General features: G+C 26.7%; 50 protein-coding genes (1 of these 50 running past the window's edge). 11 read left to right on the forward strand and 39 right to left on the reverse strand.

Features of this window, described 5'->3' with window-relative positions:
• Window positions 1–442: 442 nt before the first annotated feature.
• The 4 genes from AAT22_RS15540 to AAT22_RS15555 all read right to left on the reverse strand — a co-directional run bounded on the left by AAT22_RS15540 (window position 443) and on the right by AAT22_RS15555 (window position 4,741).
• Window positions 443–853: a hypothetical protein gene (locus AAT22_RS15540; RefSeq protein ID WP_016207733.1), complete on the reverse strand. Its 411-nt coding sequence runs from the start codon at window positions 851–853 to the stop codon at window positions 443–445.
• Window positions 854–981: 128 nt separating this feature from the next.
• A complete protein-coding gene (locus AAT22_RS15545; protein WP_047001895.1) occupies window positions 982–2,061 on the reverse strand; it encodes a diguanylate cyclase in 1,080 nt (359 codons plus the stop codon).
• A 149-nt stretch (window positions 2,062–2,210) separates the two neighbouring features.
• Window positions 2,211–3,329 (reverse strand): Ger(x)C family spore germination protein, encoded by a 1,119-nt coding sequence (locus AAT22_RS15550; RefSeq protein WP_047001896.1) that lies wholly within the window; start codon window positions 3,327–3,329, stop codon window positions 2,211–2,213.
• On the reverse strand, window positions 3,326–4,741 hold the full coding sequence (locus AAT22_RS15555) for a spore germination protein (protein WP_016207736.1): 1,416 nt from the start codon (window positions 4,739–4,741) through the stop codon (window positions 3,326–3,328). The genes AAT22_RS15550 and AAT22_RS15555 overlap by 4 nt, the downstream gene beginning before the upstream one ends.
• Before the next feature lie 230 nt (window positions 4,742–4,971).
• On the opposite strand from AAT22_RS15555, the gene AAT22_RS15560 reads away from it, so the two are divergent.
• The 4 genes from AAT22_RS15560 (at window position 4,972) to trpS (ending at window position 8,185) form a co-directional block, all read left to right on the forward strand.
• Window positions 4,972–6,066 (forward strand): endospore germination permease, encoded by a 1,095-nt coding sequence (locus AAT22_RS15560; protein WP_047001897.1) that lies wholly within the window; start codon window positions 4,972–4,974, stop codon window positions 6,064–6,066.
• A 190-nt stretch (window positions 6,067–6,256) separates the two neighbouring features.
• Window positions 6,257–6,412: a zinc-ribbon domain-containing protein gene (locus AAT22_RS15565; RefSeq protein WP_016207738.1), complete on the forward strand. Its 156-nt coding sequence runs from the start codon at window positions 6,257–6,259 to the stop codon at window positions 6,410–6,412.
• Window positions 6,413–6,563: 151 nt separating this feature from the next.
• Complete coding sequence (locus AAT22_RS19185) at window positions 6,564–6,710, forward strand: hypothetical protein (RefSeq protein WP_156174343.1); 147 nt, start codon at window positions 6,564–6,566, stop codon at window positions 6,708–6,710.
• A 464-nt stretch (window positions 6,711–7,174) separates the two neighbouring features.
• On the forward strand, window positions 7,175–8,185 hold the full coding sequence (trpS, locus tag AAT22_RS15570) for a tryptophan--tRNA ligase (protein ID WP_016207739.1): 1,011 nt from the start codon (window positions 7,175–7,177) through the stop codon (window positions 8,183–8,185).
• A gap of 96 nt (window positions 8,186–8,281) precedes the next feature.
• Here trpS and galU read toward each other — a convergent pair whose 3' ends face one another.
• Together galU and AAT22_RS15580 are read right to left on the reverse strand one after the other, a co-directional pair.
• Window positions 8,282–9,151: a UTP--glucose-1-phosphate uridylyltransferase GalU gene (galU, locus tag AAT22_RS15575; protein WP_047001898.1), complete on the reverse strand. Its 870-nt coding sequence runs from the start codon at window positions 9,149–9,151 to the stop codon at window positions 8,282–8,284.
• 190 nt (window positions 9,152–9,341) lie between these two features.
• Window positions 9,342–10,232 (reverse strand): UDP-3-O-(3-hydroxymyristoyl)glucosamine N-acyltransferase, encoded by an 891-nt coding sequence (locus AAT22_RS15580; protein ID WP_047001899.1) that lies wholly within the window; start codon window positions 10,230–10,232, stop codon window positions 9,342–9,344.
• 275 nt (window positions 10,233–10,507) lie between these two features.
• Here AAT22_RS15580 and brnQ point away from each other — a divergent pair, with 275 nt between their 5' ends.
• Entirely contained in the window at window positions 10,508–11,779 is a 1,272-nt protein-coding gene (gene brnQ, locus AAT22_RS15585) for a branched-chain amino acid transport system II carrier protein (protein ID WP_047001900.1), read from the forward strand.
• Window positions 11,780–12,107: 328 nt separating this feature from the next.
• Here the strand turns inward: brnQ and AAT22_RS15590 are convergent, their stop codons facing one another.
• The 4 genes from AAT22_RS15590 to AAT22_RS15605 are packed head-to-tail and all read right to left on the reverse strand — an operon-like array spanning window position 12,108 to window position 15,044.
• Window positions 12,108–13,133, reverse strand: a complete 1,026-nt coding sequence (locus AAT22_RS15590; protein ID WP_047001901.1) for a hypothetical protein — start codon at window positions 13,131–13,133, stop codon at window positions 12,108–12,110.
• On the reverse strand, window positions 13,114–14,010 hold the full coding sequence (locus AAT22_RS15595; protein WP_047001902.1) for an ABC transporter ATP-binding protein: 897 nt from the start codon (window positions 14,008–14,010) through the stop codon (window positions 13,114–13,116). The genes AAT22_RS15590 and AAT22_RS15595 overlap by 20 nt, the downstream gene beginning before the upstream one ends.
• 1 nt (window position 14,011) lies before the next feature.
• Window positions 14,012–14,395, reverse strand: coding sequence for a GntR family transcriptional regulator (locus AAT22_RS15600; RefSeq protein WP_016207749.1), 384 nt, complete (start codon window positions 14,393–14,395; stop codon window positions 14,012–14,014).
• 22 nt (window positions 14,396–14,417) lie between these two features.
• Window positions 14,418–15,044 (reverse strand): hypothetical protein, encoded by a 627-nt coding sequence (locus tag AAT22_RS15605; protein WP_047001903.1) that lies wholly within the window; start codon window positions 15,042–15,044, stop codon window positions 14,418–14,420.
• A 252-nt stretch (window positions 15,045–15,296) separates the two neighbouring features.
• On the opposite strand from AAT22_RS15605, the gene AAT22_RS15610 reads away from it, so the two are divergent.
• Window positions 15,297–16,697 (forward strand): O-antigen ligase family protein, encoded by a 1,401-nt coding sequence (locus tag AAT22_RS15610; protein ID WP_047001904.1) that lies wholly within the window; start codon window positions 15,297–15,299, stop codon window positions 16,695–16,697.
• A 46-nt stretch (window positions 16,698–16,743) separates the two neighbouring features.
• Here the strand turns inward: AAT22_RS15610 and AAT22_RS15615 are convergent, their stop codons facing one another.
• The 7 genes from AAT22_RS15615 to AAT22_RS15645 all read right to left on the reverse strand — a co-directional run bounded on the left by AAT22_RS15615 (window position 16,744) and on the right by AAT22_RS15645 (window position 25,278).
• Window positions 16,744–17,775 carry a glycosyltransferase family 2 protein gene (locus tag AAT22_RS15615; RefSeq protein WP_047001905.1) on the reverse strand — a complete coding sequence of 344 codons (1,032 nt, stop codon included), beginning with the start codon at window positions 17,773–17,775 and terminating at the stop codon, window positions 16,744–16,746.
• A gap of 52 nt (window positions 17,776–17,827) precedes the next feature.
• Window positions 17,828–18,910 (reverse strand): Gfo/Idh/MocA family oxidoreductase, encoded by a 1,083-nt coding sequence (locus AAT22_RS15620; protein ID WP_047001906.1) that lies wholly within the window; start codon window positions 18,908–18,910, stop codon window positions 17,828–17,830.
• An 11-nt stretch (window positions 18,911–18,921) separates the two neighbouring features.
• Entirely contained in the window at window positions 18,922–19,527 is a 606-nt protein-coding gene (locus AAT22_RS15625; RefSeq protein WP_047001907.1) for a sugar transferase, read from the reverse strand.
• A gap of 45 nt (window positions 19,528–19,572) precedes the next feature.
• Window positions 19,573–21,423 (reverse strand): nucleoside-diphosphate sugar epimerase/dehydratase, encoded by a 1,851-nt coding sequence (locus tag AAT22_RS15630; RefSeq protein ID WP_047001908.1) that lies wholly within the window; start codon window positions 21,421–21,423, stop codon window positions 19,573–19,575.
• Window positions 21,424–21,542: 119 nt separating this feature from the next.
• Window positions 21,543–22,964: an oligosaccharide flippase family protein gene (locus AAT22_RS15635; RefSeq protein WP_047001909.1), complete on the reverse strand. Its 1,422-nt coding sequence runs from the start codon at window positions 22,962–22,964 to the stop codon at window positions 21,543–21,545.
• Entirely contained in the window at window positions 22,957–24,129 is a 1,173-nt protein-coding gene (locus AAT22_RS15640; protein ID WP_047001910.1) for a glycosyltransferase, read from the reverse strand. The genes AAT22_RS15635 and AAT22_RS15640 overlap by 8 nt, the downstream gene beginning before the upstream one ends.
• Window positions 24,130–24,144: 15 nt before the next feature.
• The gene (locus AAT22_RS15645) at window positions 24,145–25,278 is read right to left on the reverse strand and encodes a glycosyltransferase family 4 protein (RefSeq protein ID WP_047001911.1); all 1,134 of its coding nucleotides are present in this window, start codon (window positions 25,276–25,278) and stop codon (window positions 24,145–24,147) included.
• A gap of 180 nt (window positions 25,279–25,458) precedes the next feature.
• Between AAT22_RS15645 and AAT22_RS15650 the strand changes: the two genes are divergently transcribed.
• Both AAT22_RS15650 and AAT22_RS15655 read left to right on the forward strand, forming a co-directional pair.
• Complete coding sequence (locus tag AAT22_RS15650; protein ID WP_047001912.1) at window positions 25,459–26,268, forward strand: hypothetical protein; 810 nt, start codon at window positions 25,459–25,461, stop codon at window positions 26,266–26,268.
• The gene (locus AAT22_RS15655) at window positions 26,249–27,235 is read left to right on the forward strand and encodes a hypothetical protein (protein WP_047001913.1); all 987 of its coding nucleotides are present in this window, start codon (window positions 26,249–26,251) and stop codon (window positions 27,233–27,235) included. The genes AAT22_RS15650 and AAT22_RS15655 overlap by 20 nt, the downstream gene beginning before the upstream one ends.
• 28 nt (window positions 27,236–27,263) lie before the next feature.
• Here AAT22_RS15655 and AAT22_RS18640 read toward each other — a convergent pair whose 3' ends face one another.
• Window positions 27,264–29,135: a cell wall-binding repeat-containing protein gene (locus tag AAT22_RS18640; protein ID WP_052953981.1), complete on the reverse strand. Its 1,872-nt coding sequence runs from the start codon at window positions 29,133–29,135 to the stop codon at window positions 27,264–27,266.
• Between the two features lie 182 nt (window positions 29,136–29,317).
• Here AAT22_RS18640 and AAT22_RS15665 point away from each other — a divergent pair, with 182 nt between their 5' ends.
• Both AAT22_RS15665 and AAT22_RS15670 read left to right on the forward strand, forming a co-directional pair.
• Window positions 29,318–30,871, forward strand: coding sequence for a cell wall-binding repeat-containing protein (locus tag AAT22_RS15665; protein ID WP_047001914.1), 1,554 nt, complete (start codon window positions 29,318–29,320; stop codon window positions 30,869–30,871).
• An 87-nt stretch (window positions 30,872–30,958) separates the two neighbouring features.
• On the forward strand, window positions 30,959–31,960 hold the full coding sequence (locus tag AAT22_RS15670; RefSeq protein ID WP_047001915.1) for an LCP family protein: 1,002 nt from the start codon (window positions 30,959–30,961) through the stop codon (window positions 31,958–31,960).
• Between the two features lie 92 nt (window positions 31,961–32,052).
• Here AAT22_RS15670 and AAT22_RS15675 read toward each other — a convergent pair whose 3' ends face one another.
• The 18 genes from AAT22_RS15675 to AAT22_RS15760 form a co-directional block, all read right to left on the reverse strand.
• Window positions 32,053–33,474, reverse strand: a complete 1,422-nt coding sequence (locus AAT22_RS15675) for an oligosaccharide flippase family protein (RefSeq protein WP_047001916.1) — start codon at window positions 33,472–33,474, stop codon at window positions 32,053–32,055.
• A complete protein-coding gene (pseG, locus tag AAT22_RS15680; RefSeq protein ID WP_047001917.1) occupies window positions 33,461–34,501 on the reverse strand; it encodes a UDP-2,4-diacetamido-2,4,6-trideoxy-beta-L-altropyranose hydrolase in 1,041 nt (346 codons plus the stop codon). Before pseG ends, AAT22_RS15675 begins: the two co-directional genes overlap by 14 nt.
• Window positions 34,502–34,514: 13 nt before the next feature.
• A complete protein-coding gene (gene pseI / locus AAT22_RS15685) occupies window positions 34,515–35,561 on the reverse strand; it encodes a pseudaminic acid synthase (protein WP_047001918.1) in 1,047 nt (348 codons plus the stop codon).
• A 10-nt stretch (window positions 35,562–35,571) separates the two neighbouring features.
• Window positions 35,572–36,018: a GNAT family N-acetyltransferase gene (locus tag AAT22_RS15690; protein ID WP_047001919.1), complete on the reverse strand. Its 447-nt coding sequence runs from the start codon at window positions 36,016–36,018 to the stop codon at window positions 35,572–35,574.
• Window positions 36,019–36,034: 16 nt separating this feature from the next.
• A complete protein-coding gene (locus tag AAT22_RS15695; protein WP_047001920.1) occupies window positions 36,035–36,766 on the reverse strand; it encodes a glycosyltransferase family protein in 732 nt (243 codons plus the stop codon).
• Between the two features lie 7 nt (window positions 36,767–36,773).
• On the reverse strand, window positions 36,774–37,964 hold the full coding sequence (gene pseC / locus AAT22_RS15700; protein ID WP_047001921.1) for a UDP-4-amino-4,6-dideoxy-N-acetyl-beta-L-altrosamine transaminase: 1,191 nt from the start codon (window positions 37,962–37,964) through the stop codon (window positions 36,774–36,776).
• Window positions 37,965–37,983: 19 nt separating this feature from the next.
• Complete coding sequence (pseB, locus tag AAT22_RS15705) at window positions 37,984–39,012, reverse strand: UDP-N-acetylglucosamine 4,6-dehydratase (inverting) (RefSeq protein WP_047001922.1); 1,029 nt, start codon at window positions 39,010–39,012, stop codon at window positions 37,984–37,986.
• Window positions 39,013–39,016: 4 nt separating this feature from the next.
• On the reverse strand, window positions 39,017–39,964 hold the full coding sequence (locus AAT22_RS15710; protein ID WP_047001923.1) for a hypothetical protein: 948 nt from the start codon (window positions 39,962–39,964) through the stop codon (window positions 39,017–39,019).
• 27 nt (window positions 39,965–39,991) lie between these two features.
• Window positions 39,992–41,347 (reverse strand): DUF6418 domain-containing protein, encoded by a 1,356-nt coding sequence (locus AAT22_RS15715; protein ID WP_047001924.1) that lies wholly within the window; start codon window positions 41,345–41,347, stop codon window positions 39,992–39,994.
• Between the two features lie 15 nt (window positions 41,348–41,362).
• On the reverse strand, window positions 41,363–42,355 hold the full coding sequence (locus AAT22_RS15720) for a glycosyltransferase family 2 protein (RefSeq protein WP_052953982.1): 993 nt from the start codon (window positions 42,353–42,355) through the stop codon (window positions 41,363–41,365).
• Between the two features lie 14 nt (window positions 42,356–42,369).
• The gene (gene rfbB / locus AAT22_RS15725) at window positions 42,370–43,419 is read right to left on the reverse strand and encodes a dTDP-glucose 4,6-dehydratase (protein WP_047001925.1); all 1,050 of its coding nucleotides are present in this window, start codon (window positions 43,417–43,419) and stop codon (window positions 42,370–42,372) included.
• Between the two features lie 95 nt (window positions 43,420–43,514).
• Window positions 43,515–44,411, reverse strand: coding sequence for a dTDP-4-dehydrorhamnose reductase (rfbD, locus tag AAT22_RS15730; protein WP_047001926.1), 897 nt, complete (start codon window positions 44,409–44,411; stop codon window positions 43,515–43,517).
• A gap of 81 nt (window positions 44,412–44,492) precedes the next feature.
• Window positions 44,493–45,059, reverse strand: a complete 567-nt coding sequence (gene rfbC, locus AAT22_RS15735) for a dTDP-4-dehydrorhamnose 3,5-epimerase (protein WP_047001927.1) — start codon at window positions 45,057–45,059, stop codon at window positions 44,493–44,495.
• Window positions 45,060–45,075: 16 nt separating this feature from the next.
• Window positions 45,076–45,960: a glucose-1-phosphate thymidylyltransferase RfbA gene (rfbA, locus tag AAT22_RS15740; RefSeq protein ID WP_047001928.1), complete on the reverse strand. Its 885-nt coding sequence runs from the start codon at window positions 45,958–45,960 to the stop codon at window positions 45,076–45,078.
• Between the two features lie 31 nt (window positions 45,961–45,991).
• Complete coding sequence (locus AAT22_RS15745; RefSeq protein ID WP_047001929.1) at window positions 45,992–46,918, reverse strand: hypothetical protein; 927 nt, start codon at window positions 46,916–46,918, stop codon at window positions 45,992–45,994.
• A gap of 18 nt (window positions 46,919–46,936) precedes the next feature.
• A complete protein-coding gene (locus AAT22_RS15750; protein ID WP_047001930.1) occupies window positions 46,937–47,602 on the reverse strand; it encodes a sugar transferase in 666 nt (221 codons plus the stop codon).
• A gap of 428 nt (window positions 47,603–48,030) precedes the next feature.
• Entirely contained in the window at window positions 48,031–50,088 is a 2,058-nt protein-coding gene (locus AAT22_RS15755; RefSeq protein ID WP_047001931.1) for a family 10 glycosylhydrolase, read from the reverse strand.
• A gap of 78 nt (window positions 50,089–50,166) precedes the next feature.
• Complete coding sequence (locus tag AAT22_RS15760) at window positions 50,167–52,470, reverse strand: cell wall-binding repeat-containing protein (protein WP_047001932.1); 2,304 nt, start codon at window positions 52,468–52,470, stop codon at window positions 50,167–50,169.
• A gap of 244 nt (window positions 52,471–52,714) precedes the next feature.
• Here AAT22_RS15760 and AAT22_RS15765 point away from each other — a divergent pair, with 244 nt between their 5' ends.
• Entirely contained in the window at window positions 52,715–53,674 is a 960-nt protein-coding gene (locus AAT22_RS15765; RefSeq protein ID WP_047001933.1) for an LCP family protein, read from the forward strand.
• A gap of 45 nt (window positions 53,675–53,719) precedes the next feature.
• On the opposite strand, the gene AAT22_RS15770 is transcribed toward AAT22_RS15765, so the two are convergent.
• The 3 genes from AAT22_RS15770 to AAT22_RS15780 form a co-directional block, all read right to left on the reverse strand.
• Window positions 53,720–55,180, reverse strand: a complete 1,461-nt coding sequence (locus AAT22_RS15770; protein WP_156174344.1) for an alginate O-acetyltransferase — start codon at window positions 55,178–55,180, stop codon at window positions 53,720–53,722.
• 14 nt (window positions 55,181–55,194) lie between these two features.
• Window positions 55,195–56,595 (reverse strand): MBOAT family O-acyltransferase, encoded by a 1,401-nt coding sequence (locus AAT22_RS15775; protein WP_047001934.1) that lies wholly within the window; start codon window positions 56,593–56,595, stop codon window positions 55,195–55,197.
• Between the two features lie 189 nt (window positions 56,596–56,784).
• Window positions 56,785–57,671 carry the 3' portion of an amidase family protein gene (locus AAT22_RS15780; RefSeq protein WP_047001935.1) on the reverse strand. 337 nt of this gene lie beyond the right edge of the window, so the window shows 887 of its 1,224 coding nt (coding positions 338–1,224); the start codon falls outside the window, past its right edge; the stop codon is at window positions 56,785–56,787.

Below are 57,671 nucleotides of genomic sequence, written 5' to 3' on the forward strand. Positions count from 1 at the left end.
TGGAATAAAGTAACAGGGAACCTGTTACCTAAAAAATAAAACAACTGTGCACTGTGCCTTGTGAACTGTGAACTGAAAAATGCTTCGCAAAATAAAACAAAGGAGTAATTCTTAACAATAGAATTACCCCTACTTACTACTTTTTCGACATTTAATTTTTATTAATTTAAATTTCACGAATTATTACTAGAATTCCTTTACTTAATATTTGAACTTTAAATTTCAAATAAAACTTACTTATTTAACAACTTAATTCTTATAATCCGGTTTATCTAAGACAATCTTTAACTACTTAAGCTTTTCTATTTAAGCTTTTCTTAACTCTCTAATAACGTATCAGTTATAAATTATCCAGTCCTTTAATCTTTAAATTCTATAATCCACTCCCGATAAATTACTTAATTTTTAATAAAATTTTTAACTAATTCATTTTACCAATTCTCTAAGCCACATATTCTCTTATACAATCTGGTAGATCATCAGTACATTCACAATTTAAATTTATATATAAATTTAAATTGTATCTTTGAGAGAATTCCTTTAATTTTCTAAAGAGATTCGTTGATTCCGATATATTATTAACTATACTAGATAAAGCGTCTATATATATATTTTCTACATCATAATTTTGAGATATAACTCCACAAAGTAAACCATAAAAGCTCTCACAATCTATTACGCCAAGTTCATTAGTATTTATAAACCTTATCTTACCTCTAAGCTGCATCATACGTCTTGCATCGTCATCAATATAAACTGAATCTCCTTTTGCTTTATTTGAATGTTCATTAGCAAGTTCTATTAACCTTTTGGTTTTACCTGCCCCTCTTCTTGCACAAAAGACTTGAATCATTGGAATCCACTCCCCCTAATAGAATTTTTTTTATTCTCTTAATATATGTATATTCTATTTAGTTGAAAATATTTACAGAATATTTTAAAAAATAAAAAGATAGTGTGTTCTATTACATCACTATCTTTTTACCTAAAAAAATGAGAACTCATTACTTTGTTTTTTCCTGCATGTTTTGCTTTATAAAGGTATTTATCTGCACAATTAATAACAGCTTCTAGATTTTCTCCGTCATATGGATAAAAACCAACCCCAAAGCTTGCAGTAATATTTCTTCCAAGTTCTTCTTTTGATATAAAGTTTTCTGATACCGCTTCCCTTATATTATCGATTCGCTCGTATACCTCTTGATTACTGTCTGTACAATCTATATATAATATTATTTCTTCTCCACCATATCTTGCTATTATATCCTTTGGATATAGCATATTCCTAATTAAATTTGCGGTTTCTATCAATACTTTATCTCCAAATTGATGTCCTAAAGTATCATTAATCCTTTTAAAATTATCTAAGTCAATCATAACTATTGCATATTTTTCTATTTTACCATTAGTTAATCTTTCCTCTATAATTTCATAAAATGTCTTTCTATTATAAATTCCAATTAAAGCATCACATTGTGCTGCCTTTTCTATCTTTTTATATAAAATAGAGTTTTCTAAAGCAATTGCTATTTGACTTGCTATTGAAGTTAAGAAAATTTCGTGAAATTCAGATAGAAAATTATAGTGGGTATGATCCACTATTATATAACCTATAAAATTTTCTCCAACTTTAATTGGCACACCCATTCGTGAATGAATAGATATACCATTTAACTCGTCTTCTATTATTGGATCCTTTGAATTTAAAATAAAAGTCTTATGTTTACTTATGTATTTTTTACATTCTTCTGTAAGGCCTATACTTTCTTCTGTGCCATTAGTAGCTTTTATCACAAATTTAAAATCTTCTAGTAAATATATGGTGGATTGAGTAACTCCTATAATTCCTATAATCATATCATTTATCATTGGTATTATATTTTTACTACTTAAATTTGAATTTATATAATTGCTAATTAATATTACATTAGAAAGCATATCAAGGTTTTTTTCATATTGAACATTAGCAGAACTTAATTCCTGTATTTTTTCTTCTGTGATTTTCTGATAGCTTTCGTACTCTGACTTAAGTTGCTGATACTTAACTTTATAATCGTCCATACTCCCTCCCTATTTCATCTAACATAGTATGAATCGAATCCAGACAATCTATAAGTTAATATTACTTTATTTTCCTTTTAATATCAATAGATTTTTACATTCAAAATTGTTTTCAATATAATATTTGTAATATAGTATAACTAAACTATCTATAAACTATCTTTAATTAATCCTGTTCCTTCAACTATTATGTTTACATTTACTTCTAAGTCAGTTTTTGATATAGGATTATATACTGCTGCCCTTGGATAATGTATATCCAAAAGCCTTTCTATTTCAAAAATATCAAGTTCCTTTTCTTTATATTCAGCAAATATATTTTTAATATAACTTTCTACTTCCTTTTCTTTAACCTCTTTTATATATTTTAATAATTCCTTATCAACAATTAACCTTCCTTGTGTTTCTGCAACAGATACTTTCATCTCTAAATTTTTAATTAATTTAATATTCTCTCCATCGTATTGAATTTTACTTTCTGTGTTATTATCTAATATATCTAATGTTATAAATCCTTGTTGTGATTGAGGATTAGACATTTCTAGAGTTCCTCTTCTTATATTATTCATAAGTAGATTGTAACTCATTGCATCTTTAGCATCAATTCTTTCCACTAATATGTTATCTTTTATTATTGCTCCTCCGCCAATTTCAATTTTTTTATCTAAAGCGTCTTCTCTTATTTCAATAACTCCCACTATATATGTATCACTAGCTGTTACTGAATTATTTAGGTAATCATTCATATTAGCTCTCATTGCCCTTGGATTTCTTTTATTTTTATGTACTAATTCTTCCAAATATAGTCCTAAATACTCTTCATCACTTGAAGTTATTTTTAGTAAGTCCTTAACTTCTCCAAAATAAACAAACATATCTGGTTTGATTTGGAATTCTTGACTATTATTTATTAAGTCTATGTATCTTTTTATACCATCTCTTGCAGCATTTTCTGTAAAAATATAAGCTCTATTTTGAGAGTAATTCAATTCAAAACTAGATGCTAAATTTACATCTCTTAGTGCTTCTAACGCTGTTTTACCTATACCCTTATATATTATTCTCTTTCCTTTATCTGAACTTTCATTAGTACTTCTGTAAGGTTTCACACAATCTACATAAACTATTGCTCTTCCAAAATCATCTGTATCAAAAATAACACTTGTAGCAAAACTTACTTTATTTATATCTCTATAATTAAAACACCCTACTAAGAATAAGGGGATAAAAAATACTGTTATAATTTTACTTAACTTCTTGAACTTCATTTTTCATCCCCCTTTTTTATGAAATCTTTTGAAATTTTTTCTAAGTTTCCTCTGAGTACAACATCTTTAAATCTATATTCATTAATACTTCCAATTGGGAATAAAAATTGATACCCTACTGAATCTAGCTCTGCTAATTGAATTAATAATAATAAAGCTCCACATAAAAACCCAGGTATTCCAAAGGCTGCCGAAAACGCAACTAATACTAGTGCCCAGAATGATAATGCTCCATATAGCTTTGGAATTAAAAAATATGATAGTGTACTTAATGCAACTACTATTATAGTTATTCTTGATGCTATACCAGCTCCTACAGCAGCTTCTCCTAGAATTAAACCTGAAACTATACTCATTGCTCCACCTATTGGCTGTGGAAGTCTTAGCCCTGCTTCTTTTATAAATTGAAATGCAAGCATCATTAATATAACTTCAACAAATGTTGGAAAGGGAACTCCTGCCCTAGATACCGCAAGCCTAAACATAAATAATGATGGTATAGTAGAAAAATGATAAGTTATTATTGCTACATAAATTCCTGGTACCATTGTTGCAACAAAAAACGCACACCATCTTAATATCCTATTAAAATTTGTATGATATTTATTCAAATAATAATCATCTGGCATTTGAAAGTTTTCTAAAAAAAAGTATGGTACGGTAATTACAAAGGAAGTTCCATCAACAATTATAGCAACTCTTCCTTCTAGTAGTTTTGCACCAATCTCATCTGGTTTTTCAGTATATCCTACTGTATCAAAAAGACTTTTTTGACTCTTAAGCTCATCTTCTATATAGTTGGTATCAAATATAAATCTTAAATCCAAATTTTTTACTTTTTCTTTTATATCATTAACTAATTCCTTCGGTGCAACACCATCTAAATAACATACAGCTACTGCAGTATTTGATTCTTCACCTACTACTATTGCTTCAAATTTTAGATTCGGATTCTTCACTCTTTTTCTTATTAACGCAACATTATGTACTATTAATTCATTAAATCCTTCTCTTGGTCCTTTTAAAACTGATTCTGTTTCAGGAATTCCAACGCCTCTTACTGGAAACCCCTTAGTTTCTACATATATTATCTCTTCAAAATCATCAAATACTATTATTGGATCACCAGATAATATATGCATTATTGCATCATCTCTATCTTTAGCAATATCCGTTGCACCTATATTTAATGCATTTTCTATTACTTCTTTAACAGAAGTTATTTTACCTCCATTTGGATGAAGTTCACCAAAACCTCTCAATGGTAAAACGACGTATTCACTTATCATCTGCATATTACATAGATCATCAATAAATATTACTGTTGCTTTACCTAAAACCGTTTGAACCGGCCTATATTTAACATCAAAAGAGTTTTTCATTTTCTCTTTTATATATTCTAAATTATTCATATACATCACCTGATTGTATTATTTGCTGAAAAATTGTTTAATATTCATTTTTTTGCTAATACTAAAAAGAGTGAAAAAGTGAAAGATTTAAAAAGTGAGCGAATTAAAGTTAAACTCCTTTGGAGTTTTTTATTAATTAAGTCCTTAATTTGGCAAAGCTAAATTATTTCAATAATTTTTCATTCTTTCTCTCTTTCACTTTTCCCATTAACTTTAGAAGGGTGGTAAATATGAATAAAATTTCTAGTAAACATTTTATATTATTTATAATTGGTGTAGTAATCATATCACTAAAAACATATGCATCAATTTTCATAGATATAGGGGGAAGAGATACTTGGCTTGCTTCTTTAATAGCTTCAATAATATTTGTTATTTTCTTAATGTATATAGTCAATATTTGCAATGTTACTAAAACCTTTGATATAAATTATATTTTTGCGCATTCTATGCCAAAAGCACTAAGCTTTATTCTAATGCTTATATTTATAATCACTTTATTTATAAATGCAATTGAAGCTGGAGCTCTAGAAGCTAATATATTACATTCTACATTGTTTCTTGAGACTCCTGTTTGGTATGCCTTAGCATTTTTCCTACTGCCATCACTTTTTATCTTTAATAAAAGACTACGTACTATATTAATATTTGTTTTAGTTAGCGTATTTATAATAATAATAAATGGAATTATCTTCTTTGCTCTGTCTCAAAGTTATAAAGATATAAATAACTTACTTCCTGTACTTGGTAGTAATATTTCTTATGGCTTTGTTATTTCAACTTTACTTATTTTAGGTGGATTTTCTTCATTTATGATAGCTATTCCATTTTTAAAGTTTATTGATAAAGTTGAGCATATTAGAATACATACACTTTACGCTGGTATTATTTCAGCTGCATTTATTATTATCTCTTTTGTAGGGGTTATAACTGCCTTTGGCCCACTAAGAGCTGCTAATATATTTTATCCTGAATTTATACTTGGGCAAAGAATAGAATTTGGTGGATTCATAGAATTTGGTGAACTATTTTTCTTGATTCAGACTGTAATTGGATTTTTTATTAAATATGTATTATCAACCTATAGCATTTTATTAATTTGCGAAAAATATATTAAACACAAACGTATTTTTATTGGAATATATACATTTTTAATATTTGTTTTTTCTAATTTATTAGGAATGAATAATTACCTGCTTTATGATGCTTTGAAATATCTGCAAATACTTAACTTATTCAGTTTTGTTTTATTACCACTTATAGTATTTTCATCATATTATCTAAGACATAAACCGAGAAAAAATTTAGTGGAAAATTCTAAATAATTAGAAATTTCAAAATAATATGTTTTTTTATTATATTCCCTTGAAATAATATTATTTTGTGGTATAATTACTTTGAAAATTTAAATGATTAGGAAAAATTTCGATATATTCTCTCCCCTTAAAGTTCATTTTTCACCTTAAGGAAGAAATTATCAAGTTTGTCCTTATGAATTTTAAGGAGGATTTTAAAATGGAAGATAAAAAAATAATTTGTAAAGATTGTGGAAAGGAATTTGTTTTCACAGTTGGAGAACAAGAATTCTACAAGGAAAAGGGATTTGATAATGAGCCAGTAAGATGCCCTGATTGTAGAAGAGCTAGAAAAGCACAAAATAACAGAAGATAGTTTCTGTTTTAAAAGACTAATCATTAATTTGATTGGTCTTTATTTCATTTTTATCAAATTCTAAGAAATCTTATATTTTATAAGTATTTTTTCTTTAAATCTACACAAACTATTATCTGCAACTAATATTTTTCGAAGGAGGATTTTTTTAATGAAATTAATAAAGATGTTTTTTACAATATCTGTTTTATTAGGATTATTTGCTTTAATATTTAAATATTCAATTTGGTCAATAAATATAATATTGCTTGCGGCTATTTTATTATTAGTAGTAGATATTTTTTATGCTAAGGCTTAAATTTATTATCTACGTACTTTGAAAGAATATCTTATAAGATAACTTTATTTTATGATAACTTTGAGATTAATAAAAATATTTTAAATTATATATTTTTTATAGTTCAATTATTGTTAGTTTAAGATTACTCCCTCTCATAAATTATTAAGCTTAATATCCCATACTTTTATTTAGAATACTTATTTATACATAAATTTAAATTCATACTTTTCCTCTTATTTCATTTCATGTTCTTCGTGCCTCTTAATTTTGATTCATTGACTAATGTTAAATTAAAATAATCAAATCTAAACTTATATATTAATCCTGTATAAGCTAAATTTAATCATATATTTCATATACTCCTCATAAATACCAATCTATAGTCTTATTCCTTGTTGACATGGTAAATTTCCAAATTTATAATTAATTGTATAACTATAAGTCTTATATGTTAGTATGCACAAATGAAAGGAGTGCTTTAATTGGAAAGTAATACAGATAAAAAGAAGGTTATTTTTAGTGGAATTCAGCCTTCTGGTCAATTAACTTTAGGAAATTATTTAGGAGCTATAAAAAATTGGGTGGCTCTTCAAGATGAATTTGATTGTTATTTTTGCGTAGTAGATTTACATGCAATAACTGTTAAACAAGAGCCAAAGGATTTAAGACAAAGAACTCTTGAAGTTCTTGCAATATATATAGCTGCGGGGATAGTTCCTGAAAAGAATACTTTATTTATTCAATCACATGTTCCTGCTCACAGCGAATGTGCATGGCTTTTAACATGTAATTCTTATATGGGAGAACTTAGTAGAATGACTCAGTATAAAGATAAATCTCAGAGATATGGGGATTCAATAGGTGCTGGACTATTCACTTATCCTGTATTAATGGCTGCTGATATTCTTTTATATAATACAGATTTAGTACCTGTGGGTCAAGATCAAAAGCAGCATTTAGAAATAGCTAGAGATATTGCTAACAGATTTAATAATACTTATAGTCCAACATTTAAAATTCCAGATCCATATATTCCAAAGGTTGGTGCTAAGGTTATGAGTCTTCAAGATCCGACTAAAAAGATGTCTAAGTCAGACGACAATCCAAATGGATACATCTTAATTATGGACCCACCTGAAGTAATAAGAAAGAAGGTTTCTAGAGCTGTTACTGATAGCCTTGGAATTATAAATTACTCTGATGATCAGCCAGGTGTTAAGAATTTACTTGATCTTCTAATTGCAATAAATGGTTCAACCCCACAAGACCTTGTAGCCTATTATAAAGATAAAGGCTATGCTGATTTAAAGAAAGATGTAGCTGATGCTATAGTAAATGAGTTAGAACCAATTCAAAATAAAGTTAATGAAATCCTTAAAGATAAAAAAGCATTAGAAGAAATATATAAATTAGGTGCTGAAAAAGCAAATTATATATCAATGAAAACACTTAGAAAAATGCAAAAAAAGATTGGATTTATTCCTAGAGGATAATAACAAAAAAGTTGAATGATCTTATTTACATTCAACTTTTTTTACTTTAATTAAAAGTTTTATAGTTTATTTTTATTAACACTCTATGCTTATTAATTACTTAGTCCAATCTCTACTTGTTAAATATTCAATAAATGGTTCTCTAAGCTCTTCTCTTTTTAAAGCATATTCTACTGTTGCTTGTAGGAAACCTAATTTATCTCCAACATCATATCTTTTTCCTTCAAAATTATATGCATACATAGCTTCATTTTCAATTAAAGTTTGTAATGCATCTGTAAGTTGAATTTCTCCACCTTTACCTGGTTTAGTATTTTGTAAAATATCAAATATTTGTGGAGTTATTATATATCTTCCTAATATAGCAACATTACTTGGAGCTTCTTCTATAGCTGGTTTTTCAACCAATTTTTTTACTTTATAAACCCTATCTTCAATATGAATTCCATCTACTATTCCATATTTATTTACATCTTCTTGATTTACTGTTTGAACCCCTAAAATAGAAGTTTTATATTCCTTATAGCAATTCATTAATTGCTTTAAGCAAGGAATTTCTGAGTCTACTACATCGTCACCTAATAATACTGCAAAAGGCTCATTACCAACAAATGCTCTTGCACATGAAATTGCATGCCCTAATCCCTTAGGCTCTTTTTGTCTTATATAATGAATATCTACCATATCAGATATTCCCCTTACAAGCTCTAAAAGATCTTCTTTATGATTTTTTTCAAGTTCCATTTCTAATTCTACTGATTTATCAAAATGGTCTTCTATGCACTTTTTATTTCTTCCTGTGATTATAAGAATTTCTTCTATTCCTGATGCAACAGCCTCCTCAATAATGTATTGAATAGTTGGCTTATCAACTATTGGAAGCATTTCTTTAGGCTGTGCTTTAGTCGCTGGTAAAAATCTAGTTCCAAGACCAGCTGCTGGTATAATAGCTTTTCTTACTTTCATATTTATCCCTCTCATTCATATATCTTTACATAATATAACCAATTTTTATTTTAACATATTAAAATATATAATTCAATTTATACACCACTATAATTGAATTATTTTACAATTTTATCAATAATACTTATAATCTTTTTAATAAAACTATGTTCTTTTAATATTATAGATTATTATACTTATAAAATCATGATTATCTAATACTTCTTATAAATTCTATATATTTATCATGATTAATTGCAAAATTTCCTGATACTTTTTCACCATCATTAATATTTTTAGTCACTACAGATCCAAGACTAATACTAACCTTATTCCCTAAAATTAATCCATTAGAAATAATAGCTCCTAATCCAACCCACGAATCATCTCCTAATATAGTTCTTCCCCCAAAAGTTGTTCTTGATGCAACTAAACATCTTTTTCCTATTTTAACACCATGCTCTATATGAACTAAATCATCTAGTTTAGAATAATCCTCTATTATTGTGTTATCCCAAGTATAAAGTGCTTTATCTATACATGAATTATATTGAATTTCTACATTGTTTCCTATAATTACACCACCACAATGATTAACATTCATTATTATTCCATCTACCCTCTTATATTCATACCCTTCGCCACCTAAGACTACACCAGATCTTATAATGGAATTATCTCCTATTACTGTATTTTCTCTAATAACAACAAATTCTTCTATTTTTACGTTATTACCTATCCTTACATTTTTTTTACTTATAGAAGCTAGAGGATTTATTTCACAATTTTCGCCAAATATAGTATCAAACTCTTTCCTTTTATAACTATCTATTTGAGACAATTTATTATGTAACTTGAAATAATCCATTCTAGGATTACTTGAGATTATAACTCCATATTTATTTTTAAGTTTATCACCTATTTCTTTTGTTGTTATTAAACAAGTAATTTTATCACTTAGCCCACTAATATATTTTTCATTTTCAATAAAAGAAAGTAATTTTTCTTCGCATACTGAAACTGATAGACCTAAAGATGTAAATTCCCCATCTTTAAGAAGATTCAAGTTTTTTATTAATTTTGTAATTTCACTTAATAACATTTTATTTCCTCCTAAGCCTTCTATATTTAATAATAACTTCAGATATAAATTTCAAATATATTATACCATTTTTTCACTAATGTTTTAATTTATTAATTCATTGAATATATTGTCGTATTATGTTAATATAAAACCTGCATATTTAATATTTATATAAAAAAATTATACTTTTCTTGTTGAATTATTAAGTTTTTATTATTTATGATATTCTTGACTCAATTAAATTTATTAGTTGAAAATTATATAGAAAGTATTTATATGGAGGAAATAAAATAATGAAAAAAAGTACAAAAGATTCTATTATTGTTGGCTTTGCCTTATTTTCAATGTTCTTTGGAGCAGGTAATCTTATATTTCCAGCCTTCCTTGGAAATAGGATAGGAAGCGAATATTTATTAGGTATTATAGGATTTATTACTACTGGAGTCGGACTTCCACTCCTAGCTATCTTTGCTTGCTCAAAAGGAGATGGAACTTTTGAAACCCTTTCAAATAAAATAGGTAAAAAGTTTTCAATAATACTTACTGCTGCTCTATTCATAACCGTAGGACCCCTGCTTGCAATTCCAAGGACAGCAGCTACTACTTTTGAACTTACAATAAGCCCCTTTTTCCCTAGTGTATCTCCATTTATAGTTATGACTATATATTTTATAATAAACTTATTTTTTGTTTTAAAAAGTACTTCTATAATTGATACACTTGGTAAATACTTAACACCAGCTTTAATAATTTTACTTGTAATTCTTATTACTAAAGGATTTTTTATACCTATTGGAAATATAGTTGAAACTGATGCTATTAATGTTTTTCCATCTTCTTTACTAGAAGGATACCAAACAATGGATGCTATAGCTGCTCTATTATTTGCAGGTATAATAACTGATTCATTAAAAAATAAAGGATACAAAGATAATCAAATGTCTACTATGATATTAAAATCAAGTTTTGTTGCAATTATTGGGCTTGCTTTTGTTTATGGAGGACTAACTTATATAGGTGCTCAAACTGTCAACTTAGCATCAAGTGATATTGGAAAAACTACACTTCTAGTATTAATAGCTAAAAATATACTAGGTCAAATTGGCCCTATAGTAATTGGAGTTGCTATGGGTCTTGCATGTTTGACAACATCTATTGGATTATTAACATCTAGCTCAGAATTTTTTGAAAGAGTATCAAAGGGTAAGTTACCATATAATTTAAATGCTATTGTTATATCTATTATTAGCTTAGCAATCGCAACTCTAGGCGTTGATAAAATAATAGTTTTATCAATTCCAATACTTAATATATTATATCCTGTATCAATTACTTTAATTGCTACTACTCTTTTATCTAGTATATTAAAAAATATTAATGCTATAAGACTTGGAGTTTATACTTCATTGATTTTTGGAATACTATTTGAAATTCCTTTGATTAATTTAAGTTTTATTCCACTTTCAAATCTAGGATTTGGATGGGTACTTCCTACTATGATTTCAATAATGATAGGATACGTTATTTTTTCTCCTAGAAACAAAAATGCTATACAATTAGACTAAGCAAAATTTCTATTAACTGAATTCAATTTATTAAGTATCCAGTGATTAATATTAAAAACCTTGATTTGTTTTTCCATAATGTAACTTTTATGAAAAAACAAATCAAGGTTTTCCTTATTTACTATTTAACTTTAAAAACCCTAAAATCTATTACCCTTTACCTGCTAGCTGTTACTTGTTTCCTAAACTCAACTGTGAACTAAAAACCTGTTACCTGACACCTATCACCTATTACCTCTATTACCTGCCTGTTACTTTATAAAAAAACTGTGAATTTTGCACTATGAACTAAATAAATTGCTTTGCAATTTATAACTAACGTTAACTATCATAAATAGTACTTTTCCTTTTTAGATCTCTTGAATTTTTTCAATAAAATATGAGTTATAAATGACGTTATTATAATAATTATTATTCTTAACAAAAATAACCTTTTTTCAAATAAAGAATTCTGGAAATAGAAATCATTAATTAAATTGCTTAAATATGGCGCTATTATTATTCCTATAAAGGTTTTTAGCATAAACTCAGCAATCTTCTTAGGGAAATTAAGAATTATTCCTTCATTCATATGTTCTACTAACATATTATCTGTTAATCTTTTTGCTATGAATATTAAAATTACTCCTGTTATTATAAAAAAGGCCGATATGGTAATTATTTGTAATTTACTCATGCTATTTCCTATAGGAACTCCATTTAGATATTCCATTATCCCATTATATACATATCTTATTCCTTTATTTTCATAATTAATATAGCTATAAAGCCCTGATTGTAAATTTATCAATAAAGCAATAAAATATATAAATATAAATATTCCTGAACCTATTAGATAATATGTATTTGCAAAGATTGAATCCAACAATGCTAATCCACCTATTGTAATAATTGATATACTAATTATTCTAATTACATCTATAGAAATACTTTCATTAAAACTTCCAATATATCTAATAATTTCAGCATTTTTTATTACTCCCTGTCCTATAATAATTAAATAAGCTATTAAATAAAGTATTGCACAAATTATTATTAGTATAAGTTCCCTTTTTCTTATATCTAGTCTTGAAAATGGTCCAGATAATAAGGTTGACCACTTTTTTCTTTTAAACATTCCTACTATTATTATATAACAAATTATTAAATATAATATTAATATAACTACACATTCAAAAGAATAAATAAGATTATAATTGTATCCATTATAAAGATTTTCTCTTAATCTCCAATTAAAATATTCATCAATAATAATTTTAGTAATTAGAAATGTACCTACATATGCTATAGCTAAAGGAAGGATTATTTTGGCATCTCCTTGATAAAATAAACTTTTATTCAAATATTTCTTCATAATCGCACTTCCCTCCTAATCTATGTATAAATATTTCTTCAAGACTTAAGTCTATTTCTTCCATAAATAAAGGCTTAAATCTATTTAATTTTTCCTTGAAGTCATCATTGTAATTTTCTGTTATAATAGTAAATACTCTTCCAACTTGTGAAATGCTAAATATACCTTCTATATTTAAATCTTCTTCATAAACTGGCATATCAAATGCCACCTGAATTTTCTTTATATTTTTCTTTATATTTTCTAGTGAATTATAATATTCAAGTTTTCCATCATTAAGTATCATTATATCATCACATACTCGCTCAAGTTCTCCTAAATTATGCGAACTTATTATAACTGATTTTTCTTTACCATATACTTCATTCATGATTATTTTCAAAACATTTTCTTTTAAAATAGGATCTAATCCTGATGTTGGCTCATCTAACACTAAAACTTCACACTCTAATGAAAATGCAAGCATTAAATTAACTCTCATTTTCATACCTTTAGATAATTGTAGAAATCTTTTATTTAATGGAATTTTAAAAAGTCTATTAATCTTATAAAATTTATCTTCATTAAAATCGGGATATATAATTTTATAATAATTTATTATTTCTTTTAAGGTTATTAAATAAAAACTACTGTGCTCATCTGGAACAAAAGCTATTCTTCTCTTTATTTCTGGATTATCATAAACTTCTTTTCCATTTAAAAAGACATCTCCATAGCTTCCCTTGTATACCCCAACTATTCCTCTTATTAAAGATGTTTTGCCCACTCCACTTGGCCCTACAATCCCTAAAACCTTTCCTTTATCCAAAGAAAAACTTATATCTTCTAATATCTTAGTATCTCCATAATTTAAGGAATAGTTTTTCAATTCTAACATATTATATTCCTCCTCTTATTTCCTTAAATCCTTCACTTAACAATAAAATCAAATCATTTTCTTCAATTCCTAGGTAATTAGCTTCTAATATTAATCTTTTTATATCTATAATTAATTTACTCTTCTTATCCTCTGAAGCTTTTTTCTCGTATTTGTCTGATACAAATGTTCCTTTACCTTTTATTGTTTCTACAATATTATCACTTTCAAGTTCTCCGTATGCTTTACTGACAGTATTAGGATTTATAGTTAGTATAGTTGATAACTCCCTGATTGATGGTAACTTATCTCCTGGTTTCACTATACCTTTTAATATAAGTTCTTTTACCCCAATTATAATTTGTTCATAAATAGGTGTACTACTTCTTGAATCAATTATTAACATAAGCTCACCTCACCTAAAAAAACTATTTATGTTCTATAGTATAATAATCAACTACATACCCATCTCCCTCATCTATAACTATTAAATAAAAATCTATTAATGTGACTACTTCTTCGTTAGACATTTTTTCCTTATATATTTCATCATATGATTTATATATTCCCTCTTTATTCACTGTTCCGTCTGAATTCACAAAAACTTTATCTACTTCATTATTATAAATAACTGAAGCACTTAATTTATAAGTTCTGACTTCCTTTGTTTTAGGATAATTTGGTATATTCTTAAAGGATTCTTCATAATTCACTCTTAGATTTCCTAAATTCTCTATATTTACTTCACTTATTTCATAACTTAAAAATATTGGTATTTGTTCATTAATGTATTTATTTGAATTATAATCATTTAAATATAATCTATATCTTCTTGATATACTTTCAAGAAATTCTTTTGGTGTAATATTGTAGTATCCATTTCTATTTTTAACCACTTCATAACTATTATCATATCCAATAAAATTAGTTATTGCTTCTTCTGGAGTATCGTATCTTACTTGTTTATCATATATTTTAGTCTTATCTCCAAATGATGTTATTATAATAAATATTATGATAAGTCCACTTACTGCTAAAAGTGTAGATTTTTTCATATAATTCCTCCCTTATTTAGAAAATAAAAAAATACTAAGTGTATTACTCAATGTAGTACACTTAGTATTATATGGAATAATTTGTTTTTTAACAATTATTATTTTCTTAAGATAACCTTAATGTTACAGGTTTTAATTATATTAGTAATTAATTGATATATATGCTAATCTCCTTTGATTGACATATATGTTTTTGATACGTATAATTAAAACGTTGATAAAAAAATAATTTTTTCTGAAAGGAGTACTTTGATGAATATTATTAAGAAAATTTTATTTAATCATGTAAATATATTATATGCCTTAATTACTGTTATGCTATTATCTTCTGTAGCTATAATTTCTCCAATAACTACAGAACTCAACATAGTAATTTTGATATGGGGAGGAATATACTTTATATATGATTTCCTTAATAATAAAACATGTCTTAAGTCCAGGTATAAAAGTTTCCTTATAGCCTATATGCTAGTTTTTTTTATAGGTGTACTTATAAATATAAAAAATAATCCCATAGATAATATAAAAAATTTTATATATAGTGGTTTCTTTCTATTCCTTGTATACTCATATAATTCTAATAAACTATTAGATAAAGTCAAAAGGGAACTAATAAATTTTAATAATATCGTAATATCTATAAGTTCTATTGTCGGATTTGCTTCATTAATGACATTTATATTTTTTATTCAATTTACATATAATGATATACCACAAGGCTTTATTTACCCTGATTCTCCTGCTTTATGGGGTTTTTACAGTAATCCAAATTCTGGTGGCATGGTTTCAGTATTGTCAATAATATTAACTATTGTTAATATTTCTTTATATAAAGTTTCCAGTAATAAAAATAAGGCTAAATTGAGAAATACATACTATATAATTAACATAATAATACAATGGTTATATCTAGTTTTATGCAATTCAAGAGGAGCAGTAGTCTCACTTTTAGCAAGCATTTTATTTTTAACCTTTTACTTATGCTATTATAGATATAACATCAAATTTAGCAATATTAAATCAATATTTATAGCTCTGTTTATATCAATACTTGTTCTTATGGCATATAATTTTACTTTATCAATATCTAAGATTTCATTATCATATATTCCTGAACTTATAGAAAGTACTTATTCTAAGGACAAAAATATTGATACAAGTAAAGATTCTTCAATAATTCTTGATAGAACTATTGAAGATGGTCATATTTCTACTGGACGAGTTGAAATTTGGACATATGGATTAAATACATTAAAATTTAATCCACTATTTGGGCATGCCCCTAGTAATATTGGATTAGCGAAACAAAATTTATATCCAAATGAAACCTCTAGATATATTATTACTAATAATATGCATAATGGATATATTCAAATATTATTAGCTAATGGTATTTTAGGAATACTTTTCTTTGGAACTTTTATTATCCTTATCGCTAAAGATTCCTTATTATATTTATTTGATAAAAGATTAAAAATAGATGTTAATCAGAAAAAACTTATATTTTTAATATTGTTACCTATTATATCAATAGCTGTAAATGGTTTATTTGAAAATGTAATACTACTTACTCAAAGTTACATCACGACAATACTTTGGACATATCTTGGTTATTTATCTTTAAATATTGATAAGTCAAAGTCATTAAAATAAATAGAAATAAAAAACTAAAAGCCACATTTATATGTGGCTTTTAGTTTTACCTTGACATTTTTTTATTTCCTTCTTCTATTTTCTTACTTTTAATTAAATAGAAATTTATTATTCCAACTATAAATCCTAATCCATAGGATATATGTAATAATGGAAATGAAATAAATAAATATCCTAAATAACTAATATTCTTCTGTATAGATACTTTTAAACTAAAGTACACATCTAATAAGATATACATTAAAATTATGGATAAATATGCGTTTCTAATAAAATCTGAAAATAAGCTAAGCAATCCACCAATAGCTAGGAATAATACAAATGCCAATGGAATTAAGTGCCTAATAGATGCTGGCTTTTTATGCTTTTGAATAACTCTTACTTTCCAAAATCCATATTGATAATATTGCCTCCATAAGCTTTTAAAATTTCCCCTACTAAAATATTTAGATTTAATTTTAGGGGATAACAGTATTTTAGTTCCACTCTTTATAACTCTAAAATTCAATTCATCATCTTGATTTCTAACCAATTCCTCATCAAATAATCCAATTTTCTCAAGCAACGTTCTTCTATATGCTCCAAATCCAACAGTATCAACAAAGCTTTCTTTTTCTGCATATCTAAATAGAGCATTTCCAACCCCAAACGGACAACTCATAGCTTCTGCTATAGCAGCCCCTTTTGTATTTTCATTTATTGTATTAATTACACCTCCAACACATCCAATTTCATTATCTTCAAGTGCTAGAACATTTTCCTTAATAAAATCCTTATCTGCATATGCATGTGCTCCAAATATAATAACTATATCTGATTCATTATATTTTATTCCTAAATTCATGCCCTTAGGTGCTGATAGACCCTTATTTTCAACTAGAACTATATTTCTATTTATTTTGGACATCTCTTGTATTATTTTTCTTGTGTTATCTGTTGACATTCCATCAGCTACTATTATACTTATAAGTTCACTAGGATAAGTTTGGTTTATAAAGGAACTAATACAATTTTCAATATATTTTTCTTCATTCCTACATGGAATAACTACGGATACTGTTTTATTAAATGCTTCCACAATTCCACCTCTTTTTATTTATAAAACATATTTCTAATTAATGTGAAGCATATTACTTCATATCTGAACTTGAAAAATTACTAAATGGGAAATTTACTGGCATTCCTGTCTTTCTTGATTTATATGCAGCTAAAATTATTGACAAAGGTACTATAGCGTCTTCTCCACTTACATATGGTTTTCTATCTTCATTTACAGCCTCTATAACATCTCTAAGCAAAGGAGTATGTCCCTTACCATAAACACTGTCTATTTCAACCTGCAAATCTTTTTTAACAGATTCCTCATCTTCATCTTCAAATCTCCAAGTCTTAAGCTCATTTACAGCAAGTCCGCCTATTACAACAGTTCCTTCAGTGCCAAATACACTTAATGTTTCTTCTAAGTTCTTTGGATACACTACTGCGCTGCCTTCTACAATTCCTATAGCACCATTTTTAAATCTGATTACTATAGCTCCAAAATCTTCAGCCTCAATTTTATTTCTAAATGTATCACATTCTGCATAAACTCTTTCTACTTCAGATCCAATCATCCATTGTAGTAAATCTATATTATGTATACACTGATTCATTAAAGTACCACCATCTAAATCCCAGGTACCTCTCCATGGAGCTTGCTTATAATAATTATCATCTCTTCTCCATAAAATCCTAGCTGTTCCATTCATTATTCTTCCTAATCTTTGCTCTTCTACAGCTTCTCTAAGCTTTTGAATCGGCTTATTAAACCTATTTTGATGTGCAACTGATAACTTAACATTATTTTTCTTTGCAACAGCTATCATTTCATTAGCATCGTCGATAGACATAGCCATTGGCTTTTCTACTATTACATGCTTTCCTTTATTCATACAATATATAGCTATTTCAGCATGGTATCCACTTTCTGTAGCTATAGTAACTACATCAATATCCTCATTTTCAAGCATTACTTTATAATCTTCATACACTCTAAGCTTTAAGCCTGAATCATTCATCTTTTGAAGATATTCTTTCTTTTTTTCTTCTGCTAGTTCTACCTTTACATCACATGTTGCAACCAAATTTGCTAAATCTTTATTTTCAACTAGGCCTTCTACATGTTTATATGAAATTCTTCCACAACCTATAATTGCAAAATTTAATTTTTTCATTTTTCTCCACCTTATAAAATTTTTATTATAGTTTTAATTATTAAATATATATCAAAAAATATATTACTTTTTTCTATATATTCAAGATTCAAATTTAATTTATCCTTCATTATTATGTTAATATAGTATTCTTCTGGATTTTCTACATTTCCTAATATATCATTTTCATCCTTATATCTTAGCGATGCCATATCTGTTATTCCTGGTCTAACCTCTAATACTCTTCTTTGTTCTTCATTATATAATGAAACATATTTAGGAACTTCTGGTCTAGGCCCAACTAAACTCATGTCACCCTTAAACACATTAAATAACTGTGGTAACTCATCAATTTTAAATTTTCTTAAAAAAGCTCCAACTTTAGTTATCCTACTATCTTTTCCAACAGTTATTTGTTTCCCAATCTTTTCTGCATCTGTTATCATTGTTCTAAACTTATAAATATTAAACTCTTTCCCATATCTACCAACTCTTTTTTGCAGAAATAGAATTTTACCTTTAGAATCTAGCTTTATTGCTATACTTGCTATTATAAATACAGGTGATAATATTACTATCCCCATAAATGATACCAATAAGTCGAAAATTCTTTTTAATATCTCGTTAAATTTCTTCATAATATTTCCTCTATCCATAAATATAATACTAACCTATTTTGATTGTTATTCTGTTATTGCTACTTCATTTACTTCTGATGGCTCTTTATAAGTAGGTACTATTTGCTTCATTTTTTGTTTTATAAGTTCATCATCTTCTTCTAATAAATTTTCTAGTTCTTGAAGTTTCTTATTTAAACTTTCAATACTTTCAAAGGTTGGCCTTCCTATGTATATTTTATTATGTTCAGTACTCTTTAATCCTTCTTCACTCATAAGTAACTCTTCGTACAGTTTCTCTCCAGGCCTTAAGCCTGTTATTTTTATTTTTATATCTACATTAGGCTCTAAACCTGATAATTTTATTAAATCTACAGCTAAATCATAAATTTTTACTGGCTTTCCCATATCTAACACAAAAATTTCTCCACCTTTTGCAAAACATCCAGCCTGAAGTACTAGCTGTGCAGCCTCTGGAATAAGCATAAAATATCTTGTAATATTTTTATGAGTAACAGTAACCGGCCCTCCCGCTTGTATTTGCTTTTTAAATAAAGGTATTACGGATCCATTACTCCCCAAAACATTTCCAAATCTAACAGCAACAAATTCAGTCTCACTTATAGGATTATATGATTGTATAATCATTTCACATAGCCTCTTAGTTGCTCCCATTATATTTGTAGGATTTACAGCTTTATCTGTAGATATTAAAACAAATCTATCAACATTAAACTCATGAGCTGTCTTTACTAAATTAAATGTACCAAAAACATTATTTTTTATTGCCTCTTTAGGACTATCCTCCATTAACGGAACATGCTTATGTGCTGCTGCATGGAATACTACATCAATATTATATCTTTTAAATATTTCTTCTAATCTCTTTTTATCTCTTATTGATCCAATTAATACATTTATATCTATTTGAGGATAGTTACTCTTAAGTTCATTTTGTATATCATAAACGCTATTTTCATATATATCGAATAATATTATCTTCTCTGGTCCGAATGGTATTATTTGTCTACAAAGTTCTGATCCAATTGAACCTCCGGCTCCTGTAACAAGAATAACCTTATTATTTATATAATTAGATATTCCTTTACTATCTAATACTACAGGATCTCTACCTAATAAATCTTCTAATTCTACATCCTTAATTCTACTAACGGTAGCTTCTCCAGAAATTATCTCGTAAATTCCTGGTATAATTTTAATTTTACAATTTGTTTTTCTACATATATTTAAGATTTGCTTTTTATTTTTATTATCAATAGATGGTATAGCAATAATTATTGTATCGATTCCTCTTTCCTCTGCTAATCTTACTATATCTTCTCTTTTTCCTTCTACTTTTACACCGCTAATACGCTTTCCTTGCTTAAAGTCCCTATCATCAATTAATAAAATGGGATTTAGCTTAAGATTTCTTCTTGAAAGCATTTCATTAATAATCATAGTTCCTGCAGAACCTGCTCCTATAATCATCACTCTTTCTTGATCCTTAGCGTATTTGTATGGCATATATAATAATGCTCTTCTATAAACTCTATAAAGTATTCTATATCCTAATGTGAATATGCATGCTAAAATAGTACCAATTACACAAACATTTAAAGGTATTGTTGCTCCTAAAGTTCTTGTATATAAAATCACTATAGCTCCGGCTAATATTCCTCCACCTACACCTAATATAAATTCATCGGTTCCAGTTAAATGCCACAATGAGCTATACATTTTAAATAATGCAAAACATATTATATATATCAGTGTTACTAAAATTACATCCTTTTGATATATAGTTGATATTTCTGTAAACCTGTTAAAAAAAGTTATATTAATTGATAGTAAATAGGCCATATTGACCATAAAAATATCAATTATAACAAGCAAAAGAGTTTTAATCCTGTTCATAAAACATCCTCCTAGTACTTTTTGTTTAGCACACATTATGTCCTATTTTAAATACTTCATAATTATACTACTAGTAACAATATCTTGTCTATATCACTATTTCTATTATAAACCACATATTATTTTTGGGATTTTATTTTTATTAAATTTAATACTTCTCTAAAAACACCTCTATAACACACAACTATTATTATTATGTTTAAAACTGTTAATAATAATATAATGTTATTAAATTTATAAATACTAGAATATGTTGCTAAAGCATATATTGCTAAAATACATATAAAAAATTTAGAAAACTTGAAATCTATTTTATATAATTTATTTGCATAATATGTTCTAGAAATAAAGAATATGATATAGGCTAAACCTGTAGATATTGCAGCCCCCTTAGCTCCATAAATAGGTACTAAAATTAAATTTCCTATAATATTAAAAATTGCTGAAAAAGCAGCTATATAAATATGATATTTAGTCTTTTTCTTAAAATTAATTCCTAAAACTGTTGTTTCAGAAATAGTATACATTATTGGCATTAAAACTAAAAATGGAAATATAAATTGAGCCCCTTCATATTTTTCACCTAGTATAAGCATTAAAATATCTTTTGTAGCAATTAAAAATACTGAAATTAGTAACATAGCAGCAGATACAATTTCATTTATATTAATAAAAAATTGTTTATCTTCTGGATTTTTCGAGTATTTCTCGTAAGCTACAGGTGTCCAGAAGGTAGTAAATGCTCCTTGAACTGTATTTAAAATAGATATTATATACATTGCTCCTGTATAAAGTCCAACTTGAGCGTAATCATTACTAAATCTTTGTATAGATATCCTGTCTATGGACTGAAAAATCCAAGTTATAGCCATTGAGAATATAAATGGTATTCCATAAACAAATAATTCTTTTGTAGTAACTTTTGTTTCACTCCTCTTAAAATTAAACCAATCATCCTTTTCATATAAAATTGCTAATACAACCATTACTATATTAGACAATACAGTGGCTAATATAACAGTTATATAGTTATTCTTAAAAATATAAAATAATACAACCATTAAAGCTAAATAAGCAATTTTATTACTTACCCCTAGCATTGAATATGCCTTTCCTTTTTGCTTCATTCTAACATGAACCATAGCAAAATTACCTAATATGCTAGCTGTACTATGTATTAACATTAGTAATATAACTAAGAATGATGTTTCTCCAATCATAATATTTGAAATTTGTTTGTAGAAAACTAATAAAGCAATTCCTAGTATTAAATTAGTTAATAATGGAACTTTTATACTTAACCTTAAAAGCCTTCCTCTACTATCTTTTTCTTCATCATTATAGTATCTTATGTATGCTTGATCTATTCCCATTGTCAAAACTAATACTATAAGGCTAGTATAAGTTACAAACATGGATGCTTTACCATTTTGAGTTGGATCAATCATTCTAGAAACTAAAGGTACTGAAATAATACCTAAGACAAATACAATTGCATTTCCTAAAGCAAACTCTATAAACTTTTTAAATAAATTATTCATTGTTATCTCCGTTCATACTTAAAACTTGTCTGTAGGCTTTTATTATTTTATCTGCTACTACTTCTTTTGAAAATCTACTTTCTACATGTAATCTTAACTTATATGAATCAAATTTATCTATATTTTCTATTATACTTAACATTGCATCTTTAAGATCATTATCTTTATCAAGAGATATCATATATCCGATATCATCACAAAAAAAGTCTTCTGGTCCTCCACATTTACTAGTTATTATTGGAATACCACAAGCCAATGCTTCAATATATGCAATTCCAAAGGTCTCATATTTACTTGGTAAAACAAAGGCATCTGCTCTATTTATATATTTATTTAAGTTTTCTCTTGATACAGCTCCTACAAATTCAATATTATTTTGTATTCCTAAGCTACTTACCAAATTCGTTAAGTTTTGTCTTTCTGGACCATCTCCAACAATAAGCAATCTTCCATTCTTATATTTTTTTACAACTTCATAAAATGCCTTAATTGTTAAGTCTACATTTTTATTTTCTTTCAAATGACATATCGATATAAATGTAAAATTATCATTTTCTTTTTTATTTATGGAAAATCTATTTATATCAACTATATTAGGTATTACATCAATAGATTTTTCAGTATATTCTCCTATTGCTTTTTTTAATGCTTTACCAACACTTATTATATGATTTGAATTATTATAAACACTTTCTAGAATAGGGATATCATGCTCTCTAAGAATTTTTTGCAAAACAGCTGATGAGTGTTCTGTGATAACATAAGGAATATTGTATATTCTTTTTATTTCCTTCCCTACTAACCCTCCATACAATGCAGAATGAACATGAATAATATCAGGTATTCCTTCTGTTGTTATGTATTGTTCAAATAATTTTAAAGATTGCTTAACCCAAAAGTTAATTCCTAAAGGTCCCCTCATGGTAAATATATTCCATCCATGTAATCTATAAGTTATTAGCCCATTTTCACTATATCTCTTTATTTGAAAATGATTATTCTTTAACATATTATAATTTATCTTTGAAACTCTTCTTGTTTCTGCAAAAATTACTCCAACCTTATTATCAGCATCCTTTATTGCCAAAGCTTGTTCCTTATAAAAAATACTACTTAATGGATTTTCTTTAGTTGGATACGCTGATGGTATAAATAAAACATGCATCACTCTCCCTCCCTTTTAATCTAAAATATTATCATATATTTCTTTGTATTTGTCTCCAATTAAATTCCACTTAAAATCATCTACCACTTTAATAGCATTTTTAGATATATCTTCATATCTGCTTTCTATTCTATCTATAGCTTTGATTATAGAATCGCCATTTTCTACAGCATATCCTATATGTCCTTCTTTATAATATCCATAAATTCCTTGTCCCTTAGTATATATAACAGGTATTCCTTGACTTAAAGCTTCTATATATGATAATCCAAATGTTTCGAAACTTGAGGTCATTACAAAAATATCGTTTTTGTTAAATATCTCTTTTAATTTATCTTTATCATTTATTTTCCCAAAAATATTAACACAATCTTGTAAATTATGTTTTTCAACTAACTCTTTTATGGTATTTAAATAATCTCCATCACCAACTATATCATAGCTTATTTTCTTTCCATTTTTCTTCATAACTTCAATATCTTCTATTACTTTATGAACATTTTTATTTTTTGTTATTTCTCCTACATAACATAATTTTATTGTGTTTCCAATTAACCTTTTACTTGTTTCTGATCTATTTTTTACCCAATACTCATTTATGCCATTAGGTATAACAACTGATTTTTTTTGAATTTCATTTTTATATTTATCAGGTACATATCTACTTATTGTATAATCCATATATGATGGTGAAATAAAAATTATCTTCTTTGCATTTAATAAAATTTCTACCCCTAATTTTCTTAAATGTATAAAATACTTAAAAAATACATTTACATCTGTATTTCTTACAGCAACTATATATGGAATTTTATATTTTTTATATAACTTATATCCAATATATCCATTTGTAAATAAAGTATGAGCATGAATTATATTAAAAGCATTAATCTTTGCTTCTGATATCAAATTATCATAATTTTTTTTTGCCTTTCTATAAAAAAATAATCTATCAAAATTATTACTTGTTTCCTTAATTAAAAAACTACAATTATTAAAATCCTTAATTTCACCAATATTTGTATTATATTTAATTGGTATATATACAGTTTGTTTTATATTTTTTTCACCTAGGTCCTTAAATAAATTTTCATATAATTTTGAACCATAATAGTACGAACATAAATGTAATACATTAATATTATCCACTATTTTACCTCCTGTTACCATAAAATGCTTTATTCTATATTACCATATTTATAATAAAAATAAATGAAAGAATTATTAAAAATGTATTTTATACTCAAATAGTTATTTATATTATGTAATTCTATGTGTATAATATCATTATTGACTAAAAGAAATTTATATAACAAAGGAGAGTTTTTTATGAAGATAATTTTATCACATGATGTTGATAATCTTACTGCCACAGAACATAAAAATGATTTAATTATTATAAAAATGATAATACGTGCATTTATTGAACTTATTTTATTTAGAATTAATTTTTATACCTTCTTTAATAGAATAAAATTAATACTTAGTAACAATCTTACTAATATAGAAAGCTTAGTACAGTTTGATAAAAAATATAATACAAAAGCAACATATTTTTTTGCTACTTCTAATGATAATACTTTAGCTTATCCTGCTGAGGCTGCAAAACCACATATAGAATATATAGTGAAAAATAATCTCAATGTAGGCATTCATGGAATAGAACATAGGGATTTTGATAAAATGAAGCTTGAATATGACAAATTCGTTAAAATTCATAATATATCTAATATTGGCATAAGAATGCACTATCTTAGAAAGGATAGTAGCACATTTTTTAACATGTATAAAATAGGATATATTTTTGATACAACTGAATACTCTCCTGATCTTAAACAACCATATATAACTGAAAATGGCTTGATAGAAATTCCATTTCACATTATGGATAGCTACTTATTTCAAGACAAAGGATTACAAAGATATAATTTAGATTATACAATTAAATTCACAAAAAAAATTATTGATGATAACTTTGACAAGGACATAATATTTAACGTTAATTTTCACCAAGAATATTTCTCTAATGGATGGAAAGACTGGAAGGAATGGTATATGTGGATTGTTGAATACTGTTATAATAAAAATATTGAATTCATTAGTTATCAGGAGGTAGTAAATGAACTGGCAAATAAATAAAATAGGAAATAATAATACAGAATTATTTGAAAGATGGAATAGCTTTGTTGATGAATCCCCTGAAGGTACATTTTATCATAAAAGTTATTGGCTCTTAAATAATATAGGAAAAAATTATAAGTCCGCACAATTATATGAATTTTATTATATTACAGATAAAAATAATAATTGGATTGCTGCATTTTATATTCCTAAGTCAATAAAGTTTAAAAGAAGCTTTATTGTAATGCCTCATATGACGCCATTTGGTGGAGTTATGATATCACCATCAATACATAAGCTAACTATAAGCAAAAAAATTGGCAATATAAAAGAAATAAATGAAATTTTTATAAAGAAATTAAAAGAAACAACCTTATTATATTATAGTTTTTCTCCAGAACATATAGATATGCAACCATTTATTTGGAATAAATATATTACTTCTGTAAGATATACTTATAGAGTTAATTTATCTGATGAAAATAAATTATGGAGCAATTTACAAGAAAAAACTTCTGTAAATAAGGGTAATAAAAGTAATGTAAAAATAAAATGGGGTTTTAATGAGTACCTAGATATGTACTTTGAATTAAATGATAAAAGTTTTAGTAGCCAAAATGTAAACAATTTTGATAATAACCTAACTAAAAATTTATTAGTAAATTTGAATAAAAATAATAATTGCGTTATTGGTATAGTTTTTGATGAGAATGACACTCCTATGGGCGGATGTGTGCTAGCATATGATACTAAAAGAGCTTATTATATTATGGGTGGAATTTCAAGGGATAATAATTTTGCAATGTCTTATTTATTATGGGAAGCAATGCTATATGTTAAGAACACCCTAAATCTTGAAGTATTTGATTTTGAGGGATCAATGATTCCATCTATCGAAAGATACTTTAGAAAATTTGGTGGAGACTTAACCCCTTACTACTCATTAAGTAATATATTACTAACACTTAAAAATTCTATAAAATAAAAGCTATATCATTGATATAGCTTTTATTTTATCTAATAATGTTAATTCCTAGGTTATATAATACACTATCACTTATAACAACTTTACTTCCTAGCACATATAAATTTTTAATATTAGGTCTACTTAACCCAATTATATTCCTTACTTCTTCTTCAGCGCTATTTGTATTTGATAATACTACAAATCCACTATTTTTTCCTGCTAAGGCTGAAACAGATAGTGCATCTGGAAAATCTAATCCTGAACTGATATATAAGTTACTAAGATTTAATTCTTTCTTAAATTTATTATATATTAATTTATTAGTTTCGTATCTATTTTTTCCACCAAGTCTTTCTGCATTTTTTAATCTACTTGATACATTATCTGAAACAGCTCCGGTAGAACCTATAACATAGCTTTTGTTTATATTCAAAGAGTTTATATAATTAAATATCTCTTTAGGTAAATTATCTTTCTCTGTTAAAAGTATTGGTGTACTTCTTTTAGCTGCTATAGATGCTATAGATAAACCATCTGCAAAATCTAATCCACTTACCATTGAAATTTCTCCAGAAGTACTGCCTAATTCTTTGGCAATTAAAACTGAAGTTTCATATCTGTTATTTCCGCCAAGCCTTTTACTACTTATTCCTTGTAATGAAAGTTCACTTTCAAATGATGAAGGAATTACTCCAACTCCACCTATCAAGAAAACATTTTTTACTCCTTTAGTTTTCAATAAATTCAAAAGATTTTGTTGATTCTTTAATGAAGTATTTTCAACTAATACTATAGGTGCATTATATTTAACAGCTAAAGGCGTTGCACATAAAGCATCTGGATAATCTAATCCTGGAGCTAAAATAGCATACTCAGAGCTACTCCAACCAGATTTAAATAATTCATAAGACGTTTCATATCTATTATTTCCATATATTCTATCAGCTCCTAAAGGATCACTTTCATATAAATAATTTAACGCTCCATCTAACATAGCATTAATAAGTTTTTCTTGATAAGCCCAATTTTTCAAATTATTAGCTTCATTTATATTAGTTAAAAAACCACATTCTACTAGACTTGCCGGCATATTAGTTTCTCTAACCACATGGAAATCTTCCCATTTAGCTCCTCTATTCACAGCACCAGTATAACTAATTAACTTACTTTGCAACTTTTCCGCCAAAAGCTTGTCTGTATCTTTTTTATAAAAAGTTTCTATTCCTGAAGCACTTACAGCTCCTGCTGAATTAATATGTATTGAAATAAAAATAGTTGGGCTTGCATTATTAGCGCCTTTACTTCTATCCTCTAGTGATACATATACGTCTGAAGTTCTGCTCATAATTACTTTTATACCATTTGCCTCTAACTTATCTTTAAGTCTAAGTCCAAGATTCAAGACTATGTCTTTTTCAATTACACCATTACCTTGAGCACCAGGATCATATCCCCCATGCCCAGGATCAATATAAACTACATATTGTGAATTTGATCCTAATGATGACATACTTAAAGATCTAGCACCTACCTTTTCAATAGAAACGTAAACTTCTTTTATATAATATTTTTCATCTTTTCTACCAACTACAAAAGTAGTACCTTCTTTTACTCCAGTTAATTTACTATTTACAATTTTAACTATTTCTTCATTTTCTGAATTCCATTCTATACCACTATATTCCTCTGAATCAGAAAGTTTAAGTTCCTCTCCAATGTATATATATAATCCATCTTCGAAAACTACATTTTTTTCTCCATACTTTTGTACAATTCGCTTTAATTCTTGTTCTACTTGATTTGAATTGCCACCATCAGCTCTTGCACTAGTATAAGATATAGGCAAAATAAATTGTAGAATAAGAGTAAGTGATATTAAATAACCTATGAATTTTAAACTTCTCTTCAAAACCTCCATCCTTTCTTTCTATTTTTTATTTATATTAAATTTTACATAATATTATTATATCGTATAAATATTTTTACTTCAATAAACATAAATAATAAAATCAGGAAATAATTCTATGGTTTATGTAAATTTTACTATAATATCCTATAATATGATATAATTTATATTATTTATATGAATGGAGTTTTAAAATGAAAAGGAAATTTTTAAAAACCTCAATATTTTTACTATCTTTTTTCTCTGTATCAACTTTTGTTGTACAAGCATTCCCAATAGATTATATTACAGGAAAAGATAGGTATGAAACCGCAGCATTAATTTCAGAAAAATTAGATTATTCTACAGCTATATTAGTGAATGGATTGTCATTAGTTGATGGACTATCAGCCAGTGGATTAAGTGGATGTTTAAATGCACCTATACTATTAACAGAACCTAATAGTATCCCTTTATCTACATTAAACAGAATTAAAAATACTTCTACTATATATTTAGTTGGCGGTTACGGAGTTATATCTACTGAGATAGAATCCCAACTTAAAAATCAAGGAAAAACTATCATAAGATTAGGAGGGAAAGATAGATTTTCTACTTCTTATTTAGTAGCAGATGAAATTGATAAAAGAACAGGAATAAATGAACTTTATTATGTAAATGGCTTAATAGGAGAAGCTGATGCTATGAGTATTGCTCCTGTTGCAGCTAAAAATGGGAATCCTATAATTCTAACAGATGGAAAAAGTACTAATTATACTAGAACTGTTAAATCATATGCAATAGGAGGTCTTGGTGTATTAAATTCATTTTTTGATAGCTTTGCTGAAAGATTAAATGGGCAAAATAGATTTGAAACAAATAATAATGTTATAAATAGATTCTTTCCAAATAAGACTCATATAAATTTAAGTAAATCAGAAGAGCTTATAGATGCATTAACTGCTTCAGCTCTAAAGGATCCTGTTGTATTATTGGATATTAATTCAGATAAATCTGTAATTGGAGGAGCAAAAAGCGCTACTGTTTTTGGTGATATAAACCAACTTGCTATTAATAGAGCTAAAAGTTATCTATTTAATGATACAATTGTATTTTATTCTCAACACCAAGATGATGAAACACTATTTGCAGGTAGTGCTATAGTAGATGCAATTAAGGCTGTGGGGGCTGAAAATGTATATGTTGTTCTTATAAGTGATGGTGATGAAAGTGGTGTGTTTAATGATTATAGGTATAAAAATCTTAGTCTAGAAAAAAAGACTGCACTAAGAAACACCGAATTTAGAGCTGCTACATCACAATTAGGAGTACTAGAAAAAAATTTAATCTTCTTAAATCAACCAGAAAAGAAGATAAATGATAATATAATAAAAAATACTATTATGAATTTTGAAAATAAATTTAATAATGTTACTCATGTTACTCATAGTTATAAATATGATTTGCATGAACAGCACCTAAAAACAGGTAACATATTATATGATTTGTATAAATCTAACCAAATAAAAGATTGTAGATTCTTTGGAAGAAAAGAGCTTATGACTATTATAAATAATAAAATGTTAATTGAAAGTATTTCTGATAATAAAAATGAAAGAAATAATATTTTAAAAGCTTGCTTTGAGTATAAGCTTGATAAAGCTGATATGGTAAGAGAAGGAATAGGATATAAGTCTGTATCTTCTTTGTTTGATAGTCTTACATCTGATCCATTAAATATATCTTATCTTCATGAACCTGGGCTTTAATATATAAATATTTATTACATTTATGTTACTAAATTGCAATATATCTTATGTTTATGATAAAATATTTTCTTGAAAGGAAGTGTAAAAATGTCACAGCTTGAAAATAATAAATCTAGAAAAAGAAAAAAGAAGAAGAAAAAATCTTTAGGATTTAAGATCTTCATAGGCTTTTTATGCGTAATACTTGCAATAGCTGTAGTTGGTGGAGGCTATGTAATAGGTCTACTAAACAAAATGGATAATGTCAAACTAAATAAAGATAACTTAGGAATTGTAGAAGATGAGTTTAAAGAATATGATAATGTAAATAAAATAAAAAATATAGCTCTTTTTGGTATTGATGCAACAGATGGTGAAACTGGTCGTTCAGATTCAATTATGGTAGCTACATTAGATCCTATACACAATAAACTTAAAGTCACATCTATTATGAGAGATTCTTATGTGTCAATAGATGGACATGGGCAAGATAAAATAAATCATGCTTATGCCTTCGGAGGACCTGAATTATCAATTAAAACATTAAATGAAAACTTTGGGTTAAACATAGAAGACTTTATATCAGTTAATTTCTCTTCTTTACCAAAAATAATTAATATTTTAGGTGGAATTGATCTTCAAATAACCGATGAAGAGCTTGAATATATTAATGGCTATATTGATGATATAAATGCAAAAGATGGTACAAATTCATCCCATATAGGTTATTCTGGAGTTCAGCATGTAGATGGTACCCAAGCTCTTGCATATTCTAGAATAAGATATACTAGTGGTGGTGACTATGAAAGAACACAAAGACATAGAACGGTTCTTGACGCTTTATTTAATAAACTAACAAGTACCTCAGTATCATCATATAACTCATTATTAAACGAAGTACTACCTTATGTTCAAACTAACTTAAATGCTGCTGATATACTTTCACTTGGAACAAAAGTTCTTGGAATAGGAAATAACTTAGAACAAGATAGATTTCCTAGAGACGGTTATGGTGAAGGTGCAATGATAGATGGTGTTTATTATTTAACTTTTGATAAAGAGACCATTAAAAAGCAAATGAGAGATTATATTTTTAATGATAATAAATAATAAAAGAGATAGGGACTCCCTATCTCTTTTATTATTTATTATCATAGTATCTTTTAATACTATTTTAATGGATTCTATTAATCTTAATACTATTATTCCTTTAAAATTTTAATATATTCATCAATTTTTTTCAGCTCATTAAGATATAATGCTATGGTTAATCCTAACACTACTAAGATATATATACTATACCTTACTTGTAATAATATCATAATTGATATAACTATACTGTATATGAAAATTCTACAATAAACTTTGAATGTACTTACAAAATTAAATTTACTTGAATTTAATTTAAAAAATAAAGAATATTGAATATAAGAATATATAGCATTTGCTATTAATGTACCTAATGCAACACCTATTACACCCATTCCAATTTTAACAAATAATAAATTGAAGCTTAAATTAATTATTCCAGAAATAACCTGGAGATATACTAAATATTTTTGATTTTTATTTGATACTATATATGAATTAGCAAAATATGAGAGGTTATTTATTATTATTGCTATTAGAAGTATCATATATATACCTATACTATCTAAATATTTATTCACAACAATTGAAACAAATGGTTTAAATATTATAACACCTATAGAGAAAAAAATAGCACTAGAAACTTCTAATAATTTGGTATAAACTTTAACTTTTTCCTCTATATTTTTATTTCTTCCTTCATTAAAAGCCTTAATTAATTTAGGATATAATAAAAAAAGTATTGATGATATAAAAACTAGTGTTGCATTTACCATACTATTTGCAAATGTATAATAGCCTAAATCTGAATCTGTATAATACCTTAGTATTATCCATCTATCTATTGTTGTTAATATATAAAAACCTAAGTTATATATCAATAATGGAATCCCAATAGAAATTAAATTCTTTAAAATTCTTTTATCTATTTTTAGCTTAATGAAATTTGCTTTTAATATACAAACAATCAATATTACTATACCACATATTAACATAGCAAATAACACACCATAGATTTTGTAATTATTTATTAGTAATAATGTTAATATAAATGCTACTATACTATATATTACTTCTATTAAATTTATCATATTATAATTATCTAAAAGCCTAAAATAGTTTACAAAATAATTTTTAAACTGCTCAAATATTGCAATAAGAAATATCAATGCCAAATATATACCAAAAATATTTTTATATGCAAATATAGAACCTAGACTTAAGCATAAAAATAGTAGAGATAATATAACTAAAAATGTAAAGGAGGTACTTAATACATCTTTGCTTTCATCACCAGAATTCTCATTAGCCAGTACATACTCTCTATTCATAGAATGTACTATCCCTAAGTTAGCATAGGTACAATATCCTAAAATAAGAGTTAAGTTTCCTAATACACCTAATAAGTCTGGTCCTAAGAATTTTGCATTTATTATTCCTTTTAAAAATCCAAAACCTAAAGCAATATATTTAATAATTGAATATCGAAATATTTGTCCAAACTTACTTGTTCTTAATTTTTTAATAAACTCCATTTACATCATCCTTACTTCTACTATTCACTAGGATATTTTCAACTAATATTTTGGCTCCATTTACATTTACTAATTTTTTTTGATTCTGTGATAAAAGTTGTCTTTTTTTCTTATTAACTATCAGCGCATTGATAACTTCATTAAATCGGTTTATATCCTGATAGATTAGATTATTAGTTCCTATTATTAACTCTCTTTTAGAAAACTCTCTACCTATTTCTATCTGATTATCAGCAACTGTTATTCCTATAGCAGGAACCTTCATAGCTGACAATTCATACAGTGTAGAGCCACATGACGAAATTGCAATATCACATAGTTTCATTAACTCCGCCATTTTAGCATTTTTATATAATTTAACTTTTGGGTTATAACCATATTTTTTATATATTTCATTTATTAATTTTTCTTCAAATGCACTACCTATTACTACATGAATAATAGAATCGTAGTTTAATACTAAATCTAAAATCTTCAAAGTAATATAATCCTTATCAGTCCCCCCAACGGTGATAAGTATATTTTCTACTTTATCTTTGATTAACTTATGCGATTCTCCCCTAAACTCATCTCTTAATAAACAATACTCTGTTCCTAAGAATAATTTAGTTTCTTTATTGGTATTATATTTAATTGATGTTGCATTTATATTCTGATTTATAATAAAATCTACATTTAGCTTACAGACATTAATATCATCTATATATCCTGATACTTTAAATATTTTTTTCATTTCATCAAAATAATTCTTATCAACATCATAGCTATCAGTTATTAATAAATCAGCTTCTATTTCAGTTTGAACTTTTTTAATATCACTAATCAAATTGTTTTCATTTATTTTTATAACATTAAAACCTTCATCTTTAACTTTCTTTATTCCATCACCATATAGAATTTCATCATCTTTACATATATAATGTACTTCTAAGTATTTTCTAAGTTCTTTAGCTAATACCAAAGTTCTCATTATATGACCTAGACCTAGCTCTTTTCCTCCATCAGCTCTAATTACTACTTTATACATTTTCTCCTCCAAATTATTTAATCTTATCTAAACTTAAAGGAGTACCTAATTTATAATCTTCTTTAAATTCTTTTCCTAAAACACCATTATAATACTTAGGTGCTAATCCATTTGAAGGTCTAATAGATCTTACGTTTTCACTAGTTAACTTTTCTCCTGCTTTAACATCTTTAACTATAAATAATGATCTTGAAAACTCTCTATTTTTCAAAGTCTTTTTTGATAATGTATATGATACCTTTCCTAGTGCTTTTTCTATATCTCTAACTGCAGAAATCATTCCCCTAAATTCTTCACTATCTAAAGAAAAAGCTGCATCAGGTCCACCTATTCTTTTATCTAATATAAAGTGCTTCTCTATTACTTTTGCACCTAAAGCTACTGCTCCAACCGGTACTACATATCCCATAGAATGATCTGATAACCCTGAAATAACTCCAAAAGTGTCTTTAATATTTCCTATAGTTTTTAAGTTCATTTCTTCTAGAGGTGCTGGGTAGGCACTTGTACATTTTAATAATATAACTTCATTATTTCCAACTCTTTTACAAGCATCAACAGCTTCTTGAATTTCTTGTATAGTTGCAATTCCTGTAGAAATTATCATCGGCTTTCCTTTTGAAGCTGCGTACTCAATTAATGGTATATCTGTTATTTCAAAAGAAGCTATTTTATATGCAGGAACATCATATTTTTCTAATAAATCTACGGCTGTAAAGTCAAATGGAGTAGAAAAACAAATTATTCCTATTTCCTTTGCATATCTAAATATCTCTTCATGCCATTCCCAAGGCATATAAGCTTCTTTATATAAATCATACAAATTTCTTCCATCCCATAATGTACCTTTATCTATTTTAAAGTATTCATTATTACAGTCTATAGTTATAGTATCTGGAGTATATGTTTGAATTTTTACTGCATCTGCTCCGATTTCTTTAACTTTTTTTATACTTTCTTTTACAATATCTATACTATGTCCGTGATTAGCGGATATCTCTGCAATAATAAATGTTTTTGATTCATTTGATATTTCAAAATCTCCAATTTTTATCTTCATTTTTAACTCCTTATTCGATTTTCTTAATATATACAATATATTCTTTATCTTCTATTTCAATATATCCATTATTTATAAAAGCTTTTCTAGAAGCTATATTTTCTTTCTTTACAAGACCTTTTAATATTTTAATATTAAAACCATCAGCCTTTATTTTCTCATATAATAAATTTAGCATAGTACTTCCTATGCCTTTTCCTCTTTCTTTTTCGTCTATTATATATGAAATTATTGCAATATTTTCTTCAATATCAATCCTTATTTGTCCAACTGAAATATTGTCTTTAATTAAAATGAATATTTGTCTATCTTTATTTTCAATGCTTTTTTTAAACCACTCCACATGTCCCTCATAAGGAATAGGAGAAGTATTAAATGCATTTATTCTTACAGTTGGATCATTTGCCCACTTATATAATGTATCGCAATCCTCCATTAAGCATCTTCTTAAATACATAACACTCCTCCTAATTTTATTTTATTTTCTTTTGCTCAATCTCACTATTAATTTCCTTTAAATAGGGTTTATTAGCAAATAACTTTAATATATCTTCTAATGAGAAATTATTATTTTTTTTATAAAGCTCATTATATACCTTAGTTAATAATTCTAAATCTTCTTTAGTATCTAATGTTAATCTTAAGTCTGAAGTATCTTTAGAATCTTTATATTGCTTAGTACTATATCTGTTACCGTCCCATATATATGGAGTTACATGCTCTCTTTCAAAGTCTTCCTTTGCATTTAAATACGCTTCTTCTAGAACTTTAAAACTAAATACTTCTGTATCTAATCCTCTTGGATAAGTTCTATCTAATGTATTACTTACATAGTCGTATTTATCCTTATTATTCAAATAGAAACTTATTATTTCTTCTGTGACATTAAAATCTATGCACGGACAATCACTTGTAACCCTAACTACAACGTCTGCTTCATTTTCCTTAGCAGCTAAATAATATCTAGATAAAACATCATTTTCAGATCCTCTAAAATAATTTACTCCTAGTCTTTTAGCTTCATTTACTATTTCAATATCCTTTTCTTCAGTAGTTGTAGCAATCACTATTTCGTCAATATTTTTAACTCTTTTTAATCTATCAATATCATGCTCTAAAACAGTTTTACCACATATCTCTTTTAATACTTTACCAGGCAATCTACTAGAACCTACTCTTGCTTGAATAATACATACAACTTTCATAGCTTTCCTACCTTCTATAAGCATTTATTACTTTTTTTACAGCTGTAATTACATCTTGAACATCATTTTCTGTCATTGCTGGGAACAAAGGAAGAGTAATCATTCTATTATATATATCTTCAGCTACTGGGCATAAACCTTTTTCATAACCTAAGCCTTTATAATAAGGATGTAAATATACGGGTAAATAATGAACATTTACTCCTATATTTTCTTTTTGTAAAGCTTCAAATACTTCTTTTCTTCCTACAGCTAACTTATCTAGGTTTAATGTAATAACATAAATATGCCAACCTGAATTAGAAAATTCTTCTTCAAAAGGTGTATTAATTTCTTCCAACTCACTAAATGCTTCATTATACTTAGAAACTATTTCTCTTCTTCTAGCTATAAATGAATCTAGCTTATCCATTTGACTTATACCTAATGCACATTGCAAGTCAGTTAATCTATAATTATACCCTAAATCGACTTGTTCATAATACCAAGGTCCATGATCTTCATCCATTAACTCTTTATTTCTTGTAATACCATGACTTCTAAATAACATCATCTTTTCATATAACTTTTCATCGTCAGTTACTATTATTCCACCTTCTGCAGTAGTTACAGGTTTAACAGGATGAAAACTAAACTCAGTCATATGAGCTTTAGTCCCTACTTTTCTATTTTTATATTCACTTCCTAAAGCGTGAGCACTATCTTCAATAACAATTAAATTATGCTTGTGTGCAATTTCTAGTATTTTATCCATATCAACAGCTTGACCTGAAAAATCCACTGGTATTATAGCTTTGGTATTTTCTGTTATTTTTTCTTCAATTTTATTCACATCTATATTGTAAGTTTTAGGATCTATATCCACAAATACAGGTGTTCCTCCACAGTAAAGAACACAATTTGAAGATGCTGCAAAGGTTATAGCTGGAACTAAAACCTCATCTCCAGGGCCAATCCCTGCTGCATGACAAGCCATATGTAAGGCTGCAGTTCCATTTGAAACTGCGACTCCATATCTTGCACCTACAAATTCTGCAACCTTATTTTCAAATTCACTTACTGTTGGACCTGTAGTTAAGAAATCTCCCTTTAAAAGTTCAACTACAGCTTCTATATCTTTATCATCTATACTTTGTCTTCCATAAGCTAAATATTTTTCTCTTACAGGAGTACCACCATCAATAGCTAGTTTACTCATATCTAATCACTCCAAAAAATTATTTATTATATTTATTGTAGTCATATAAACCTAAATTTTGCATTTCTTCTCTTAACTCTTCAACTGTTAACCATTCTGTATTTGCTCCTGAATCATATTCAAATCCAAACTCAATTAATTCTCCACCTGGTGTAAAATGGCTATCAAAATGCCACCAGTCAAAATGTGGATATACTATATAATGTTTTTCATATTCGTAAGTTGTTCTTGAGTCATCTTTTGTTACCATTACTTCATGTAACTTTTCTCCTTCTCTAATTCCAACTTCCTTCATCTCAACATCATCCAACATAGCTTTTGCTAAATCTGTAATTTTAAATGATGGTATCTTAGAGATATAAGTTTCTCCACCCTTTGATTCTTCTAATGCCTTAAATACTAAATCAACACCTTCATCTAATGTTATCCAGAATCTAGTCATATTAAAATCTGTTATAGGTAATTCTTTCCTTCCAGATTCTATTATTGATTCAAAGAAAGGAATAACTGATCCTCTACTTCCTGCAACATTACCATATCTAACTACTGAAAAAACTGTACCCTTATCACCTGAATAAGCATTAGCAGATATAAATAACTTATCTGATACTAACTTAGTTCCACCATATAAGTTTATAGGATTTACCGCTTTATCTGTTGATAAAGCCACACATTTCTTAACACCCTTATCTATACAAGCATCAACTATGTATTGAGCTCCATTAATATTGGTCTTTATTGCTTCAAATGGATTGTACTCACATGCTGGCACTTGTTTCATCGCTGCAGCATGTATAACATAATCAACTCCATCAAAAGCTCTATAAAGTCTATCTTTATCCCTTATATCTCCAATAAAAAATCTAAGCTTATTTGCTTTCTCTGGGAAGTTAACCGTAAATTCTTTCTTCATTAAATCTTGTTTAAATTCATCTCTTGAATATATTATTATCTTCTTTGGATCATATTCACTTAATATTCTCTCTGTAAACTTCTTTCCAAATGATCCTGTTCCACCAGTAATTAATATAACTTTATTATTAAGCATAGCTTTATCTCCTTAATTTATTAGATATATATTTAATTTTATTTTTAATCTTAAGTATTATTTTCTTAATTAATTTATAATAATTAATATCTTTATAGCTCTTTAATACTATTTTTCTTAATTGATATTTATTAAGCATATTTTGCTCATTACTACCCATCTCCAACTCTACAAATTGCCTCTGTTCACTAGATACTTCATAATTTATACCATAGAAAATTCTTTCTGCCTCTTCCATTATCAGTGATATTTCACTAGCTTTAAACTTATCAAATATATTCCAATTACTTAGATTCAAATCTCCCTTATTATGATGAGTTACCTCTCCTTTGTTAATAAGAGAAAACGGGATTCCCATTTCAACAGAATAAAAAGTATATGTACCAATTTCATTGGATAGGGTATATTTGGCATTGCTTAATATATCATAATAATTTTTAACAAATTTAAAATTATTACTTCTATTAGGAAAGCCAGCTGTAACCACTTTATATCCTAGCGATTTATACTTTTCTAATACATTTTTATTATTATAATCACACCAATGTAAACAAATTACACAAGGCTTAAATTCATTAGGTAATCTATCTAGCGATTCACAAAAATTTTCAATATTATAATCTACTTCTATCTCTTTAGTCGAATGACACGGAAAAACCACACTTCCATTTGCATACTTAGATTTCTCTATTTTTTTAATTTTTCTATACATAAAAAATGGTGAACCTGTAACTATAACTTCTCTTTCTATGTTAAGTTTCCTTAATTCTTCTTCATAAATCTTTTTACGTCTCTCACTCATTACAAACATTAAACTTTGATATATATCTATATCTGTGATAATAGCATTTTCTGAACTATACCACCCATGTTCATAGTGAAAAGAGTTAGGTAAAATCTTAGGTAACTTAAGCCCTAAGAACTCTCTATATATAGCACCCATACTATACATTTTTCCACTTCCTCTACATACATAAAATTAATGTCTATTACATCTATTAGCAAAATATTTTGTTAAGAAAGCTTGAGCTATATATCCTACTATCATTAAAATAGCCATTTTACTATATAATCCATAAAAGCTACCTTGCAAATATAATTCAGACAACACTCCATTTATAAAATAGGCAGATAAAAATAAGGCTGAAGCAAACATACCTTTATTTATACTATCAACAATAAAACAAGCCATAAATGCTAGTAATATTCCTGCAAATGAAAAAATAGTTAACCCTAAAATTCTTCCAAAATAATAAATAAATATTGCTGGACTACCGGTTGAGAATCTAACTCCATCCTTTTCATATCTATCTACAATATTTTTAGGAGCTATAGATCTCATTATACTTTTTAAGCCACTTGCATCATTATCCTTACTAAAAAAGTCATTGTTGATTCTATTTATTTTATTATCTATTTTTTCATCTAAATTCATGTCATAAGTTGCCCACCATACTTGTCCTTGTAAAATCATAGTTCTATTCAAAATAAATTGATTAGTTTGATTAAAATCATAATTATACTTCTTTGAATAATTTAAATACACAGACCCATAAAGTGCTAAAAATAATACAATGACAGATGGTATTCCTAGTTTTAATATTTTTTTTATATTTAATTTTTTAATATCACAAACTAAAATTATACCACTTAAAGCAAAAACTATAGAATTTATATATACTCCAAACTTATCGCCTCTTAAAATGAAGTATATAACTATAAGTGCTATATTTATTCCAATTAAAGTCTTAAAAAATCTATTTAATTTTTTCAATATACCTGGAGTAATAAATAAGATTGGATAAACCAAATAATTTTGAATTGTAATAATTGTATATTTAATAAATGGATATCTTTTTATATTTTCTACATATTTGTAGTGATTTCTGTTTCCAATTCCACTTTGCATCACAGAATTTACTATATCAGCAAGAGATATTAATGTTAATATTAAGAATAATAAATATCCTATCTTAATAAATAAAAGTTGAATATTTTCTTTATTAGTATTATCTTTTTTGGTTACATCATTTAATATCCTACTTTTTAACTTTATTTTGTCATAAATAACCATTCCTATTTTAAAAAATATAATAAATGCAACCATAAATAGCAAATACCAAAAACTCGCTCCATTATAATGCATTTCTTTATTTAATTCTATACTAAAACTATTATTATATTCACTATAAAATACTGAACTGATAGCCCATATTTGCCCATATATAAATAATAAAATTATTATCAATCGTTTATCATTAATAGTATTCTTTAAATAGAATACTATTAATGATAACATTATTACTATAAAACTTATAATATATAAATTAGTCATAATATCTCCTTTAAATTATTTAATTAAGTAGCTTATTTCTTTATTGCTCCTTTTTCTATTATTTTTTATTATATTATGCTTAATTATCATTTTCTTTTTTAATTTTTTACTTTGAAAATAATATTTCATCTGAAATCTTTCAAACATTAAAGCATATACTGCAAAAACGACCCTTCTTCTTAGTCTAAAGAAAATATTCACATCTAATTTATCAATATTTTTCCATTCCATCATTCTTTGATTTCTATAGGATAGTCCCCTTAAAAATTCCGATTGTCTTTTTCTTGCATTAATAAATTCTTTGGCTCCTCCTTTTGAAGAGCCAAAACCTCTACCATGATATGCTACTGCTCTAGGATAATAAATATTTTTATAATCATATAAATTTAATCTCCATGAAATATCTATATCTTCTTTATAGGAAAAAAAATCTTCATCAAAATATTCTTCATTGATTTTTATTTCTTGTAATGCAGACTTTCTGTACATAGGTGCTGCTCCGCAAATTCCAAAAACTTCTTCTATATTATCATAAGCTCCAGTATCCAGTTCATTTTGTCCTCTATCTTTACTCTTTCCTGATCTATACATTTCAATTCCAGCACTATCTATATACTTAGTTTTAATATCTTTATTAAAATCATATTTAAGTAATTTCCCGGAAATTGCTCCTATTTTATTATCATCCTTAATATAATTAACTAGTTCCTCAATAAAATTATATTCCATAATTATATCTGGATTTAGAATAACTACATACTCACCTTTAGATATTTTTATTCCTTGATTTGCTCCACCAGCATATCCATTATTTACTTCATTTCTTATAAAATTAATTTCTTTATCTGAATATTCTTCTATAACATAGTCATAAGATAAATCATTTGATTTATTATCTATAAAAATTATTTCAATATTTTTATACGTTTGATTAAGAATTGAATCTATACATCTATTCAAGTAATTTTTATTATTATAATTTATAATTATTACACTAACTAAAGCCATTAATCAATCCTTTACTATTTATACATATTTTCGTAGTACTTCTTATAATCACCAGATGTAACATTACTCATCCATTCTTTATTATTTAAATACCACTCTATTGTTTTTACTATTCCAACTTCAAATGTTGTTTCTGGATACCATCCAAGTTCTTCCTTTATCTTGCTTGGGTCTATTCCATATCTTCTATCGTGACCTTTTCTATCTTCAACAAACGTTTTTAAGTTTTCAGTTACACTGCTATCAACATTTTGATTAATATACTTAATAACTGTATCAACTATTTGAAGGTTTGTTCTTTCGTTATGACCACCAACATTATAAACTTCTCCAAGTTTTCCATTATTAATAACTATGTCAATTGCCTTTGCATGATCTTCAACATATAACCAATCTCTTATATTTAATCCATCACCATAAATAGGTAAGTCCTTTAAATTTAAGCAGTTATTTATTAAAAGTGGTATTAATTTTTCAGGAAATTGGAATGGTCCATAGTTATTAGAACATCTTGTTATGTTAACTGGCATTTTATAAGTATCTCCATATGCCTTTACCATCATATCAGATCCTGCCTTACTTGCTGAGTATGGGCTATGTGGATCTAATGGAGTAGTTTCCATAAAATATCCTGTTTCTCCAAGTGAACCATATACTTCATCTGTTGAAACATGTAAGAACTTAACTCCACCTTTCCATCCATCTTCTGTTTCCCAAGCATTTTTTGCACAGTTTAATAAATTTACTGTTCCAAGTACATTAGTTTTAGCAAATACTTCTGGTTCTTTTATACTTCTATCAACATGAGATTCAGCTGCAAAGTGAGCTACATAATCTATTTCATATTTTTCAAATAATGACGATACTAGTTCTGCATCACATATATCTCCTTGAACGAATATATGTCTAGAATCATCTTCTATACCTTTTAAGTTTTCTAGATTCCCTGCATAAGTTAACTTATCTAAATTTATAATTCTTATATCTTCATATTTCTTAAGCATGTATAAAACAAAGTTTGAGCCTATAAATCCAGCTCCACCAGTAACTAAATAAGTTTTCATTTATAATTCTCCCCTTACAGTTAATTTTAATTAAAAACTAAGAATTTTATATCTAGAAACTCTTTAGAGTTTCATCATTAATTATACATTATCAATTATTGATTAGATAAGTTTTGAAAAAAACTTATCAATGCTTCTTTCCAATCTCTCATTTCATCACCAACTGTACATCTAAGCATCATATTATCTAAAGATGAATACTCAGGTCTCTTAGCTGAGTTTGGATACATATTCTTATATTCTTCTGAGGTACATGAATTTACCTTGCAATTTCTTTCTGAAAGCTTCATTATTTCTGTTGCGAAGTCAAACCAGCTACATTCACCTTTTCCGGTACAGTGATATACTCCATATTCGTCAGTTTCTATAAGTTTTAATATATGATATGCTAAATCATTAGCATTTGTTGGATTTCCAAGTTGATCATTTACTACACTTATAGAATCCTTTTGTTCTCCTAAATTCATCATTGTATAAACAAAATTTTTCCCAGTATATCCATAAAGCCATGCTGTTCTAACTATATAGTATTTTGATGAAAACTCTCTAACATATTCTTCACCCTTAAGCTTTGTTTTTCCATAAACACTATATGGTACTGTTAGATCAAATTCAGTTAAAGGTGTATCCCCTACTCCACTAAATACATAATCTGTTGAAACTTGAACTAATTTTGCTCCTATTTCTTCACATACTATAGCTAGATTTCTTGGGCCTATGCCATTTATTTTAAAAGCTAAATCTTGATTATTTTCACAACCATCTACATTAGTTGCTGCAGCACAATTTATAACTACATCTGGTTTTATCTCATCTAATACTCTTTTTACATCTTCTAATTTAGTTATATCTAACTCTTCTACATCTAAAGCAAAAACTTCAGAGTTTTTGATATTTTTACTAACTTTTCCAATTTCAGCTTCACCAGTTTTAATTATCTTTTGAAGTTCATTTCCTAGTTGTCCTTTAGATCCTGTTATTAATATCTTCATAGTATCACTCCTGTTTAATGAAAACTCCTACTCCCTTGTCGTAGGAGTAAGCTCGAATTACAAAATCACAGATTTTGATTCTTACTTATATTCAAATGGTAAGTCTAGTTCTTTTAATGTCTTTTGCTTTTTATCTTTTTCTGATAAAAGTATTTCTTCAATTCCTTCTAACGGCCATTCTATTCCTACCTCTGGATCATTCCAAAGAAGTCCACTATCATATTCTGGTGCGTAGAAATCAGTACACTTATAATTAAATGTAGCTGTTTCAGAAACAACTAAAAATCCATGTGCAAAGCCTTCTGGAACATAAAATTGATTTTTATTTTCAGATGTTAATAAAACACCTTCCCACATTCCAAAAGTAGGTGAGCCTTTTCTTAAATCTACAGCTACATCATAAACTTCACCTTCAGTTACCCTTACTAGCTTTCCTTGAGTATGCTTTGTTTGAAAATGCATTCCTCTTAGTACTCCTTTTTTAGATTTTGATTCATTATCTTGTACAAACTCCATTGTAAGGCCTGCTTCTTCGAAAGCTTTTTTATTATAGCTTTCCATAAAATAACCTCTGTTATCTCCAAAAACCTTAGGCTCTATTATATATAAATCTTTAATTTTTGTTTCTATAAAATTAAAATTACTCATAAATCTATCTCCTAATTTATCTCTTCTTAGCTTCTAATTCTTCAACTACATCTACTAAATATTGTCCATATCCCGTCTTCATTAAAGGTTTTGCAAGCTCTTTTACTTCTTCAGCACTTATCCAACCTTTTCTATATGATATTTCTTCTAAACAAGCTATATAAGTTCCTTGAGTGTTTTGTATAGCTTCAACAAAATTGGATGCTTGAAGCATAGAACTGTGAGTTCCTGTATCAAGCCATGCCATTCCTCTTCCAAGTAAATTTACTTTTAATGTTCCTTCTTCCATATAAACTCTATTTAGATCTGTTATTTCAAGTTCTCCTCGTGCTGATGGAGCAAGGTCCTTAGCTTTTTTAACTACAGAATTATCATAAAAATATAGTCCTGGAACAGCATATTTTGACTTTGGTTTTTCTGGTTTTTCTTCTAATGATATAACTTTATTATTATCATCAAATTCAACTACACCAAAGGATCTTGGATCTTGAACATAATATCCAAATATCATTGCTCCTTTTTCTAAAGATGCAGCTTCTTTTAAATGATTAGAAAAGCTTTGTCCATAAAATATATTATCTCCAAGTATCATAGCTACATTATCATCACCAATAAATTTTTCTCCTATAATAAAAGCTTCTGCTAAGCCATTTGGTTGTTCTTGAATTGCATAATCAATTTTAAGTCCTAATTCTGATCCATCGTTAAATAATTCCTTAAAATTAACTATGTCTCTTGGTGTTGATATTATTAATATTTCTCTAATACCTGCCAGCATAAGTACAGACATCGGATAATAAATCATAGGTTTATCATAAATTGGTACCATTTGTTTTGACATTGCCTTTGTTACTGGATACAATCTAGTTCCTGATCCTCCAGCTAGAATAATTCCCTTCATATTCATAACTCCTTCAAAATAATCTTTCAAACTAAATATAGTTCTTAAAGTTTCTTTCCCAATAAAATCTTCCCGCAGATAACTTTTTAATAGTTGACAAGGAGAGTTTTTTATAATTTTGTCCCATTTTATTGCCTAAAAATCTTGCAGCAAAATTTGGAATCACATTCAAAGTAGCTTTAAAATTTCTTTCTTTAATAGACTTTTTAACTACCGTTATTAACAGCTTAACTGCACTTCCATTAGCATTATATTTTAATAAATAATCATTATCTTTTAGAAATACTCCCTGATCAAAATATCTTTTAAATAAATCTTTAAATTTATAATCATGTGAATGAATAACTTTTGCTTTTGCATTGTACATTATTCTATATCCATTCTTTATTAATTTATACGCAAAATACATGTCTTCATTTGTAAGAAGATCCTTATTATCGTATCCCTTTAGTTCCTTATAAATTTTAGTATTGACTGCGGATGCTGCATCTGAAAAGAAGAATGTTGTTATTCCTAATCTATCTATATCCTTTTTTGAAACAACTCTAGATTCTTCTGGGTAGTTATTAATTCTTGTATATCTTTCTATAGAATTATTATCACATATTTGTCTTGAAAATGCTGCCTCACACTTTCCTTCAAATATAGGTTTAGTAAAGTTATATAACCAATCTTCATCAACTATTTTTATATCTTGTGTAATAAAAACTACTACTTCTGTTTCACATTCCCAAGCTGCACTTTCTCTGGTTAAACTGTGTGAAAATTCCTTTGCAGTTATTACTTTTAAATCTACTTTTTCAAATTTCGATATTTTTTCATCAATCCTATCATCTGTGTTAGTTAATATATACTTTACCTCTTTTAAGTTTACATTTTTTTGCATCATCAATGAACTATGTAAACTATCCATGTATTTTTCTGCTTTATAAAGTGGACAAATCACTGTTATATCCATTTCATCCTCCAAATTGTTCTATATTGCACCCTCTTTTTTTATTACAGATACAAAAGTTTTAAATATAATCTTTATATCCATTAGTACAGATTTATTTCTTATATAATACATATCCATTTTAACTCTTTCATCATAAGTTGTATCACTTCTACCATTTGCCTGCCAATATCCTGTTAATCCAGGTAATATAGAAAATACAGCTTCAGCATATGATCCATATTTTTCAATTTCCTTTTCAACTATTGGTCTTGGGCCAACTATACTCATATCACCTTTTAATATATTTATTAGTTGTGGCAGCTCATCCAAGCTTGTCTTTCTCAAGAAACCACCAACTTTTGTTATTCTTGGATCATTATCTAATTTAAAATTTATATAATACTCCTTTTTTTGTTCCTCTGTGAAATTTTTAAAAATTTCTTCTGAATTTTCATACATTGTTCTAAACTTATAAATTTTAAATTCTTTCATATCCTTACCAATTCTATTTTGTCCAAAAACTATTTTCCCTTTTGAATCAAATCTTATAACTATTGCAACAATTATAAATATTGGACTTAATAAAACAATGGAAATTAATGATAAAACTATATCTACCAATCTTTTAACTACATTATAACCAACCTTATTGGTCACCTTATATGTTATTTCAATTTGCTGATTACTAGTATTAATATTATCCATACCTATCCCCCTAATTATTAAAACAATACATTTCTAAATCATTATCATTAATATTTAAATATTCTTTCTACATATTCATATCTAATATTACAAATAATATTACTATTTATAGCACAAATTATTATATCATATATATTTATCAAAACAAACCCTTGTAATTTATTGTAATTTATTGATATTTAATACTTTTTATAGTTTTATTTTTTATTATTTTAAAAATCAAATTAAAATTTTATTAATATATAAATATTCTATTAATATTTACTTGCTATTAATTTCTACAATATTCATCTAATAATCTCCTGTCGAATTTTATGATATTTTTCTTTTCTATTTATGTAGTTAAATATTATAATTTATTAAATTAATTAAATAAAAAATACCTATAATGCTAATATTGTTAGTATCATAGGTATTTCTATTTTATTCTACTTCAATGCAGATTTTAAGGAGTTTATTGCTATTCTTGAAATTCCTCCACCAACTTCTACAATTGAATTTGCAGTTTTTGAACTAAATATATTTTTTTGATTAATAGTTAAATCCACATCACATAAAACAACCATTCCATTATTTAATGCTGCTATTGGTCCTGAAGCTAGTGCATCTACTAATTCTAATCCCTTTGATGCATATACCTTATTAAGATTTGGACCATAAAATTTTTCTATTACTATTGCATTTGTATCGTATCTATTTGCTCCACCTAATCTATTTTTAGATATATCTGATGAGGTCAATCCATTAACTAAATTTAGAACATTATCACTTAAAACAGTTTTTCCTCCAATTATATATGCACTATTTAAACTTTCATTTTTTAGCCAACTATAAACATCGTCACTTAATTTATTAACCTCTGATAGTATTATTGGCATCCTATCTCTTCCAGCTACTGCTGCTATAGACATTGCATCTGCTTCTCCTATACCATTGCTTACAACTATTTTTTCAACATCATAAAAGTTTGAATCTATATATTTAGCTATTTGTAATGAAGTTGAATATCTATCACTTCCACCTAATCTCTCTATTGTTGAAATCCCGAGATTTCTTAAACTTGATTCGACATTTGTATCTACTACTGTATTTCCACCTATTATTATTGCTCTTTTAGCATTTAATCTTGTAATTTCTCCTTTAGTCACATCCGGTATTAAATTACTTCTAGTAAGTAATATTGGTGAATTTATATATGTAGCTAAAGGTGTTGCTGATAATCCATCTGATATAGCTAATCCATTTACTATTACTACTGTATTAGCCTTATCGAATTGACTTTGACTTAATTTTACAGCTGTTCCATATCTATCACTTCCAGCTAATGATATAACAGGAACTGTTAATGAATTTTGAATTTTTTGTCTTATACCTTGAAAATTATCTCTTATAAAACTATATCTAAAGAATATACTTCCCTTTACATTAGGGTATTGTGTATTTAAATTTATTTGCTTGTCCACCTCCGATGCAACATCGGCAGTATAAACATTATGTCCAATATATAGATTAACACTTGTTCCGTTTACTTCATTTGACCACCAATCTACTAACTTTGTATAATCAGCAACTTCATATCCTATTTTCCAATAAATTTGAGGTGCAACATAATCTATCCATTCATTTCTTATCCAAGTTCTTGTATCAGCATAAATATCATAATAGCTTTGTGCTCCTCTAGTATCAGACCCTGTAGAATCGCTAGATTTATTTTTCCAAATACCTCTTGGGCTTATTCCAAAATCAATGCTCGAATCAATGCTGTTTATTTTATTGTTAACTGCTTCAACTAATTGATTAACACTTTTTCTTCTAAAATCTCCTATATTTAAACCATTTCCATATCGTGCATAAGCATCAGCGTCATTTATATCATTTCCTGGGTAAAAATAATCATCAAATTGAATACCATCAACATTATAATTTCTTACAATTTCATCTACTGTATTAACAATATGTTGCCTAACCTCTGGTAATCCTGGATTATAATATAAGGCATTATTATATTCAAATACCATACTTGGATTATTTCTAGCAAAATGATTTCCTGCTAAAGAATTAAGATTTGTTCCACTAGTTGTTACTCTATACGGATTAAGCCATGCATGAACCTTAATTCCTCTTTTATGTGCTTCTTCAATTGCAAAAGCCAAAGGATCATATCCTGGATCCTTTCCTTGAGTTCCTGTTAATACCTCAGACCATGGATTTATATTTGACTTATATAGTGAATCTCCCTTTGGTCTTACTTGAACAATAACTGTATTTAATCCTAAACTTTTTACATCTTCAAGTATATTAATAAACTCTTGCTTTTGTTGTGACACATTATTCCTAGCTCCAACGCTTGGCCAATCTTGATTATACACAGTTGATATCCATACAGCCTTCATATCTTCATTTACTTCAGCCTTAGGAGTAACTGCTAAAAAATTAATCATTACAAAGCTTAATAATAAAGCTACCACCCTGTTTATTTTCTTCATTCTCTAATCTCCCCTTTAACTATATAAGATAATATTCTTACAGTATATATTATATTTAATAAAATAAAGTATTTTGTTTTAATTTAATATATTTCTCATATCCTCTTCTGAACCTCTTGGTACTCCTCCACCAATTTGTATAATTTCATTAAGTTTCTTTTTACTTAATACATTCTTTTGATCTATATCAAGATTATTATCACATAAAACTATAGCACCACTATTTAATGCAGCCACAGGCCCTGCGCTTAATGCATCTATAAGTTCATATCCCTTTGATGCATATATCTTTTCAATATAATTACCAAAAAATCTTTCTATTACTAGTGCATTAGTCTTATATCTATCACTTCCTCCTAGCCTATTTCCTTTAATATCTGAAGTAGTAATCAAATTAATATCATTTAATAGCTTATCTGATATAACTCCCGTGCCTCCAATTATATATGCATTTTTTAACCCTTCACCTTTCAACCAATTATAACCATTAGAATTTAAAGAATTTATTTCTGTTAATATTATTGGCATTTTATTTCTTCCTGAAATAGATGCTATTGACATTGCATCTGCTTCCGCATATCCATTTGCTATCACTATATTTTCAACATCATAACAATTATTATCTATATATTTTGCAATTGTAAGAGATGTTTCATATCTATCACTTCCACCTAGTCTTTCAACATTATTTACTCCTAATTGATTTAACTTTGATTGAACATTTCTAGATACTACGCCTTCTCCTCCTGCTATTATTGCTTTTCTTGCTCCAAGTCTTTTTATTTCGTTTATTGTTTCTAGTGGAATGCTATCACTTTCTACTAATAATATAGGTGCTTTTAAGTGTGTAGCTAAAGGAGTAACAGCTAACCCATCTGCTATTGCTAGTCCATTAACTAATACTACTGTATCAGATGAAGTAAAGTTTGAACTACTAAGTTTTGCTGCTGTATCATATCTATCTACTCCTATAATACTTGTAAACTTAACTTCATTATTTTCTTTTGGAAATGTAACTTTAAAACTTATTTCATTTCCCTTTGCACTACCTACTTCTGAAATTACAATTCCACTATTTTGTCCATTATCAAGAAATAAACTGTTTGAAATAAATCCACTATTTAAATCATTACTCCCAATGCTTGTCCTTCCTGATTCCTGTGATAAAAATGCAGTCCTTGTATTTCCCGAAGCATATGTATTATTAATATCACCATTTCTAAAGACATAAATATAATCTGGATATCCATTTCTATTTCCTAAATATGCATTAACATTTTCATTTATTCTATAAACAATAAGTCCTGAACCAGGCAGAGTGCTGTCCCAATTTCCAGACTTCTTTCTGAATTCTACCATAAAATATTCTTTTTCTGACAAAGGCGATTTAATTTTAAATGCAACTATATCATTCTTATTTGAACTTTGCGATGATTTAACAGTATATGTTCCATCACTACTGATTTCTTCAATATTCATGTTCAATCCACTATAAAAATTTCTAGTATATACTAAAGGTAACTGGCCATATCCATCTGTATTTGCCATTACATCCCATTCTCCGACTGGATTTCCTCTATAATAATATCTGTATAAATCAGGGTAATTAAATGCATGTAAAAATTCATGTATTGCTACTTTTATTAAACTTTTATTAAAAATATTATTTTCATCAGTTCCTACATTAATTAAATTATATGTAGCTAACTTTTTTTCCTTTATTGATGAATCTCCTAAAAATCTAGTTTCATGTGGCCATAGCATATTGTTTCCCACTGTAGCTCCTGTACATAAAAAAGTTACTACATCAATTTCACCATCACCATTTTTATCTAATTCGTCTGCTGATAAACTTATACTATCTTTTATTGAATCAAATGCCCACTTTATAAGGGCTTCTTCTTCTTTACTTCCAGCAATATATTTTTCATAATAACTTCTTGTTTGTGGGGCTTCAATTGATAAGTATGTATTATTTCCTTTAGGATAAATATCAGTATTTACTTTTACTTCTCCGTAAGTTAAATCATTTATATATGAATTCAGGGAAATTGAGCCTTCATCTGCAACTTTATCATTGTTTAAATCATTGAACAAATTATATGACTCATATAATTGCTTTGATTTTTCTTCATTCATAAACTCATCTTCACCTTTGAATCTAATAAGCACAACTATATTATTTATTGTTTTTGATGCTCCATTTGACATTAATGGTACATTATTATTTATAGTTTCACTAAGATTATCTACTCCAAGGCTTGTCCCATTTTCTATCATATAATTATAAATATTATTTTTCTCTATTGCGTCATCTGCTAGAGGTTTTACTGATGGTACTAAAAAGAGTAACGATAATATGACAGATATTAATTTTTTCATTCTTCTCCCCCTAAATATTAAAAAATATTCCTTTATTTTAATTAATTCTATTTTTCATATGAAACTTTACGCTATCACATAAGGTTTTATACTATAATTCTTCAAAAACTACTCGTAGTAATTTTATCATTTTTTACATTTAATATCAAATACACTTATTTAAAATGTATATTTTTTCTCTATTCCCAATATATCTTTATTTTTGATATAATATATCTATATTTCAAAAATTGGAGGCTAATATATGAAAAAAATGTCAAAAAAGAAAATTGGACTTATTTCTGCAATTGTAATCCTTTTAATAATTATAGGTTCAATAGTATCTTATACATATTATCTATCTAGCAAAGTTGAAAGAGTTGAGGTTGATAGAAATGAAGTTACTAATACAGGGAAGGAAGCCCCTAAGGAAGCTAATGATGTTATAACTATTGCTTTATTTGGAAGTGACTTTTCTGAACTTTATGAAGTAAGTGCTGCAGATGCAACAATGATATTATCTATTGATACAAAAAATAATAATATAAAGCTTTGTTCTCTAATGCGTGATATTTACTTAGACTTACCTCAAGGTGGTAAAATGAATTTAAACTATACAATTTTAGATGGTGGGCCTAGTTCTATACTAAAAGCAATTAACTACAACTTTAATTTGAAAATAGACAAGTTTGTGCAAGTTGACTTAGCAAGACTTCCTAAAATAATAGATGCACTTGGTGGTGTAGATATAGAGATAACTCCTGAGGAATTAGAATATATTAATGGATATATTGATAATATAGATAAAAATAATGGAACAACTACTAACCATATAACAACTTCTGGTATGCAGCTTTTAAATGGAACTCAAGCTTCTGCTTATTGTAGAATTAGATATACAGCTGGCAGAGATTTTAAAAGGACTGAACGTCAAAGAGATGTATTAAATTCTTTATTTGTTAAATTTAAGGATATTAATTTAACTGAAATTCCTGGCCTTATAAATGATGTATTGCCATTAGTTACAACTAACCTTTCAAACTCTGAAATTATATCAATTTCAAGTAAAGCTTTAGGAATGGGGTTAAGTAATATAGAACAAGGAAGATTTCCTTCTGATGAAAATATAATAAGTGCAGGATTTACAGATATGTACCATACTAATATAGATATAGATGGAACAACCAAAGAACTTCATAAATTCATATTTTCCATAAATGAATAATGAAAAAAAAGATTGGCACCCCTGAGGTCCAATCTTTTTCCAATTTTAAATAAGTGTGCAATTTATTTCTTGATATCTTTCTTCATCTTTAGATACAATATATAAGTTAAGGTTATTTAGCTCTTTTATTTCAGATGTTTTTATAGAAAACTCCATATATTTTTCGTCATTCAAATCAATTATATTGCAATCTAATATTCTTCCATTAAAATTTGCATATACATATGATATATCATCTCCACTTATAGGAATTGAGAAATTAGTTAAATTACTATGTGATTTACTAAAATTATTTTCTTCTATATATATAAGATTATCTTCAATTAAATTACTGTAACTTTCTATAGTTTTATTATTAATCTTATTTTCCATTCTATCTACAGGGAAATAATAATTTGAGTGAGTATATTCTGTAGATTCAAACAATACTATATCAGGATTAAAAATATTAATATAATACTCATAATCTATAACATTTCTATAATTATGTATTTTCATAATTTCTGAAAAATTTTCTGTAATAAACTTTTCTTTACTATTAAAGTAGCTTCCTGCAAAAATCAGAATTCTTGGTGCTTCTGTATTTACATTATTTTTGTAATGGGTAAAATTTCTATAGTTTGAATCTCTTTTTATCTCTCCTTCAAGATCATCTATATACACCGAATTATCTTGAATTAAATTATAATGAATAGTTTTTTCATCAATTTTAAAATATGAGACTGGAAATGTAGCATTTATATATTCTTCTGTATTAAATTTATTTATATCAAAATTCCCAACCCTATCATCTAATAAATTTAGTTTATCTAATATTGCTGATATTCCAATAACAGCACCAGTTTCATTCCAATGCCCTGCATCATATTTTTTATCAAAAACTTGATTGTTTTCTTTTGCAGCTTTTAAAGTTTCTACATTATTAAGATAGCTAACCTCTTTACTTTCAAGAAGACTTAAAAAATAGTCCAAATTCATATTATTATATTTATATCCATTAGGTAAAAACTCTTCATATACAGTGGATTTGCTTGGTTCTATAGTATATAAAAATTTTATCCCTCTATCATTACAATAGTTTTCAAATTTCTTTATAAAATCTGAAAACACTTCTTGAAATCTAGAATCAAAACCACTTTCTGATACTTTAGAAAAGATATATTCCTCTTCTCCATACTGATAACTTGGATGAACCATTTCATTAAATAATACGTCCATCCCCTTGTTATATATATTTACCATTTCAGTTCTAAATCCTATACGATCATCTATGTAATTTTCTATACCTTCACTATTAACTATATCTTTAAATTCTGTTAACATTCTATTATCTATCTTTGATATTTGATTACCTTTAATATTTATAGTTACTAGTGGCACTAAAATTATTGTAAAAAATATCACTATTTTAAATAAATGTATTTTTTTTGTGTATTCGCTTTTTATATAACCACTATCTATTTTATTGTTTTCAATAAATTTATTTTCATTATTAGTATTTTTCATATTTTATGCCTCTCTTAAAATTGGAAGTAAATAAATGGACTATATGTAGAATTTATTATAAATATCATTGATACTATAAATAATATAGATATTATAATCACACTTATTAATTGAAATAACTTATTATTTTTATATCTATGAGAAACTTTTCTAATTATAGGTGTTGATCCAATAATAGCCATTATTATCCAAAATATAAATTTGTTATTTATAAAATATTGATATGTAAATGTCATATCATTAAATTTAATTAATCCAACCATTATTGCTAAATATTCTAATGCTGCCTTTAAACTACTTGCTCTAAAAAGTACCCATCCTACCATGATAATTATCATAGTACTAAATAACTTTATAAATGAAGGTGTTTTTTTATACCACATTTTATTTCTTATTAATCTTTCAATAATCATAAAAAGTCCATGCCATAATCCCCAAACTATGAAGCTCCAAGAAGACCCATGCCAAAGTCCTGTTACTATAAATACAATAAATAAATTGAAATAAACATTTCCTTTTCTATTGCCTCCTAGTGGTATGTACAGATATTCCCTAAACCATGTTGATAATGATATATGCCATCTTCTCCAAAATTCAGTTATAGATTTTGATATATATGGATAATTAAAGTTTTCTGGAAACTGAAATCCAAATAGGTATCCAAGACCTATAGCCATATCAGAATATCCTGAAAAGTCAAAGTAAATTTGGAAAGTGTAGCAAATTGCTCCTATCCATGCAGTAGTCATATCTATACCTGTAGTAGAAAGATTAAATATATTGTCTGCCATAGCACCTAAAATATCTGAAATTATAACCTTTTTTGATAAACCTACTACAAATCTGTTTATTCCATAGCTAAAAAACTCAATTGATTCTTTTCTAAAGTTAATTTGATTATTTATATCTTTATATTTTATAATTGGCCCTGCAACTAATTGAGGGAATAATGCTATATATAGTGCAACTGAAAAAATATTTTTATTAACCTTTGCATCATTTCTATAAATATCTATTATGTAAGACATTCCTTGAAATGTGAAAAATGAAATTCCTATAGGTAACACTATATTTTTTATTGATAAACTAGAATTAAATAAGGTATTAACATTGCTTACAAAAAAATCATAATACTTATAATAAAATAATAATAATAGATTTAAAATTATTCCCAATAACAAGAAACACCTTTTTAAATTTATCTTATCTTTAGCTTTATCTATTAATATTCCAAATAAATAATTTATCAAAATCGAAACAATTAATATCTTTAAGTAACTTAATCCTCCCCAAGCATAAAAAAATAAACTAGCTATAAGCAATATATTATTTCTTATTTTCTTTGAAGATATATAATAAACAAATACTACTAATGGTAAAAATATAAAAATAAATATTGATGAGCTAAATATCATAATTGTCTTCCTTTCAATTTAACTTTTGTTCTAAATGCTAATATTTTATATGCTAACTTAAACTTAAATTTCTATGCTATCATAATTTAATTATCACCAAATTAATTGAAAACTAAAATGTGTAACAAAAAATAAAAGATGCAATAAAAATTACATCTTTCATAACTAATTATTAATAATCTTCCCATATTAATCTAAATCTATATTATCAATAAACTTTTCTCTATTAATAAAATATCTATTAAACATCTCATTCTTTTCTATACATTCATCAATTGCTTGTCCTAAAGTGAATGCATTAATTAATCCCTGTATTCCTTCTTTTGCACAAATAACAAATCCACTTGCAAGCTTATCTCCTGGTATAGTTATTCCTGTACATTTGCACATATTTATTGCTTTAACTATTCCCTTCCCCCCATTAGATGTTATTTTCTTTTCAGCCTTTCCCTTAAAGCTTTTTTGGATAGTTTCATCATAGCCATAAATATCTATTGGTCCTTCATAGGTTAAAATAATATCTGCAATATCCTTATCAAATATATTTTTTATTTCTTTTATAGCTATATTCCTTTCATATATGTTATCAAATGAGTATTCTATAAATTCAAGCTTTATGCCTTTTTCTTCAGGAACATTGCTATTCTTACTATCTAATTGATTTTTTAATTGCTTTTCCTCAAAGACTTTATGTTTATTTAGATTACTAATCACTTTATCTATCTCAACTCTCATATCAATATCATCAGGCAAAATAATTGAGTTGTGCTTAGGAATTGCTATTCTTAATTTAGTATCATTTATATTTTTCCTCTTATTTAATACATCAGAATCATTTTCATTACATTCTTTATTCCTTATTTTATCATTTTGAATTTCCTTATCCAAAATATCAAAAACTACATTTTTTAATGTTGGAAAATTTTTAGAAATTATCCCAATACCTCCTGTAAAAGATATACTATCTGTGGATAAACTTTCCTTTCCTGTGACTAATCCTACTCCTGATCCTATAAATGAATATAAGTTAGTACTAAGTGCTGGAGCTAAAACTGAACCTCCACCATCTGTTCCTA

The organism is Clostridium sp. C8, assembly GCF_001010885.1.
Lineage (GTDB): Bacteria > Bacillota > Clostridia > Clostridiales > Clostridiaceae > Clostridium > Clostridium sartagoforme.

What these genes read in the sequence shown, in the direction of transcription:
- AAT22_RS15560 (WP_047001897.1), top strand. Translation starts at nt 4,972, where the DNA reads ATGAATAAAATTTCTAGTAAACATTTTATATTATTTATAATTGGTGTA.
- AAT22_RS15545 (WP_047001895.1), bottom strand. Translation starts at nt 2,061, where the DNA reads ATGGACGATTATAAAGTTAAGTATCAGCAACTTAAGTCAGAGTACGAA.
- AAT22_RS15630 (WP_047001908.1), bottom strand. Translation starts at nt 21,423, where the DNA reads ATGAACAGGATTAAAACTCTTTTGCTTGTTATAATTGATATTTTTATG.
- AAT22_RS15655 (WP_047001913.1), top strand. Translation starts at nt 26,249, where the DNA reads ATGAACTGGCAAATAAATAAAATAGGAAATAATAATACAGAATTATTT.
- AAT22_RS15635 (WP_047001909.1), bottom strand. Translation starts at nt 22,964, where the DNA reads ATGAATAATTTATTTAAAAAGTTTATAGAGTTTGCTTTAGGAAATGCA.
- AAT22_RS15690 (WP_047001919.1), bottom strand. Translation starts at nt 36,018, where the DNA reads ATGTATTTAAGAAGATGCTTAATGGAGGATTGCGATACATTATATAAG.
- AAT22_RS15640 (WP_047001910.1), bottom strand. Translation starts at nt 24,129, where the DNA reads ATGCATGTTTTATTTATACCATCAGCGTATCCAACTAAAGAAAATCCA.
- galU (WP_047001898.1), bottom strand. Translation starts at nt 9,151, where the DNA reads ATGAAAGTAAGAAAAGCTATTATACCAGCAGCTGGTCTTGGAACTAGA.
- AAT22_RS15590 (WP_047001901.1), bottom strand. Translation starts at nt 13,133, where the DNA reads ATGAAGAAATATTTGAATAAAAGTTTATTTTATCAAGGAGATGCCAAA.
- rfbB (WP_047001925.1), bottom strand. Translation starts at nt 43,419, where the DNA reads ATGAAAACTTATTTAGTTACTGGTGGAGCTGGATTTATAGGCTCAAAC.
- AAT22_RS15650 (WP_047001912.1), top strand. Translation starts at nt 25,459, where the DNA reads ATGAAGATAATTTTATCACATGATGTTGATAATCTTACTGCCACAGAA.
- AAT22_RS15710 (WP_047001923.1), bottom strand. Translation starts at nt 39,964, where the DNA reads ATGTATAGTATGGGTGCTATATATAGAGAGTTCTTAGGGCTTAAGTTA.
- pseC (WP_047001921.1), bottom strand. Translation starts at nt 37,964, where the DNA reads ATGAGTAAACTAGCTATTGATGGTGGTACTCCTGTAAGAGAAAAATAT.
- AAT22_RS15580 (WP_047001899.1), bottom strand. Translation starts at nt 10,232, where the DNA reads ATGTTATTAAGTGAAATTACAAAATTAATAAAAAACTTGAATCTTCTT.
- pseI (WP_047001918.1), bottom strand. Translation starts at nt 35,561, where the DNA reads ATGAAGATAAAAATTGGAGATTTTGAAATATCAAATGAATCAAAAACA.
- AAT22_RS15775 (WP_047001934.1), bottom strand. Translation starts at nt 56,595, where the DNA reads ATGATATTTAGCTCATCAATATTTATTTTTATATTTTTACCATTAGTA.
- AAT22_RS15750 (WP_047001930.1), bottom strand. Translation starts at nt 47,602, where the DNA reads ATGGATAATATTAATACTAGTAATCAGCAAATTGAAATAACATATAAG.
- AAT22_RS15770 (WP_156174344.1), bottom strand. Translation starts at nt 55,180, where the DNA reads ATGAAAAATACTAATAATGAAAATAAATTTATTGAAAACAATAAAATA.
- pseG (WP_047001917.1), bottom strand. Translation starts at nt 34,501, where the DNA reads ATGTATAAAGTAGTAATTAGAGCTGATGGAGGAAAAGAGCTAGGTCTA.
- rfbD (WP_047001926.1), bottom strand. Translation starts at nt 44,411, where the DNA reads ATGAAGATATTAATAACAGGATCTAAAGGACAACTAGGAAATGAACTT.
- AAT22_RS15625 (WP_047001907.1), bottom strand. Translation starts at nt 19,527, where the DNA reads ATGAAGAAATTTAACGAGATATTAAAAAGAATTTTCGACTTATTGGTA.
- AAT22_RS15550 (WP_047001896.1), bottom strand. Translation starts at nt 3,329, where the DNA reads ATGAAGTTCAAGAAGTTAAGTAAAATTATAACAGTATTTTTTATCCCC.
- AAT22_RS15715 (WP_047001924.1), bottom strand. Translation starts at nt 41,347, where the DNA reads ATGACTAATTTATATATTATAAGTTTTATAGTAATAATGTTATCATTA.
- AAT22_RS15745 (WP_047001929.1), bottom strand. Translation starts at nt 46,918, where the DNA reads ATGGATATAACAGTGATTTGTCCACTTTATAAAGCAGAAAAATACATG.
- AAT22_RS15620 (WP_047001906.1), bottom strand. Translation starts at nt 18,910, where the DNA reads ATGAAAAAATTAAATTTTGCAATTATAGGTTGTGGAAGAATTTCATAT.
- AAT22_RS15555 (WP_016207736.1), bottom strand. Translation starts at nt 4,741, where the DNA reads ATGAATAATTTAGAATATATAAAAGAGAAAATGAAAAACTCTTTTGAT.
- AAT22_RS15605 (WP_047001903.1), bottom strand. Translation starts at nt 15,044, where the DNA reads ATGAAAAAATCTACACTTTTAGCAGTAAGTGGACTTATCATAATATTT.
- AAT22_RS15720 (WP_052953982.1), bottom strand. Translation starts at nt 42,355, where the DNA reads ATGGCTTTAGTTAGTGTAATAATTATAAATTATAATAATAAAAATTAC.
- AAT22_RS15595 (WP_047001902.1), bottom strand. Translation starts at nt 14,010, where the DNA reads ATGTTAGAATTGAAAAACTATTCCTTAAATTATGGAGATACTAAGATA.
- AAT22_RS15765 (WP_047001933.1), top strand. Translation starts at nt 52,715, where the DNA reads ATGAAAAAAATGTCAAAAAAGAAAATTGGACTTATTTCTGCAATTGTA.
- rfbC (WP_047001927.1), bottom strand. Translation starts at nt 45,059, where the DNA reads ATGAGTAATTTTAATTTTATAGAAACAAAAATTAAAGATTTATATATA.
- AAT22_RS18640 (WP_052953981.1), bottom strand. Translation starts at nt 29,135, where the DNA reads ATGGAGGTTTTGAAGAGAAGTTTAAAATTCATAGGTTATTTAATATCA.
- AAT22_RS15565 (WP_016207738.1), top strand. Translation starts at nt 6,257, where the DNA reads ATGGAAGATAAAAAAATAATTTGTAAAGATTGTGGAAAGGAATTTGTT.
- AAT22_RS15610 (WP_047001904.1), top strand. Translation starts at nt 15,297, where the DNA reads ATGAATATTATTAAGAAAATTTTATTTAATCATGTAAATATATTATAT.
- brnQ (WP_047001900.1), top strand. Translation starts at nt 10,508, where the DNA reads ATGAAAAAAAGTACAAAAGATTCTATTATTGTTGGCTTTGCCTTATTT.
- AAT22_RS15540 (WP_016207733.1), bottom strand. Translation starts at nt 853, where the DNA reads ATGATTCAAGTCTTTTGTGCAAGAAGAGGGGCAGGTAAAACCAAAAGG.
- AAT22_RS15600 (WP_016207749.1), bottom strand. Translation starts at nt 14,395, where the DNA reads ATGTTAATAATTGATTCAAGAAGTAGTACACCTATTTATGAACAAATT.
- AAT22_RS15675 (WP_047001916.1), bottom strand. Translation starts at nt 33,474, where the DNA reads ATGGAGTTTATTAAAAAATTAAGAACAAGTAAGTTTGGACAAATATTT.
- rfbA (WP_047001928.1), bottom strand. Translation starts at nt 45,960, where the DNA reads ATGAAGGGAATTATTCTAGCTGGAGGATCAGGAACTAGATTGTATCCA.
- AAT22_RS15755 (WP_047001931.1), bottom strand. Translation starts at nt 50,088, where the DNA reads ATGAAGAAAATAAACAGGGTGGTAGCTTTATTATTAAGCTTTGTAATG.
- AAT22_RS15665 (WP_047001914.1), top strand. Translation starts at nt 29,318, where the DNA reads ATGAAAAGGAAATTTTTAAAAACCTCAATATTTTTACTATCTTTTTTC.
- AAT22_RS15670 (WP_047001915.1), top strand. Translation starts at nt 30,959, where the DNA reads ATGTCACAGCTTGAAAATAATAAATCTAGAAAAAGAAAAAAGAAGAAG.
- pseB (WP_047001922.1), bottom strand. Translation starts at nt 39,012, where the DNA reads ATGCTTAATAATAAAGTTATATTAATTACTGGTGGAACAGGATCATTT.
- AAT22_RS15760 (WP_047001932.1), bottom strand. Translation starts at nt 52,470, where the DNA reads ATGAAAAAATTAATATCTGTCATATTATCGTTACTCTTTTTAGTACCA.
- AAT22_RS19185 (WP_156174343.1), top strand. Translation starts at nt 6,564, where the DNA reads ATGAAATTAATAAAGATGTTTTTTACAATATCTGTTTTATTAGGATTA.
- AAT22_RS15695 (WP_047001920.1), bottom strand. Translation starts at nt 36,766, where the DNA reads ATGAAAGTTGTATGTATTATTCAAGCAAGAGTAGGTTCTAGTAGATTG.